This window comes from Stenotrophomonas sp. NLF4-10, from assembly GCF_022359915.1.
Taxonomy (GTDB): domain Bacteria; phylum Pseudomonadota; class Gammaproteobacteria; order Xanthomonadales; family Xanthomonadaceae; genus Stenotrophomonas; species Stenotrophomonas daejeonensis.
This window is the reverse complement of the sequence record NZ_JAKSEE010000003.1, coordinates 284,808-341,689: the sequence shown is the minus strand read 5'-3', so window position 1 is coordinate 341,689 and position 56,882 is coordinate 284,808. Positions and strand designations below refer to the sequence as shown.

The 56,882-nt window shown below is 68.4% G+C and carries 48 protein-coding genes (2 of these 48 cut by a window edge); 20 read left to right on the top strand and 28 right to left on the bottom strand.

The window, feature by feature from the left end; all coding sequences use genetic code 11:
• Both egtB and MIC98_RS01600 read right to left on the bottom strand, forming a co-directional pair.
• A protein-coding gene (egtB, locus tag MIC98_RS01605) for an ergothioneine biosynthesis protein EgtB (RefSeq protein WP_239735076.1) crosses the window boundary here: on the bottom strand, positions 1-383 show its beginning. Its footprint begins 913 nt before the window's first position; only the first 383 of its 1,296 coding nucleotides appear in the window; it begins with the start codon at positions 381-383; the stop codon falls past the left edge of the window.
• Between the two features lie 55 nt (positions 384-438).
• Positions 439-834 (bottom strand): YchJ family metal-binding protein, encoded by a 396-nt coding sequence (locus MIC98_RS01600; protein ID WP_239735075.1) that lies wholly within the window; start codon positions 832-834, stop codon positions 439-441.
• A 78-nt stretch (positions 835-912) separates the two neighbouring features.
• On the opposite strand from MIC98_RS01600, the gene MIC98_RS01595 reads away from it, so the two are divergent.
• Together MIC98_RS01595 and MIC98_RS01590 are read left to right on the top strand one after the other, a co-directional pair.
• Positions 913-1,689 (top strand): TSUP family transporter, encoded by a 777-nt coding sequence (locus tag MIC98_RS01595; RefSeq protein ID WP_239735074.1) that lies wholly within the window; start codon positions 913-915, stop codon positions 1,687-1,689.
• Positions 1,690-1,788: 99 nt separating this feature from the next.
• The gene (locus MIC98_RS01590; RefSeq protein ID WP_239735073.1) at positions 1,789-2,532 is read left to right on the top strand and encodes an SDR family oxidoreductase; all 744 of its coding nucleotides are present in this window, start codon (positions 1,789-1,791) and stop codon (positions 2,530-2,532) included.
• Positions 2,533-2,592: 60 nt separating this feature from the next.
• Here the strand turns inward: MIC98_RS01590 and MIC98_RS01585 are convergent, their stop codons facing one another.
• The 9 genes from MIC98_RS01585 to MIC98_RS01545 form a co-directional block, all read right to left on the bottom strand.
• Entirely contained in the window at positions 2,593-2,970 is a 378-nt protein-coding gene (locus tag MIC98_RS01585; protein WP_239735072.1) for an MAPEG family protein, read from the bottom strand.
• A 133-nt stretch (positions 2,971-3,103) separates the two neighbouring features.
• Complete coding sequence (gene folE, locus MIC98_RS01580) at positions 3,104-3,703, bottom strand: GTP cyclohydrolase I FolE (RefSeq protein ID WP_057640906.1); 600 nt, start codon at positions 3,701-3,703, stop codon at positions 3,104-3,106.
• Positions 3,704-3,900: 197 nt separating this feature from the next.
• The gene (locus tag MIC98_RS01575) at positions 3,901-4,539 is read right to left on the bottom strand and encodes an RpiB/LacA/LacB family sugar-phosphate isomerase (RefSeq protein WP_239735071.1); all 639 of its coding nucleotides are present in this window, start codon (positions 4,537-4,539) and stop codon (positions 3,901-3,903) included.
• Between the two features lie 110 nt (positions 4,540-4,649).
• The gene (gene kduD, locus MIC98_RS01570) at positions 4,650-5,405 is read right to left on the bottom strand and encodes a 2-dehydro-3-deoxy-D-gluconate 5-dehydrogenase KduD (RefSeq protein WP_057640908.1); all 756 of its coding nucleotides are present in this window, start codon (positions 5,403-5,405) and stop codon (positions 4,650-4,652) included.
• Between the two features lie 170 nt (positions 5,406-5,575).
• Positions 5,576-6,634: a LacI family DNA-binding transcriptional regulator gene (locus tag MIC98_RS01565; RefSeq protein WP_057640929.1), complete on the bottom strand. Its 1,059-nt coding sequence runs from the start codon at positions 6,632-6,634 to the stop codon at positions 5,576-5,578.
• Positions 6,635-6,775: 141 nt separating this feature from the next.
• Complete coding sequence (locus tag MIC98_RS01560; protein WP_239735070.1) at positions 6,776-8,059, bottom strand: TRAP transporter large permease; 1,284 nt, start codon at positions 8,057-8,059, stop codon at positions 6,776-6,778.
• Between the two features lie 3 nt (positions 8,060-8,062).
• Positions 8,063-8,581: a TRAP transporter small permease gene (locus MIC98_RS01555; RefSeq protein WP_239735069.1), complete on the bottom strand. Its 519-nt coding sequence runs from the start codon at positions 8,579-8,581 to the stop codon at positions 8,063-8,065.
• A gap of 12 nt (positions 8,582-8,593) precedes the next feature.
• Entirely contained in the window at positions 8,594-9,598 is a 1,005-nt protein-coding gene (locus MIC98_RS01550) for a TRAP transporter substrate-binding protein (RefSeq protein ID WP_057640911.1), read from the bottom strand.
• Between the two features lie 34 nt (positions 9,599-9,632).
• Positions 9,633-10,457, bottom strand: coding sequence for a 2-keto-4-pentenoate hydratase (locus tag MIC98_RS01545; RefSeq protein WP_239735068.1), 825 nt, complete (start codon positions 10,455-10,457; stop codon positions 9,633-9,635).
• Between the two features lie 130 nt (positions 10,458-10,587).
• Between MIC98_RS01545 and MIC98_RS01540 the strand changes: the two genes are divergently transcribed.
• The 3 genes from MIC98_RS01540 (at position 10,588) to MIC98_RS01530 (ending at position 13,933) form a co-directional block, all read left to right on the top strand.
• A complete protein-coding gene (locus MIC98_RS01540) occupies positions 10,588-11,586 on the top strand; it encodes an alpha/beta hydrolase (protein ID WP_239735067.1) in 999 nt (332 codons plus the stop codon).
• A complete protein-coding gene (locus MIC98_RS01535) occupies positions 11,583-13,187 on the top strand; it encodes a carboxylesterase/lipase family protein (protein WP_239735066.1) in 1,605 nt (534 codons plus the stop codon). Before MIC98_RS01540 ends, MIC98_RS01535 begins: the two co-directional genes overlap by 4 nt.
• 140 nt (positions 13,188-13,327) lie before the next feature.
• The gene (locus MIC98_RS01530) at positions 13,328-13,933 is read left to right on the top strand and encodes a cysteine dioxygenase family protein (RefSeq protein WP_239735065.1); all 606 of its coding nucleotides are present in this window, start codon (positions 13,328-13,330) and stop codon (positions 13,931-13,933) included.
• 160 nt (positions 13,934-14,093) lie between these two features.
• On the opposite strand, the gene MIC98_RS01525 is transcribed toward MIC98_RS01530, so the two are convergent.
• Entirely contained in the window at positions 14,094-17,888 is a 3,795-nt protein-coding gene (locus MIC98_RS01525; RefSeq protein ID WP_239735064.1) for a LamG domain-containing protein, read from the bottom strand.
• Positions 17,889-18,028: 140 nt separating this feature from the next.
• Positions 18,029-20,773: a TonB-dependent receptor gene (locus MIC98_RS01520; protein WP_239735063.1), complete on the bottom strand. Its 2,745-nt coding sequence runs from the start codon at positions 20,771-20,773 to the stop codon at positions 18,029-18,031.
• Positions 20,774-21,042: 269 nt separating this feature from the next.
• Here MIC98_RS01520 and MIC98_RS01515 point away from each other — a divergent pair, with 269 nt between their 5' ends.
• Together MIC98_RS01515 and eda are read left to right on the top strand one after the other, a co-directional pair.
• Positions 21,043-22,065 carry a sugar kinase gene (locus MIC98_RS01515; protein WP_239735062.1) on the top strand — a complete coding sequence of 341 codons (1,023 nt, stop codon included), beginning with the start codon at positions 21,043-21,045 and terminating at the stop codon, positions 22,063-22,065.
• Complete coding sequence (eda, locus tag MIC98_RS01510) at positions 22,052-22,690, top strand: bifunctional 4-hydroxy-2-oxoglutarate aldolase/2-dehydro-3-deoxy-phosphogluconate aldolase (protein ID WP_239735061.1); 639 nt, start codon at positions 22,052-22,054, stop codon at positions 22,688-22,690. Before MIC98_RS01515 ends, eda begins: the two co-directional genes overlap by 14 nt.
• 203 nt (positions 22,691-22,893) lie before the next feature.
• Here eda and MIC98_RS01505 read toward each other — a convergent pair whose 3' ends face one another.
• On the bottom strand, positions 22,894-24,975 hold the full coding sequence (locus tag MIC98_RS01505; protein ID WP_239737986.1) for a TonB-dependent receptor: 2,082 nt from the start codon (positions 24,973-24,975) through the stop codon (positions 22,894-22,896).
• 202 nt (positions 24,976-25,177) lie between these two features.
• Between MIC98_RS01505 and MIC98_RS01500 the strand changes: the two genes are divergently transcribed.
• Complete coding sequence (locus MIC98_RS01500) at positions 25,178-26,380, top strand: amino acid aminotransferase (RefSeq protein WP_057640918.1); 1,203 nt, start codon at positions 25,178-25,180, stop codon at positions 26,378-26,380.
• 222 nt (positions 26,381-26,602) lie between these two features.
• Entirely contained in the window at positions 26,603-27,616 is a 1,014-nt protein-coding gene (locus tag MIC98_RS01495) for a class 1 fructose-bisphosphatase (protein ID WP_239735060.1), read from the top strand.
• A gap of 189 nt (positions 27,617-27,805) precedes the next feature.
• On the opposite strand, the gene MIC98_RS01490 is transcribed toward MIC98_RS01495, so the two are convergent.
• Positions 27,806-28,906 carry a PA0069 family radical SAM protein gene (locus MIC98_RS01490; RefSeq protein ID WP_239735059.1) on the bottom strand — a complete coding sequence of 367 codons (1,101 nt, stop codon included), beginning with the start codon at positions 28,904-28,906 and terminating at the stop codon, positions 27,806-27,808.
• A 104-nt stretch (positions 28,907-29,010) separates the two neighbouring features.
• On the opposite strand from MIC98_RS01490, the gene cls reads away from it, so the two are divergent.
• From cls to MIC98_RS01475, 3 genes are all read left to right on the top strand, one after another.
• A complete protein-coding gene (cls, locus tag MIC98_RS01485; protein ID WP_239735058.1) occupies positions 29,011-30,471 on the top strand; it encodes a cardiolipin synthase in 1,461 nt (486 codons plus the stop codon).
• A 72-nt stretch (positions 30,472-30,543) separates the two neighbouring features.
• Entirely contained in the window at positions 30,544-30,816 is a 273-nt protein-coding gene (locus MIC98_RS01480; protein ID WP_239735057.1) for a hypothetical protein, read from the top strand.
• Complete coding sequence (locus MIC98_RS01475) at positions 30,813-31,565, top strand: pyridoxine 5'-phosphate synthase (RefSeq protein WP_239735056.1); 753 nt, start codon at positions 30,813-30,815, stop codon at positions 31,563-31,565. The genes MIC98_RS01480 and MIC98_RS01475 overlap by 4 nt, the downstream gene beginning before the upstream one ends.
• 198 nt (positions 31,566-31,763) lie before the next feature.
• Here MIC98_RS01475 and MIC98_RS01470 read toward each other — a convergent pair whose 3' ends face one another.
• From MIC98_RS01470 to dnaA, 11 genes are all read right to left on the bottom strand, one after another.
• On the bottom strand, positions 31,764-32,174 hold the full coding sequence (locus MIC98_RS01470; RefSeq protein ID WP_057640924.1) for a biopolymer transporter ExbD: 411 nt from the start codon (positions 32,172-32,174) through the stop codon (positions 31,764-31,766).
• A gap of 3 nt (positions 32,175-32,177) precedes the next feature.
• The gene (locus MIC98_RS01465; protein ID WP_057640925.1) at positions 32,178-32,603 is read right to left on the bottom strand and encodes a biopolymer transporter ExbD; all 426 of its coding nucleotides are present in this window, start codon (positions 32,601-32,603) and stop codon (positions 32,178-32,180) included.
• A 47-nt stretch (positions 32,604-32,650) separates the two neighbouring features.
• Positions 32,651-33,394 (bottom strand): TonB-system energizer ExbB, encoded by a 744-nt coding sequence (exbB, locus tag MIC98_RS01460; RefSeq protein ID WP_239735055.1) that lies wholly within the window; start codon positions 33,392-33,394, stop codon positions 32,651-32,653.
• 86 nt (positions 33,395-33,480) lie between these two features.
• A complete protein-coding gene (locus MIC98_RS01455; RefSeq protein WP_239737985.1) occupies positions 33,481-34,038 on the bottom strand; it encodes an energy transducer TonB in 558 nt (185 codons plus the stop codon).
• A 261-nt stretch (positions 34,039-34,299) separates the two neighbouring features.
• A complete protein-coding gene (locus MIC98_RS01450) occupies positions 34,300-35,496 on the bottom strand; it encodes a tetratricopeptide repeat protein (protein WP_239735054.1) in 1,197 nt (398 codons plus the stop codon).
• A gap of 152 nt (positions 35,497-35,648) precedes the next feature.
• Positions 35,649-36,455 carry a M48 family metallopeptidase gene (locus tag MIC98_RS01445; protein WP_239735053.1) on the bottom strand — a complete coding sequence of 269 codons (807 nt, stop codon included), beginning with the start codon at positions 36,453-36,455 and terminating at the stop codon, positions 35,649-35,651.
• An 85-nt stretch (positions 36,456-36,540) separates the two neighbouring features.
• The gene (locus tag MIC98_RS01440; RefSeq protein ID WP_239735052.1) at positions 36,541-37,383 is read right to left on the bottom strand and encodes a CPBP family intramembrane glutamic endopeptidase; all 843 of its coding nucleotides are present in this window, start codon (positions 37,381-37,383) and stop codon (positions 36,541-36,543) included.
• A gap of 151 nt (positions 37,384-37,534) precedes the next feature.
• Positions 37,535-39,994 (bottom strand): DNA topoisomerase (ATP-hydrolyzing) subunit B, encoded by a 2,460-nt coding sequence (gyrB, locus tag MIC98_RS01435; protein WP_239735051.1) that lies wholly within the window; start codon positions 39,992-39,994, stop codon positions 37,535-37,537.
• A gap of 109 nt (positions 39,995-40,103) precedes the next feature.
• Positions 40,104-41,204, bottom strand: a complete 1,101-nt coding sequence (recF, locus tag MIC98_RS01430; RefSeq protein ID WP_057639218.1) for a DNA replication/repair protein RecF — start codon at positions 41,202-41,204, stop codon at positions 40,104-40,106.
• 461 nt (positions 41,205-41,665) lie between these two features.
• On the bottom strand, positions 41,666-42,766 hold the full coding sequence (gene dnaN, locus MIC98_RS01425) for a DNA polymerase III subunit beta (protein ID WP_057639219.1): 1,101 nt from the start codon (positions 42,764-42,766) through the stop codon (positions 41,666-41,668).
• 319 nt (positions 42,767-43,085) lie between these two features.
• Entirely contained in the window at positions 43,086-44,411 is a 1,326-nt protein-coding gene (dnaA, locus tag MIC98_RS01420) for a chromosomal replication initiator protein DnaA (protein WP_239735050.1), read from the bottom strand.
• A 252-nt stretch (positions 44,412-44,663) separates the two neighbouring features.
• On the opposite strand from dnaA, the gene rpmH reads away from it, so the two are divergent.
• The 7 genes from rpmH (at position 44,664) to MIC98_RS01385 (ending at position 54,282) form a co-directional block, all read left to right on the top strand.
• A complete protein-coding gene (gene rpmH, locus MIC98_RS01415; protein WP_006404565.1) occupies positions 44,664-44,804 on the top strand; it encodes a 50S ribosomal protein L34 in 141 nt (46 codons plus the stop codon).
• Positions 44,805-44,842: 38 nt separating this feature from the next.
• Positions 44,843-45,301: a ribonuclease P protein component gene (gene rnpA, locus MIC98_RS01410; protein ID WP_239735049.1), complete on the top strand. Its 459-nt coding sequence runs from the start codon at positions 44,843-44,845 to the stop codon at positions 45,299-45,301.
• Positions 45,301-47,010 (top strand): membrane protein insertase YidC, encoded by a 1,710-nt coding sequence (gene yidC, locus MIC98_RS01405; RefSeq protein ID WP_239735048.1) that lies wholly within the window; start codon positions 45,301-45,303, stop codon positions 47,008-47,010. Before rnpA ends, yidC begins: the two co-directional genes overlap by 1 nt.
• 167 nt (positions 47,011-47,177) lie before the next feature.
• Positions 47,178-49,847, top strand: coding sequence for a polysaccharide deacetylase family protein (locus MIC98_RS01400; protein WP_239735047.1), 2,670 nt, complete (start codon positions 47,178-47,180; stop codon positions 49,845-49,847).
• Between the two features lie 2 nt (positions 49,848-49,849).
• Positions 49,850-51,199, top strand: a complete 1,350-nt coding sequence (gene mnmE, locus MIC98_RS01395) for a tRNA uridine-5-carboxymethylaminomethyl(34) synthesis GTPase MnmE (RefSeq protein ID WP_239735046.1) — start codon at positions 49,850-49,852, stop codon at positions 51,197-51,199.
• A gap of 182 nt (positions 51,200-51,381) precedes the next feature.
• Positions 51,382-52,998, top strand: coding sequence for an ATP-binding cassette domain-containing protein (locus tag MIC98_RS01390; protein ID WP_239735045.1), 1,617 nt, complete (start codon positions 51,382-51,384; stop codon positions 52,996-52,998).
• 210 nt (positions 52,999-53,208) lie between these two features.
• On the top strand, positions 53,209-54,282 hold the full coding sequence (locus tag MIC98_RS01385; protein ID WP_239735044.1) for a glycerophosphodiester phosphodiesterase: 1,074 nt from the start codon (positions 53,209-53,211) through the stop codon (positions 54,280-54,282).
• A 92-nt stretch (positions 54,283-54,374) separates the two neighbouring features.
• Here the strand turns inward: MIC98_RS01385 and MIC98_RS01380 are convergent, their stop codons facing one another.
• Positions 54,375-55,139, bottom strand: coding sequence for a rhomboid family intramembrane serine protease (locus MIC98_RS01380; protein ID WP_239735043.1), 765 nt, complete (start codon positions 55,137-55,139; stop codon positions 54,375-54,377).
• A 185-nt stretch (positions 55,140-55,324) separates the two neighbouring features.
• A complete protein-coding gene (locus MIC98_RS01375) occupies positions 55,325-56,284 on the bottom strand; it encodes a TerC family protein (RefSeq protein ID WP_057640415.1) in 960 nt (319 codons plus the stop codon).
• Positions 56,285-56,558: 274 nt separating this feature from the next.
• On the opposite strand from MIC98_RS01375, the gene MIC98_RS01370 reads away from it, so the two are divergent.
• Positions 56,559-56,882 carry the beginning of a class I SAM-dependent rRNA methyltransferase gene (locus MIC98_RS01370; protein WP_239735042.1) on the top strand. The gene runs 846 nt beyond the window's last position, so the window shows 324 of its 1,170 coding nt (coding positions 1-324); the start codon lies at positions 56,559-56,561; its stop codon lies off the right edge, out of view.

The following is a 56,882-nucleotide window of genomic DNA, read 5'->3' as shown; positions in this document are numbered from 1 at the left end:
CGGCCGATGCGTTCATCGACCTGCGCGCGGTATTCCAGCACCTGTGCCAGCGTCGGCCGCGACAGCAGGCCGCGCCGGGCGCGCGCATGCGCCGGGCCGATGCTCTGGTAGTAGCTGTTGAACAGCGCCTGCCAGTGCGGATGCAGCGGCCGGTAGCCCGGTTGCAGGCCCAGCACGAACTGCTCGAAGAACCAGCTGGTGTGCGCCAGGTGCCACTTGGCCGGGCTGGCGTCGGGCATGCTCTGCAGCATCGCGTCCTCGGCCGACAGCGGCGCGGCCAGGGCCATGCTGGCCCGGCGCACCCGGCCGTAACGCTCGGCCAGCGTGGCCGGTGCGGTCGCGGTGCCGGAAGCCTTCAGCAGGGCGGCGCTGGAGATCTGCATGCCGCCGATGCTTGCCCAAGCCCGGTTAGCGCGGCGTCATGGCCCGCGCCGGCGCTCAGCCCTGTGCGTCGAGGTAGTACCAGCGGCCACCTTCGCGCACGAAGCGGCTGTGCTCGGCCATGCGCACCGCGCGGCCGCCGCCGATGCGGTAGCGGGCGACGAATTCCACCTCGGCGCTGTCGGTGCCGGTGACGCGGTGGCGCTTCACGTCCAGCCCCAGCCATTGCGTGCGCTGGCCCGGCGGGTCGTCCAGCGACAACGCGGGTGGCCGGGTGGTGGGATGCCAACTGGCCAGCAGGTAGTCGGCATCGCCGGTGACATAGGCGCTGTAGCGCGAGCGCATCAGCGCCTCGGCATCGGGTGCGACGGCACCAGCGTGGTAGCGGCCGCAGCACGGGCCATAGGCCGGGCCAAGGCCGCAGGGGCAGGGGGAGGTGGGGGCGATCGACATGGCGCATTTTCCCACCGCCAGCGCTGCCACCACCAGCCGTCGCGGGCGTATGCTGTCGCGCCCTCGTCCGCGACCCCCATGCTGGAACTGCTGCCCGCCGAACTGCCCTGGCTGATCGTCATCGCCTTCGTCGCCGGGCTGGTGGACGCGGCGGTCGGCGGCGGCGGGCTGATCCAGTTGCCCGGCCTGTTCACCACCCTGCCGCAGCAGGCGCCGACGGCGCTGCTGGGCACCAACAAGTTCAGTTCGATGTTCGGCACCGGCGCGGCGGCGTGGCGCTACGCGCGCTCGGTGCGCTTCCCGTGGCGGCCGGTGCTGCTGGCCGCGGCGGCGGCGTTCGTGTTCTCGTTCCTTGGCGCCACCGCGGTGAGCCTGCTGTCCAAGGGCGCGGTGCGGCCGCTGGTGCTCGCGTTGCTGGTGGTGATGCTCGGCTACACGCTGGCGAAGAAGGATTTCGGCGCGCTGCACCGCCCGCGCGAGGTCGGCCGCCGCGAACTGGGCATCGCGCTGGCGATGGGCGCGGTGATCGGCTTCTACGACGGCTTCTTCGGCCCGGGTACCGGCAGCTTCCTGATCTTCCTGTTCGTGCGCTTTTTCGGGCTGGATTTCCTGCGCGCCTCGGCCGCCTCCAAGGTGGTGAACCTGGCCACCAACGTCGCCGCGCTGGCGTTCTTCGTGCCCAGCGGCAACGTGCTGCTGGTGTTCGCGGTGCCGATGGCGGTAGCCAACATCGCCGGCTCGGTGGCCGGCACGCGCATGGCCCTGCGCGGCGGCACGCCGCTGATCCGCCGGCTGTTCCTGGCGTTGGTGGTGGTGCTGATCGCGCGCATGGGGTGGGACACCTTCGGCGGCTGAACGCTGGCCTGCCGATTTGATCCGGCGCAACGCGGACCGCATGCAGCTGTGCCCATGATGGCGCCGAGGCGGCCTCCCTCGCCGCCCGTGGAGACCCTCATGCACCTGGATTTTTCCGGCAAGGTCGCGCTGGTCACCGGCGCGGCATCGGGCATCGGCGAGGCCGTGGCCCGGCAACTGGCGACGAACGGCGCGCGGGTCGTCGTCGCCGACCTGGACCTCGCCGCCGCCGAAGCGGTGGCCGAATCCCTCGGCAGCGGCGCCCGCGCGCGGCAGTTGGACGTCGGCGACGCCGATGCGGTACGGCAACTGGTGGACGCCAGCGTGGCCGAATACGGCGGCCTGCACCTTGCGGTCAACAACGCCGGCATCGGCGGCGCCAGCCTGCCGACCGCCGATTACCCGCTGGAGGAATGGCACCGCGTGCTCGGCGTGAACCTGCACGGCGTGTTCTTCTCGATGAAGTACGAGATCCCGGCGATCCTCGCCAGCGGCGGCGGGGCCATCGTCAACATGGCCTCGATCCTCGGCAGCAACGGCTGGGCCGGTTCGACCGCCTACGTGGCGGCCAAGCACGCGCTGGTCGGCATGACCAAGACCGCGGCGCTGGAATATTCGGCGCAGGGCCTGCGGATCAACGCGGTCGGGCCGGGCTTCATCGACACGCCGCTGCTGGCGGGCATGGACCGCGCGGCCTACGACGGCCTGGTCGGGCTGCACCCGATCGGGCGCCTGGGCAGCGTGGAGGAAGTGGCGGCGCTGACCTGTTTCCTGCTGTCGGAACAGGCCTCGTTCATCACCGGCAGCTACCACCTGGTGGATGGCGGCTTTTCGGCGCGGTGATGGCGGCCGATGGGCCGGGGGAGCCTTGCGCTTTCCCCGGTTTCGACGCCGCGGGCGCGTTCAGCGCAGTATCGCGCCGGCCAACGCCATCAGCAGCAACACGATGACCGGCAGCATCGACAGCATGAAGCCCAATGCGCGGCTGGCCGGGTTGCCGACGTAGGCACGCCAGTAGACGAAGCGGCCGAGCAGGTAGACCGCGCCGACCCCGGCCACCCAGCTCGCCGGCCAGAAGCGCGCGGCGACGAACAGCGCCGGCAGCAGCGCCACCATCAGCTCCAGGGTGTTCATCTGCACCCGGTACGCGCGCTCGAAGCCTTCGTGGCCGGTGACCGCCGGTGCCTTCACGCCGTAGCGGCCACGCGCGCGGCCGACCATCGCGCCGAAGAACAGGTATTGGGCGACGGCGAGCAGGGCGACCAGTTCGACGTAGTGCATGGGGTTCTTCCGTGATTCTTGAACGTCATGGGAGTGGGGCGGTGGGGATACCGGAATTCCAGCACCGCCGACTCCGTTCGCCCCTCACCCCAACCCCTCTCCCGTGGGGAGAGGGGCTTTCAAAGCAAGCGGCTCAGCGGCGCGCGTGGCCCACTTCGATGAAGCGCAGGAACTCGGCGCGGGTGCGGGCGTCGTCGTGGAAGGTGCCGCGCATGCGCGATGTGACCATGCTGACGCCGCGCTTGTGGATGCCGCGGGTGGTCATGCACTCGTGCGCGCCTTCCACCACCACGCCCACGCCCAGCGGCCGCAACACGTCCTGGATGCAGTCGGCGATCTGCGCGGTCATCTTCTCCTGCACCTGGAAGCGGCGCGCATAGGCCTCGACCACGCGCGCCAGCTTGGAGATGCCCACCACGCGGCCGTCGGGCACGTAGCCCACGTGCACGCGGCCGATGATCGGCGCCATGTGGTGCTCGCAGTGGCTTTCGTACTCGATGTCGCGCAGCACGATCATCTCGTCGTAGCCGGCCACTTCCTCGAAGGTGCGCTCGAGGTATTCGCGTGGGTCGTCGTGGTAGCCCTTGAACCAGTCGCCGTAGGCTTCGGCCACCCGCCGCGGGGTGTCGAGCAGGCCTTCGCGGGCGGGGTCTTCACCGGCCCAGCGCAGCAGCGTGCGCACGGCCTCTTCGGCCTGGGCTTGGGTGACGGACGGGTTCTCGGGGTCGGCCATGACGGACAGCGCCTGGATTTCGGGGGTGGATATGCTACCAGCCGGCTACGCGGCGGGCACCGCAGGCGCAGGCACGCAACGACGAAGGGCGCCCATTGGCGCCCTTGTCCCGTGCCGTCTCCCGGCAGCAATCCCCTCCCTTGCGCGGCGCGCAAGGGAGGGCCCCGGGGAGGGGTGTTGCCCTGTCCGGCGCACGCTTACTTGCCGAGCACGCCCTTCACGTAGGCGACGATGTCCGCGTCCTGCGCGTTGTCGAAGAACGCCTTCTGGAAGCGCTCGCCGCCGATGGCCTGCTTGACCAGCTCCGGGTCGATCGCCTTCAGGCCGTCGATGAAGTTCTTCGACGCGCCCTGCTTGACCTGCGCCAGGATGCCGGCGTTGGCCATCTGCGATTCCTTGCGCTCTGCCGGATAGCCCTGGCCGCGCTCGCCGGCGAAGGCCTTCTCGAAGATGTAGCGGATGTTGATTTCCGCGCCCCAGCCGAAGCCCTTGGCGAACGGCAGCGACAGCGCGTTGCCGCTGTTGACCTGGGCGAACAGGAATGCGTCGGTCGGCTCGATGCAGTAGCCGCAGTACACGCCCGGCCATGCGTTGAGCGACATCATCGCGCCCTGGCCGGTGCCGCAGCCGGCGACGACGAAATCCACCGCCTTGGCGTTGAGCAGCAGCGCGGCGCAGATGCCCAGGTGGATGTAGGTCAGGCGGTGGTCGTTGTCGCCGTCCATGCCGACGTTGAACACCTGGTGGCCCTGCGCGGCGGCGACGGTATTGAGCTGTTCCAGCACCACCGGGTTCTTGGCGGCCTGGCTGAATTCCTGCATCAAGGCGATTTTCATTGCATGACTCTCTGTTTCGGTGTGGGGGAATGAATCCGGATGCAGGCGGGTAGGCGTACCCTCACCCGCCCTTCGGGCACCCTCTCCCGGCGGGAGAGGGAACCACGGGATCAGCGCGCCAGCCAGCCGCCGTCGACCGGGATGATCGCGCCGTTGACGTAGTCCGAGGCGGCCGAGGCCAGGAACACCGCCGCACCGCCCAGGTCCTCCGGCTTGCCCCAGCGGCCGGCCGGGATGCGGTCGAGGATCGCCTTGCTGCGGTCCTCGTCGGCGCGCAGCTGCGCGGTGTTGTCGGTGGCCATGTAGCCCGGGGCGATGGCGTTGACGGTCACGCCCTTGTCCGCCCACTCGTTGGCCAGCAGCCGGGTGATGCCGGCGATGCCGCTCTTGGAGGCGGTGTAGGACGGCACCCGAATGCCGCCCTGGAAGGACAGCATCGAGGCGATGTTGATGATCTTGCCGCGGCCCTGGGCGATGAAGTGCCTGCCGGCGGCCTGGCTCATGAAGAACGCGGACTTGATGTTGACGTTCATCACGTCGTCCCAGTCCTTCTCGCTGAACTCCACCGCGTCGGCGCGGCGGATCAGGCCGGCATTGTTGACCAGCACGTCGAGGCGACCGAGGCCGGCGACGGTTTCGGCAACCACCCGCTCGACCGGCTCGATGCTGATCAGGTTGGCTTCGATGTTGAGGAAGCGGCGGCCCAGCGCGCGCACCTTCTCGCCGGTTTCCTCGGCCGGGACGATGCCGGCGCCGGCGATGTCGGCACCGGCGGCGGCCAGCGCCACGGCGATGCCCTGGCCCAGGCCGGTATTGGCACCGGTTACCAAAGCGACCTTGCCTTCGAGACTGAATGGATTCGACATGCTGTTCCTCTCCCTGAGCGGTAGTGCGGGTTGGGGCGCCTGCTGGCGATCATTGCCCGGGGCGGTACCGCCGCCGATGCATTGCGGGGCCATCATAGCCAATTGGTAAACCGGTGTCATTTTGCACTGCGGGACACCTGGTTCCCTTTCCGGAACAATGGCTTGGGGGGTCAATCCAGCGGCGGCTGGCAGGAATCGCGCACGATCAGGTGCGGGCGCACGCTGGCGATCTGCAGCGCGGCCTGGCCCTCGGGCTGGATCAGCATGGCCGCGGCGGTGCGCCCGGTGTCACGGGTATTGCGCCGCACCGAGGTCAGCGACGGCCACAGCCGCGAGGCCAGCGGGCTGTCGTCGTAGCCGACCACCGACAGCTCGCGCGGGATGTTGATGCCGGTGCGCATGGCGACCTTGTAGACGCCGGCGGCCATTTCGTCGTTGCCGGTGAAGATCGCGGTCGGCCGCTGCTTGCCCAGCAGCAGCTTCTCGGCCGCGGCCACGCCCGACTCGAAGGTGTAGCCGGCCTCGATGATGCGCTCGGGCGGCAGCTCGATGCCGCGCCGGGCCAGCGCGCCGAGGAAGCCGGCGGTGCGGTCGTGGGCGGAGCGGTAGGCACCGGGGCCGGTGACCAGGGCGATGTCGCGGTGGCCGAGCGAGAGCAGGTAGTCGGCCGCCTCGGCGGCACCGTCGTGGTCGTGGGTCACCACCATCTGCGCGCTTTCGTCCAGCGCCGCCGAGGCGATGCGGGTGTAGCGGCAGCCGATCTCGTCGAGCATGTCGGCCAGCGCCTGGTCTTCCGAAGCGCGCGGCACCAGGATCACGCCGTGCAGCTTCTGCTGCTGCACGAAGCGCTTGACGCCCTCGATGTAGCCGGGGCTGCGGGTGTCGCAGGGGTGCACCACCAGCTCGAAGCTGGAACCGCGCAGCGCGTCGAGCGCGCCGTACTGCATGTCCACCAGGTACTGCGCGGTGGGGTTGTCGTAGACCATGCCGATCAGGAACGAGCGCCGGAACGCCAGCCCGCGCGCCAGCGGGTCCGGCGCGTAGCCGACCTCGCGCATCAACGCCTCGACCTTGTCGCGGGTGTCTTTGCGCACCAGCGGCGAGTTGTTGATGATCCGCGACACCGTTTTCTTGGAGACGCCGGACAGCCGCGCGATGTCGTTGATCGTCGCCGGCCTGCCCAAGGGTCTGGTCGTGGTGTCGGAATCGGCCTTCTTGCGCAATGACATGTCCTTCAAACCATCCAGCGGGAACGGATTCTAGCGGGGCCGCAACGGCAACGGCGGCGCCGGCCGGGCCCCGATGGTAGCCCGATGCAGCCCGATATACCCGTGCGTACGGGAAACGACCGCCACCGGCGGCGGCAATGCTCAGCTGCGCAGCAACGCCGGCAGCCACAGCGACATTTCCGGGAAGAACGCCACCAGCAGCAGCACCGCCAGCCCGGCCAGCCAGAACGGCCAGATCGTCTTCATGCTTTCGCCGACGCTGATCTTGCCGATGGCGGTGCCGATGAACAGCACCGAGCCCACCGGCGGCGTCACCAGCCCCAGGCCGCCGGCCAGCACCAGCACCAGGCCGAAGTGGATCGGGTCGATGCCGTAGGCGCGCGCCACCGGCAGGAAGATCGGCGTGCAGATCAGGATCAGCGGTGCCAGGTCCATGAAGGTGCCCAGCAACAGCAGCATCACCACGATCATCAGCAGCACCATGAACCTGCCGTGCGCGAAGGACTGCAGGAATTCCACCGCCGCCGCCGGCACCTGCAGGTAGGCCAGCAGCCAGCCGAACACCGCCGCGGTGGCGATCACGAACAGGATCACGCCGGTGCTGCGCGCGGCATGCACCACCGTCTCCAGGAACACGCGCCAGCGCAGTTGCCGGTACAGCACGCTGGTGACCAGCAGCGCGTAGACCACGGCGATGGCCGCCGACTCCACCGCGGTGAAGATGCCGGCGCGGATGCCGACGAAGATCAGCGCCACCAGCCCGAGGCCGGGCAGCGCGGCGACCAGCCGCAGCAGCACCGCGCGCAGGCCGGGGAAGGCCTCCACGCCGTAGCCGCGGCGCCGCGCCACCGCGTAGCCGGTGACCATCAGCACCACGGTCATCAGCAGCGCCGGGACGATGCCTGCGGCGAACAGGTCGGCGATCGACAGGCCGCCGCCGGCCGCGGCCGAGAACAGGATCAGGTTGTGCGAGGGCGGCACCAGCAGCGCCACCAGCGCCGCGGTGATGCTGACGTTGACCGCGAAGTCGCGGTCGTAGCCACGCTGCACCATCTGCGGGATCATCGTGCCGCCGACCGCCGAGACATCGGCGATGGCCGAGCCGGAGACGCCGCCGAAGAACAGCGAGGACAGGATCGACACCTGCCCCAGGCCGCCGCGCAGGCGCCCGACCAGCGCGGCGGCCAGCGCGATCAGGCGCTCGGAGATGCCGCCGCGCATCATGATCTCGCCGGCGAAGATGAACAGCGGGATGGCGATCAGCGAGGCGGTGCCGGTGCCGGCGGAAACCTGCTGCACCAGCACCACCGCCGGCAGGTCGAGGTAGAGCAGGGTGGCCAGCGCGGCGGCGGCCAGCGCGTAGGCCACCGGCACGCCGATCAGCAGCAGCACGGCGAACACCAGGAACAGGATTGCGATACCCATGATTCAACGGTCTCCTTCGCCGGCGGCCGGGCGCAGCGCCAGCCACAGGCGGTTCAATGCAAACAGCGCCATCAGCGCGCCGCCGATGCTCAACGGCAGGTAGTTCACGCTCTGCGGCAGGTCGGCGCCGGCCGCCTTGATGTGCAGGCCATCCATCCACAGCAGCCAGCCCCACCAGGCCAGCACCGCGCCGATGGCGGCCACCACCAGCTGCACCAGCGCATCGACCAGCATCCTCAAGCGCGGGCCGAAGTGGTCGTGCAGCAGGTAGAAGCCGAAGTGGCGGTTGGTGTGCACGCCGGCGGCCGCGCCCAGGCTCATCGCCGTGCTCAGCAGCAGCAGCGTGACCGGCTCGGTCCAGCTCGGCGAATCGTTGATGACGTAGCGGGCGAACACCTGCCAGCCCTGCACCACTACCAGCCCGAGCAGGGCAAATGCGGCGACGTAGATGACGAGGTTGGCCAGCTTTTCCAACAGGCGCTGGGCACCGGCCGGCGTGGGGGTTGCGTTAGTGTCAGACATGCGCGGCGGGCCTCAGGCGAATTCGCGGATGCGGCGGTGCAGGGCGGCGATCTCCGGCTGGCGCAGGTAGTCGCGCAGCAGCGGGGCGGCGGCGGCGGCGAACGCGGCGACGTCGACCTCGTTGGCCTTCACCCCGTGCGCCAGCACTTCCTGCCGCGCCTTGTCCTCGGAGGCGTCCCACTCGCGGCGCATCACCTGCACCGACTCGCGCGCCAGCTCCAGCAGCAGGCGGCGATCGTCCGCGGCCAGCGCGTCGAAGCTGCGCCGCGACATCAGCAGGATGTCCGGCGCATACGAATGGCGGCTCTCCGACCAGTAGTGCGCGGCCTCGAAGTGGCGGCTGGAATGGAAGCTGCGCATGTTGTTCTCGGCGCCGTCGATCATGTGCGTCTCCATGCCGGAGAACGTCTCGCCCAGCGACATCGGCGTCGGGTTGGCGCCGAACAGGCGCATAAGCTGCAGGAAGATGTCCGAGCTGGCCACGCGCAGCTTCAGGCCGTGCAGGTCGTGCGGCTCCACGATCGGGTGCTTGGTGTTGTAGAAGCAGCGCGCGCCGGAATCGTAGATCGCCAGGCCGACCAGGTCGCGGCTCTCGAAGCCGGCCAGCACCGCGTCGGCGATGCCGCCGTCCAGCGCCGCGCGCATGTGCGCGACCGAGTCGAACACGTAGGGCAGGCACAGCGCCCGGGTCAGCGGGAAGGCATTGTTCAGCGCGCCGGAATAGACCCGGGTGATGTCGATGGCGCCGAAGCGCGCCATGTCGATCGCCTCCGACTCGCGGCCAAGCTGGCCGGAGTGGTACTGCGCCAGCCGCAGGCGGCCTCCGCTGCGGCGCTCCAGCTCCTGCCCGATCCACTTGACCGCGGTGACCGTGGGGTAGTCGGCCACGTGCACGTCGGTGGCGGTCAGCAGGCGGCCGCCCACGGCCGTGCCGTTGCCGCTGCCGGAACAGCCGGCCAGCGCCGACGCGCCGAGCGCGCCCAGGCCGGTGGCGAGAAAACCTCTGCGAGTGATCATTGCGCCCTCCACGCTCGTTCGCCGCGGGCGCCGCTCAGGCGGCCACGGCCCTGCAGGAAATTTCACCGTAACCTTCAAAGCGGATCACCGCCTGCTGGCCGACGGCAATGTCGTGGATGCCGGTGGCGTTGCCGGTGGCGATCAATTCGCCCTTCTTCAACGGCCGCCCGCGCTTTGCCGAGCGCGACAACGCGAACGCGTAGGCCGCGCGCAGGCCACCGGGCAGGTTGTTGGCGCCGCCGGTGCCGACCACGTTGCCGTCGATCTCGGTGCGCGCCAGCAACCGCGCTTCGTCCAGCCGCATCCAGTCCACGATCTCCGTCCCCAGCACCAGCCCATTGTTGTTGCCGAAATCGGAGACCACCACCCGCGGCCCCAGCACGTTGATCGTCGCCAGCGGGCTGCTGGCCACTTCCACCCCGGTAAACAACCGTGCGGGCAGCGCGGCGGCGGCTTCCGGGGTCCAGTCGAGCTTGTCGGCGGGTGCATCGGCTTCCAGTTGCAGCACGTATTCGGCCTCGACCGCGGCGAAGCCACCGGCGCCGGAAAACACCGGGATATCCACGATGCTACCGGTAGCATTCCAGAGATTGCGCGAGAACACCGGCCCCAGCAGCCGCTCGTCGCCGGAACCATCGCGGCGCTCGGCGGCGATGTAGCCGACCTTCCAGCCGACCACCGCATCGTCCCAGCGCGCGATGGCCAGGTCCTGCACGCGGTAGGCGGTGACCAGATCCGGCGGGATCGCGCCGGGGAAATCCGCGAGCGAACGGCCGGCGCGGCGCGCCTCCACGAATTGGCGGGCGATGTCGTCCAGCACGGAAACGGCCGGGTCCTGGCTGCCTGGGTCGTTGCTCAAGTGATTCTCCTGGTGGCGTTGCTGCACCGCCCATCGACAGTGCTGTGGATGCTGTATATGGTAAACCGGTGTCATATGGCAATGTGCAACGCACCACGTTGCCCCCCGGCACCGTCCTGCGAGGTTTCCCATGTCGCCATCGAATCTCTTCAAACCCTTGTTGTTACTGGCTCTTGCCGCGGTTTCCGGGCTTGGCGGCGGACCGGCACGGGCCGCCGGCGAAGCCGAGCCGGGAGCCGGCTCGCCGGACCGCGTGGCCCTGTGGCCGGATGGATTGGCACCGGGGGACAAACTGTTGCCGGAACCGATGCGGCTGGTCGAGCGCAGCGCCGACCCGGCGCTGCCCGATCGCTACGTCACCCATGTCAGCGAGCCCTGGCTGGTGGTGTACCGCCCGCGCCGGCCCAACGGCACCGCGCTGCTGGTCATCCCCGGCGGCGGCTACCAGCGGGTGGTGCTGGACAAGGAAGGCAGCGCACTGGTGCCGGCCTTCGTCGAACAGGGCGGGGTGACCCTGTTCGTGCTGCGCTACCGGCTGCCGGGCGAGGGCCGCGACGACCGCGAGGCGGCGCTGGCCGACGCGCAGCGCGCGTTGCGCCTGATCCGCCACCGCGCTGGCGAATGGGGCGTGGACCCACGGCGTGTCGGCACGATCGGCTTTTCCGCCGGCGGGCACCTGGCCGCGCGGCTGGGCAATGGTTTCGACCAGATCGTCCATCCGGCCACCGACGCCATCGACGGCGAAAGCGCACGCCCGGATTTCCAGCTGCTGGTCTACCCGGTGATCGACATGGCCGGGCCGGATGCCCACCCAGGCTCGCGCGACCGCCTGCTCGGCCCGCATCCCGCGCCGGAACTGCAGCGACGCTATTCGATGCAGGCGCAAGTACGCGCCGACACCCCGCCCACCTTCCTGCTGCATGCCGCCGACGATGACGCGGTGCCGGTCGGCAACAGCCTGATGATGTTCGACCGCCTGCGCCGCGCCGGCGTGGACGCCGAGCTGCACGTGTTCCCGCACGGCGGCCACGGCTTCGGCATACGCGGCACCGCCGGCCTGACCACGGCCGCGTGGCCGCGACTGGCGCTGGACTGGATCGCCGCGCAGGCCGTGGAGGCCACGCCATGAGCGCCATGCCCGACGACCCGCAGCGCCGCCATTTCCTGCGTAGCGGCGCGTTCTGCACGCTCGCCGCCGGCTTGGCGAGCGCCTTGCCGGCCGCCGCCGCACGCGGCCAGCCCAGCCCGATCGCACGCCTGCGCAGTGGCCGTGTCGCCGGGCAGACCGAACACGGCATCCATGTCTTCCGCGGCGTTCCCTATGGCGGCGACACCGCGCCACGGCGCTTCCGGCAGGCATTGCCCGAAACCCCGTGGCGCGGCGTGCGCGACGCGCTGGACTACGGTCCTTCGGCACCGCAGAACGGCGGCGAAGGGCCGGGCAGCGAGGATTGCCTGTACCTCAACGTGTGGACGCCGGCCCTGCGCGACGGCGGCAGGCGCCCGGTGCTGGTCTACATCCACGGCGGCGGCTTCAACAACGGCTCTGGCAGCGATGCGCTGTACGACGGCGGCAACCTGTGCCGGCGCGGCGACGTGGTGGTGGTCAGCGTCAACCACCGGCTCAACCTGTTCGGCTACCTGTATCTGGCGCAGCCGGGCGGGGAGGCCTTCGCCGATTCCGGCAACGCCGGCCAGCTCGACCTGATCCAGGCCTTGCAGTGGGTGCGCCAACACGCGGCCGAGTTCGGTGGCGACGCCGGCAACGTCACCGTGTTCGGCCAGTCCGGCGGCGGCGCCAAGATCGCCACGCTGATGGCGATGCCGGCGGCCAGCGGATTGTTCCACCGCGCATGGACCATGAGTGGCCAGCAGGTCACCGCCGCCGGCCCGCGCGCGGCCACGCAGCGCGCGCAACGGGTGCTCGACCATTTCAGGGCCGATCCCGAAACGCTGCGCACGCTGCCGATGCAAATGCTGCTGGAGGCATTGAAGCTCCGCGACCCTTCGCGGGTGGAGGACACCGCGCTCTACTTCGGCCCGGTGCTGGACGGACGGCACCTGCCGGCGCACCCGTTCTGGCCCGAGGCCCCGGCGCAGTCGACCGGCGTGCCGATGGTGATCGGCAATACCCACGACGAAACCCGTGCCTTCCTCGGCGGCGACCCGGCCAATTTCGCGCTGGACTGGGATGCGCTGCCGGCCAGGCTGGAAGCGCAGCAATACGTGGACCTGCCGCCTTCGCAGGTGATCGCCGAATACCGCCGGCTGTACCCGCATTACACGCCATCGGAGGTGTTCTTCGCCGCCACCACCGCCGGCCGCTCGTGGCGCGGTGCGGTGGAGGAACTGGAAGCCCGTGCGCGGCAGGGTGCGCCGACGTGGGCCTACCAGCTGGACTGGTACGACCGCGGCGGCGCAGCGGATCGGCTGCGCGCGCACCACACGCTCGACATCCCGTTGGCGTTCGACAACACCGGCCAACCCGGTTCGCGCACCGGCACGGGCGAAAGCGCCACGCACATGGCCGCGGCAATCAGCGACGCCCTGCTCGCCTTCGCCCGCCACGGCGACCCCAACCATCCCGGCCTGCCGCGCTGGGAGCCGTATACGCTGCCGCGCCGGCAGACGCTGGTGTTCGACGACGAAAGCCGGCTGGCCGACGACCCGCGCGGCGGCGAACGCCGGCTCTACCGGCAGGCGCCCTTCATCCAGCGCGGCACGTTCTGATGCAAGTAGGTCGGGGCTACGCCCCCGACGCTCCATGTGCATTTGGCATGCCGCGCTGGAGCTTGATGCGCAAAGCGTCGGGGGCGTAACCCCGGCCTGCGGCGAACGGAATGTTCACCGGCCTGCCCTAGACTGGCGGCATGATTTCAGATGCAACCGATGCCCGGCTTCCCGACTTCGCCGGTCGCCAGCGGCTGGTGGACGCGCTCGACGCGGCGATCGGCGCCATGGACACCGCCACGGTGGTGGCGGGGGTCGAGCGCGCGCTGCTGGCCGCCATCGCCGATCCGCTGATCGTGCTGCCGGGCTGCGTGCACGCACCGATCACCGGGCACTACGCGCGTCGCGAGCTGTACCGCAGCGCGCATTACGGCTACAGCATCATCGCCATGACCTGGGGACCGGGGCAGGGCACGCCGCTGCACGACCACGACGGCCTGTGGTGCGTGGAAGGCGTGTGGCAGGGCGCCCTGCGCTTCACCCCGCACCGCCTGCTGGAAAGCCGCGGCGACCGCTGCCGCCTCGAACCCCTGCCCGCCCGGGCCGGCGAACGCGGCAGCACCGGCAACCTGATCCCGCCGGACGAATACCACGTGCTGCGCAACGCCAGCGACGAGGAAACCGCGATCTCGGTGCACGTCTACCAGCGGCCGCTGGAGCATTGCACGGTGTTCGTGCCGGAAGCGGGGAGCGGGGACTGGTACAGGCGCGAGAGCCGGCAGATGCAGACCGATTCCGCCGCGTAGATGCGGGGCTCGCCCCGCATGGAGCTTGTTCGGTAATGCCCCGTGCCGGGCGAGCCCGGCACCTACGAGGTGTTCGTTGTGGAAGGCGCGTTGCGTAGATGCGGGGCTTGCCCCGCATGGAGCTTGCCCGGTAATGCCCCGTGCCGGGCGAGCCCGGCACCTACGGTAGTGGCAACCGGTTGTTGAGCAGCGTCACTTCCTCCGCCTCCCCTTCCTGCAGCACCCACACGCTGGCACCGCCACGGTCGAAACCCGCCGGCAACGCCAGTTCCACCGTCACCGTGCGCGGCCGCAGGTCGAGTGGCGCTTCCAATGCGGGAATCGCAACGCGCGCCACCTCGCGGCCACGTGCATCCTCGATCACGGCATGACCGGGCAACGTGGCGACGTGGCCGAGGCTGTGCACGGTCAGGCGCACGCGTCCTTCCTCGATCTTCAAATCGCCGCGGCCGATGCCGAGATCGGCACGGGTTTCCACCGGCGTACCCGCTTCGACCAACTCGAACTCGAACACCTGCGCCTGCTTCGGCGCGAAGCGCAACGACGTGCCGACGCTGCGCTCCAGCGCCACCTCGCGCACCTGCGGCCTGCCGTCGATGGCGTCGTCGCCATCGCGGTCGATGCCGCTGCGGATGCGCCACGTGCCCGCGGCGACGTTCCAGCCGGTCATCACCGCGTCCACCGGCGTGTCGCCGAGGTTCCAGGCGATGACCTTGAAGCGTTCGCGCGAGGGTGCATGCACCAGCAGCGCCACCTGCTCGGCGGCGCCGGGCCGGGCGAAGCGCCAGCTCACCGTGTGGCCGGGCCAGCTCTGGTTGCGCTTGAGCGCGATGCCGCCCAGCCGCAGCCGTTGCAGCAACTCGCTGGGCGCCTCGACGCGGTCGCTCCACCAATGGCCCTCGGTGTTCATGTACTCGCGCTGCGCCTTGGCCTGGATGCCCTCGGCATGCAGGGTTTCCAGATAGCGCTTGTCGCCACTGGTCTGCCATGCCACGACGTTGGCGAAACCGCCGCCGCCCTTGTCGGCGTCGGCCCGCAGCTGCCGGCCCCAATCCTGCTGGCGGCCGAGCGCGTCGATGAAGTTCTCGCCAAGGTTGGACAAGGCGTTCGGCCCGCCGCGCACCACGCGGTAATCCAGCGCCTTCAGGTACTTGTCGTTGCCCGTCCAGCGCCACGCCGCCCAGAAGGTGTGCATGACGTCGCCGCTGCCCGAGCCCTGGTTCAGCTCGCCGCCGCGGGTGGCGCCAGTGGCCCAGTTGATCTCGTTCGGCAGCGCCCAGCGGCCCTTGCCGTCGGTATAGGCGTGGGCGAGGTAGCCGTCGGCCAGGCCTGTCACCAGCTTGCGGCCTGTGGGATCGGCGTTGTATTCGCCGACCAGGAACGCCGGGTGCAACGCCGGGAACGAGTACGGCTTCTGCCATTGCCAGTTCGGCTCGCGGTAGACCTTGTTGCCGCCGTACCAGTTGCTGGAGAACAGCAGGTGGCCCTGCGGGTTGGGCAGGACGATGCGCTCGTCGAACGCCTTGACCGTTTCCATCAGCCGCTCGACGGTCAGCGGGTCGCCCCAGTTGAGGTAGAGCATCGCGCTGTTGGCGTTGATACCTTCCTCGTAGGCATGCAGCTCGTCGGTCTCGATGGTGCTCAGGCCATTGGAGAACATGCCGTTCCTGTACACCGCATCGGACAGCGCGGTCAGCGAGGCGTTGAGGCGCTCGGGCTCCACGCCCATCAGCGCCAGCCCCGGCCATTGCTGGGTGAGGTCGGTGTCGTCGGAAATACCGCCGCCGAAATCGCCGTAGCCGACCTGGCGGTTGTCGATCCACCAGTCCACGAAGCGGCGCACGTACTTCAGTTCCTCCACCTGCCGGAACGCCCACAGCGGCACGCCCTTCGGCGGCTGCGGCTGCACGAACGGCGGCCGGCCCTGGCTGTTGTAGCTGATGTAGTTCCAGTACAGACGGCCCAGCTCGTTCTCGGGATCGACGCGCAGCAGGTCGCTCAGGTCGGCATACACGCGCGCGTACAGCCGCTGGCGCTTGGAGGTGGTGTGTTCCTCGACCAGGAAACCCCAGTTGTCGCGCACCTGGTTGAAGCGGTCGGCGACGTGTTCCTTCAATGCTTCTCGTCGATCCTTGAACACCAGCCGCACTTCGGCGCCATCCAGCGAGGCGGCGTTGAAGCCGGGCGCGGCCGAGGCGATGGCGATCCACAGGCTGTCGGCGGTGAGGATGCGGTCGCGCAGGTCCAGCCACAGCGTGCGCGCCTGCCCCGGCTTCACCGACACCGACACGTCGATCATGTCGCGCGCCGGCCAGATCGGGTCCTTGATGCGGATGTCCAGCGGAATGACGCCATCATGCGTGGCCGGCAGGTCCAGCGCCGGAATGTCGATGGCCACGCCGTCGAGGCCGTCGTGCATGTTCTCCCAGCTGTAGGCCCAGCTGCGGATCAGCGGCTGCGCCGCCGGCGCGTCGCCAACGCCGGAGGGCACCAGCACGTGCACGATGGGTTGCGGGTGCGCCGGCAGCGTATCGGCCGCGCGCATGCGCGAGCCGGCGCCCTTCGGCAGCGCCATCACCATGCTGCGTTCGTCCGGGGCGAAACGGCCGTCGATGTAGTCGCGCAGCGCGGCGACGTTGGTGTAGTCCGGCAACACCCTGCTGTCGATGACGTAGCGCTGCTTGACCGTGCCCTGCGGCTCGGCGGCATCGCTGACGTGATAGCCCCAGATTTCCTGTATCGGTGTTTCCTGTTCGGCGTTGGCGAAGCGCAGCGTGCCGCCGGCCTGCGCGGCGAATTCGTCGACGCTGCGCACCACGCCCTTTGGGCGGGTGAACAGGGTACCGGCGCTGCCCTGCAGTTCACCGAAGGCCGCGCCGCGGATCTCGATGCGGTTGATGGTTTCGCCATCGGGCACGGTCAGGTCGAGGTTCTGCCCGCCTTCGACGTAGGTGTTCCAGTCCGGCAGCTGGAAGTAATCGTTGCGGCCGGGCAGGCGCGAGCGGTTGTAGACGCCGGGCCACGTGGTTTCGGCAATGCCGTCGGTGCCCTTCCACATCCACTGCTTCTTGTCCTTGACGTCGGCGAACTCGACCTTGCGGATCGTCGTCACCGGCGTGGCCAGCAAGGGTGGCGGTGCGCCATCCCAGCCGTAGCGATGCCACCACGCACGCTGCGACGCGCCGGCGGGCTCGCCGCTACGCGGCGCGGCATTGCGCGCCAGCGCGGCCACGCCCTCGGCGTCGAGCATGCGGTCGTAGACGCGGATCTCGTCGACGTCGCTGCCGCGCAGGAAGTTGTAGCGGCTCTGCACCTGGTACGGGGCCATCACCCGCCCGGCCAAGCCGAGCTGGTCGAGCGCGGCATCGTAGTCGCCGGTGGCGTCGGCGCGCGCCACCTCCTTGCCGTCGAGGAACAGGCGCACGCCCTTGTCCTCGTCCCAGGCGAAGGCGATGTGCTGCCATTGTTGAGGTGACGGGTTATTTTCCAACCGGAAGGAAACGCGGGTGCGGGCGAGGTTGGCGTCGGTGACGAAGGCGTCGAAGCCGTGACCGTTCCAGTCGATGCGCAGCCACGCCATGTCCCAGCTGCTGTGGTCGGCGTAACCGACGCGGAAGATCACGAACGGCGCTTCGCCCACCGCGTAGCGCGAGCGCCAGAAGAACGACAGGGTGCCGCGCTCGGCGCGGATGTTGCCCGGTGCGTTCCACGACAGCACGCCGTCATCCTGCCACTGGATCGCGTGGCCGTGCGCGCCGTCGTCGACCAGCGCCACCTTGTCCTGGAAGTTGGGGACGGCGTCGCCCCGCGCGGTATCGGCGGCGAAACCGTTGTCGGCCGAAACGCGGAACAGCAGCTCCGGCGGCGAAGAGTGCGCCACCGCCGGGAGAGCGGCGGACAGCGCGGAAACCAGCAACAGCAGGCCGAGGGTACGGCGGGTCGGGTGGGGTGACATCGTGCGTCTCTTGGAAGCGTGCGGGCGGCGTGCCGGTTCCGCGCGCGGTGGGCCAAGTTAGCGACGCGCCTGCGCCATCACATCCTGCGTCGCACCATCGGAGGCCCTTCCCGGCATTGCGCCGGGAAGGGTTTGCAGCATCAGAACTTGTAGCGCAGGCCCACCGTGTAGGTACGGCCGGTCTGGCTGTACTCCAGCGGCAGCGACACCGACGGGTTGGCCACCCACGACTCCTGCGCCTCGTTGGTCAGGTTGGCGCCTTCCAGGCTGACTTCCAGCCGGTCGTTGATGCGGTAGTGCAGCGAGGCATCGACGATGGTTGTGCCGCTCTGGCCATGCACGCCATTGGCTTCGCTGTTGAAGCCCGGTTCGGTGCCCGGCACCTGGATCAGGTAATCGTTGCGGTTGGTGGCCGACACGCGCCCGGAGAAGCGGTCGCCTTCGTAGAACAGCGTGGCGTTCCACGAGTTCTTCGACTGCCCGGTCATCGCCGCCTTCTGCGCGGCCGCGCCGGAGGACAGCAGGTACTGGATGTCCGAATCGACGTAGGTGTAGTTCAGCTGCGCCCCCAGGTTGGACCACTTGCCCGGCAGGAAGGTGAACGGCTGCACGTAGTTGAACTCCACGCCCTGCAGCTTGCCGCCGGGGGTGTTGATCGGCACGGTGAACACGAACTCGTCGCTGGTGCTGGCCGTGGTGCCTTCGAGCAGGTTGGCCGGCAGGCCGCTGTCGGCATAGGTGCGGCTCTCGCGGGTGTTCTGGATGAAGCTGTCGATGTCCTTGTAGAACAGCGTCGCGCCAAGCATCGCGCCTTCGTCGAAGTACCACTCGAAGCCCAGGTCGTAGCTCTTGGCGCGTACCGGGTCGAGGAACGGGTTGCCGCCGCTGACAGTCCTGGCGCTGCCGCTGACGTTGACCGTCACGCCGGGGGTCAGGCTGCCCAGGCCCGGGCGCGACATCACCTTGGCCGCGGCGAAACGCACCAGCAAGTCGGGGGTGACCTCGGCCACCAGGTTCAGCGACGGCAGGGTGTCGTTGTATTCGCGGGTGACGGTGGTGGCCACCGGCGTGCCGCTGGCCGTGGCGATGCCCGAAGAGCTCTGCTTGGTGCGCACATGGCGCACGCCGATGTTACCCGACAGCGGGACCGAGCCGATCTCGGTGGAGAACTGGCCCATCAGCCAGCCACTGCGGTCCTGTTCCTCCACGCTGCGCATGCTGGCGGCGTAGTCGGCCAGCGCGAACGCACCTTCATTGCTGAAGATATCGAACAGGCTCGCGATGGCGCCGAAGTTGGGCACCACCCATTTGCCGGGGTTGCCGCTCAGGCCGTTGAGGCTGGCCAGTTCCGTCATGTCCACCGGCACGATCCTGCCGCCACTGCTGAAGTCGGGCACCGAGGTTTCGCTGCCACGGCGGCGCTCCATCGAGTCGAAGCTGTAGTTCTTGGCCTGCACGCCGCCGGCCAGGGTGAACGACGGGCCGGCGACCCAGTTGAACTCCAGCTGGCCATTGTTGAACTCGTTGGTCACGTAGTTCTGGCGCATGCGGATGGTGGACAGGGTCCAGCCGGTCGGGTCGGTCGGGTCCACGCCGTAATTGAACACCGGCTGGGTCAGGCTGTCGCGGTAGTCGTAGCTGTAGCCCTGCACGTCCAGCTTGTCCATCATGATGGTGGCCTGGACCGGGTTCTCGTGCTTGGACTTCGAGGTGCCGATCTTGCCGGTGATGGTGAAGCTGTCGGTCAGCCTGTGCTCGCCGTCGAGGCTGATCTGGTGGAAATCCGTGCTCCATTCGTCATGGCGGTTCTCGGCGCGGATGTCGACGTTGTCCATCTGCGCGTAGACCAGCGCGCCGTTGCGCACCTCGCCGTCGTTGACCAGGACCTGCGGCTTGCCGTCGGCGCTGCTCTTGCTCAGGCCGTTGGCCTCGATGTACTTCTCGTCGCGCTTGGCGTCGATCTTCGAGTACAACATGTCGAGGTTGAAGCTGGTGCGGTCGCTGGGCTTGAACTGCAGCGCGCCAGTTACGCCCAGGCGCTTCTGGTCGTGCTCCATCAGTGTGTAGCGCGGGAAACGCGGTGCATAGACGTCCGGGCGCAATGCGTCGGTGAACGTCGAAGCCGGGTTGAAGCCGCCGTTTCTGTCACCACCGGCCCAACGCACGGTACCGGTGCCTTCCTCCACCGTGTCACGCTCGGAATAGGCCACCGACAACAATGCACCGACCTTGCCGTCGGCCCAACTGTTGGCGATCAATCCAGCGAAGCGCGGCATCGCCGACTCCGAGGCATCGTTGTACGCGGCCTGCACGTTGCCGACGACGGTCAGGCCGTCGTAGTCGAACGGGCGCGCGGTGCGCAGGTCGACGGTGGCGCCCAACGAGCCCTCGTCCACGTCGGCCGAGGCGGTCTTGCGCGCGACCAGTTGCGAGAACAGGTCCGAGGCGAACACGTTGAAGTCGAAGCCGCGGCTGCGGTTGGCGCCGCCCTGGCCGTCGCTGCTGCCGACGGTGCTCAGCGCCTCCATGCCGTTGATGCGCACGCGGGTGAAGTCCGGGCCGAGGCCGCGCACAGTGATCTGCCGGCCCTCGCCGCCGTCGCGGGTGATGACCACGCCCGGGATGCGCTGCAGCGATTCGGCCAGGTTGCTGTCCGGGAACTTGCCGATGTCCTCGGCGACGATGGCGTCGACCATGCCGGCCTCGCCACGCTTGATGTCCAGCGCCTTCTCGACGCTGGCGCGGTAGCCGGTGACGGTCACGGTGTCCAGTTCGGTCGCGGCGGTGCCGGCGTCCTGGGCGGTGGCGGTACCGGCCAGCGCCAAGCTGATCGACAGCGCGAGCAAGGTAACCGGTGTCTTGTTCTGCTTGCGGCAGGAATACATGTGCTTCCCCTCTCCAAAGGCCAACATGCGGTATGAATTCGTTATGCCCGCGGTTAATGACACCGCTGGTCAAAACCGAAACTAGCAGGACTTCCAGAGGCGGGCATCTTGCACCGCAACAGAGGGGTGGAGCGTCGCAACCCATTGTCTTTGGGACATTCCGGGACTGTATCCGGGTGCCATGAAGGGACATCCGGGCAACATGACACCGATGGTCAAATTATCATGCCATCATGCCGGCGAGCCCCCGGCCTGCGACAGGAGTCCCGATGAATCCCCCGCGTGTTGTCTGTTTCGGCGAGCTGCTGCTGCGGCTCGGCGCCCCCGGCCACCAACTGCTGCTGCAGAGCCCGTCGCTGGACGTGCACTGCGGCGGCGCCGAAGCCAACGTCGGCGTATCGCTGGCGCATTTCGGCCACGCCGTGGCGATGGTCGGCGTGGTCGCCGACAACCCGCTGGGCGCGGCGGCGGCCGGACAACTGCGCCTGCACGGCGTGGATACCTCACGGGTGCGCCGCGCCGAGGGCCGCATGGGCCTGTATTTCCTGACCACCGGCGCCGGCCACCGGCCCAGCGAGGTGGTCTACGACCGCGCCGACTCGGCCTTCGCCAACGCGCGCGCGGACGGCTACGACTGGCCGGCATTGCTGCACGGCGCGCAATGGCTGCACCTGTCCGGGATCAGCCCGGCGCTCGGCGCGGAAGCGGCGCGCGCCACGCTGGACGCCGCGCGCGCGGCCTGCGCGCAGGGCATCAAGGTGTCCTTCGACGGCAACTTCCGGCCGAAGCTGTGGGAGCGCTGGGGTGGCGACGCGAAAGCGATCCTGCACGACCTGTTCGACTGCGCGCACATCGTGTTCGCCGACCACCGCGACATCGGCGTGGTGCTGGGCGGCGAGTTCCCGCAGGCCGACGCGCAGGCGCGCGTGGATGCGGCCGCGGCGATGGCCTTCGCCGCGTTCCCGCGCCTGCAGTACCTGGCCTGCACCCAGCGCACGGCGCACAGCGTCGGCCACCATTCGCTGGGCGCGATGCTGCTCGGCCGCGACGGCACCCGCGCGGTGGCGCCGGCCGAGGAGCTGACCGACATCGTCGACCGCATCGGCGGCGGCGACGCCTTCGCCGCCGGCGTGCTGCACGGCCTGATCGAGGGCTTCGACGCCGAGGCGACGATCCGCTTCGGGCTGGCCGCCGGCTGCCTGAAGCATTCCATCCCCGGCGATTTCAACCCGGTCGGCGTGGCCGAGGTAATGGCGCTGGTGGGCGAGGGCAGGTTCGATGTCCGGCGCTGACCCGCGCGTGCGCGCCGTGCTCAGGCTGGCACCGGTGATCCCGGTGTTCACCCCCGACGACGTGGACGACGCGGTGCAGGTGGCGCAGGCGCTGTTCCGCGGCGGCCTGCCGGTGATCGAGGTGACGTTGCGCACCGCCACCGCGATGGCGGCGATCAAGGCGATGGCCGAGGCGGTGCCGGATGCGGTGATCGGCGCCGGCACCGTGCTGGGCGCCGCGCAGATGGAACAGGTGAAGGCCGCCGGTGGTCGCTTCGCGGTGTCGCCGGGCGCCACCGACCGGTTGTACGCCGCCGCGCGCGATACCGACCTGCCGCTGTTGCCGGGCGTGGCGACGTCCTCGGAACTGATGCGCGGGCTCGAGCACGGGCTGGACACCTTCAAGTTCTTTCCGGCGGTGCAGGCCGGTGGCGCGGCGATGCTGTCGGCGTGGAACGGCCCGTTCGGCGACGTGCGCTTCTGCCCGACCGGCGGCATCAGCGCGCAGACCGCAGCGCAGTTCCTGCACCTGCCCAACGTGCTGTGCGTGGGCGGCTCGTGGCTGACCACGCGCGAGCTGTTGCAGGCGCGCGACTGGGCCGGCATCGAGCGGCTGGCACGCGAAGCGGCGGTATTGCCCGGCTGAGGCAGCGGCAACTGTGGATGCGGGACTCGCCCCGCATGGGGCTTTCCCGGTACGGCCCCGTGCCGGGCAAGCCCGGCACCTGCGGGAATGCTTGAATCTCGTAGGTCGGGGCTACGCCCCCGACGTGCCATGTCCACCCTGCGCCGTGCATCGGGGATGTAACCCCGACCTACAGCTGTGTCCTCTCCATTCGTTCCTGGCTCTTACCGCGTCCACTGCCATTGCAGGCCCAGCGTCCAGCCGCGCTCCGGCCCGGGTTCGTAATAACGCCGGTTGCCGTCGTTGACGATGACCGAGCCGATGTAGTGCCGGTCCAGCAGGTTGTCCACGCGCGCGAACAGCCGCAGCGGGCCGCGCGCGGTCGGCCATTGCCGGGCGGCTTCCAGGTTCAGCAGCCCGTAGCCGGGCGCGCGGGCGTCGCCGAGGTCGCTGGCGGGGGTGGCGGCGGCGGCCACGGTTTCGACCGCCAGCTGCCACGGCCCCGGTTGCCAGTGCCAGCGCGCGAACAGTTGCTGGCGCGGTACGCCCGGCAGCGCGGTGCCGGCCGCCACCGGGTTGCGCGGCTCGGTGCACGGTGCGGGCAGGCCGGTGCAGGTCAGGTAACCCTCGCGCACCGTGGCCTGCAGCCAGGTCCAGGCCAGCTGCAGTTGTTGGGTTTCGCCGATGGGCTGCAGCCAGCCCAGTTCCACGCCTTGGCGGCGGGTGGCGCCGATGTTGCGGTAGCTGCTGCGGCCGCTACTGTTGCTGGCCACCGCCAGTTCATCGTCGGTGTCTGCGCGGAACAGCGCCAGGTCCAGCCGCGCACCGGCCCGGGTACGCCACTTGGCGCCGAGTTCGTGATTGCGGCTGGCCGCCGGGGACAGGTCCAGCGCCAGCCCGGCGCCGCCGTCGGCGCGATACCCCAGCTCGTTGAGGGTCGGTGTCTCGAAGCCGCGCCCGGCCGAGGCATACAGGCGCAGGTCGTCGCCGGCACGGAACACCAGCCCGGCCACCGGCGTGGTGGCCACATAGTCGCGGCGGCCGCTGTCGTCGGGATTGTTGGCGGTGACGTAGTGGTCATCGGACTCGAAGCGCACCCGACTGTGGCGCGCGCCGGCCAGCAGCGACCAGCGCGGCGCGAACCGCCACCAGGCCTGCGCGAACTGGTCCACGTTGCCGACCCGGTCGCGCTGGTCGCGGCGCAGCCGGCCCTTTACGCCCAATGCATCGCCGACGAAGTTCTCGTAACCACTGCGGTGCTGCCGCTGGCGGTCGGCGTTGGCGCCAAGCACCAGTTCCAGCGGTTTTCCGGCCAGTTCGCCATGCCAGGCCCAACGCGCGTCCACGCCGCCGTAGCCACCCTCCAGGTCGATCACCCCGCCCGCATGCAGCGGGCTGGCCTGCGCCGCCGGCGGAATGGCGAGGAACTGCTCGACCGTGCGCTGCCCGGCATAGGCCATCAGCCGCCAGGTCCGGCGCTCGCGGTCCAGTGTGTAGACCACGCCTGCCTGCGCCTGTCGCACCGATTTGCGGGTGTCGTACTGCGCGGCCACCGCGGTGGCCTGGCGTGGATCGACGCGCACCTGTTCGCGGGCCAGGCCCAGCGGGTCCTGCGCGTGCGGGGCGTCGAGGACGTTGAACAGCAGGTCCAGCCGCTGCCCCGGCGCGAGGTCGAAACCCAGCCGTGCGTTGAGCGATTCCCGCCGCGCCGCGCCGTGTTCGCGCCAGCCGTCGGTGCGGTAGTGGCTGGCGGCGACGTTGTAGTGCATGGCCGCCACCTGGCCCTTGAGCTGCAGGCCGAGGCTGCTGCTGGCATCGCTGCCCCAGGTGGCGCGCAGCCGCCACGGATCGCCCGGCTGGCCGTCGCCGCTCCACAACTGCACCACGCCGCCGGAGGAATTGCCGTACAGCGCCGAGAACGGCCCGCGCAGCACCTCGATGCGTTCGGCGCCGAGCAGGTTGAAGTGCGACAGCTGGCCCTGGCCGTCGGGCATGCTCGCCGGCACGCCATCGGCCAGCAGGCGCACGCCGCGCACGCCGAAAGTGGAGCGCGCGCCGAAGCCGCGGATCGACAACTGGGTGTCCTGCGCCAGGTTCTGCCGCTCGCGCGCCAGCAGGCCCGGCACGCCATTCATGGCCTCGGACACCAGTGCACCACGGCCGTTGCCGGCCTCGTCCACGTCGATGACGGTCATCGACGCGGGCAGGTCGAAGTCATCGACGGCGCGCACCCGCGCCGCCTGCACCTGCACGGTGTCCAGCACGGCGGGCGCCGGGCCGGCCTGCGCCGCCGCCGGCAACGCCATCGCCCATCCGGCCACCGGGAAATACCGCTTGCTCCGCTTCATGCCGGCATCATCCCCGATCGCGGGCATGCCCGCGCCGGCGCGGGACGGTTCCGCCTGAAACCCTGCCGCCAACCCCCGTCCCTGTTAGGATGAACCGGTTTGACCGCGCCGTGCGGTCGTGCCGAATTCCTCCCCTCCCACCACCGCTACGAGTACCGCCGTGTCCTTCTTTGCAAACGTGGAACAGGTGCCCGGTGACCCGATCCTGGGTCTGACCGAGGCCTACAACGCCGACAGCCGCGCCACCAAGGTCAACCTTGGCGTCGGCATCTACTACGACGAAAGCGGCCGCATCCCGCTGCTGCGCGCGGTCAAGCAGATCGAAGAGCAACTCGCCGCCGAGGCCAAGCCGCGCGGCTACCTGCCGATCGACGGCCTGCCGGCCTACACCCGGGCCACGCAGGAGCTGGTATTCGGCGCGGGTTCGGAACTGCTCGCCGCCGGCCGTGTCGCCACCACCCAGACCATCGGTGGCAGCGGCGCGCTGCGCGTCGGCGCCGACCTGCTGAAGAAGCTGCTGCCGCACGCCACCGTGGCGATCAGCAACCCGAGCTGGGAGAACCACCGCGCGGTGTTCGGCGCCGCCGGCTTCGAGGTGGTCGAGTACGCCTACTTCGACAACGCCAGCCACGGCCTGGACTTCGCCGGCATGGTCGCCGACCTGCAGAAGCTGCAGCCGGGCACCGTGGTGCTGCTGCACGCCTGCTGCCACAACCCGACCGGCGCCGACCTGAGCACCGAGCAGTGGCAGCAGGTCGCCGCGCTGCTGAAGGACCGCCAGCTGTTCCCGTTCATCGACATGGCCTACCAGGGCTTCGACAAGGGCATCGAGGCCGACGGCCAGGCAGTGCGCATCGTCGCCGAGGCCGGCATCGACAGCTTCATCGTCGCCAACTCGTACTCCAAGTCGTTCTCGCTGTACGGCGAGCGCGTCGGCGCGCTGTCGGTGGTGGGCCCGAACGCCACCGCGACCAAGGCCGTGCAGTCGCAGGTCAAGCGCATCGTCCGCACCATCTATTCCAGCCCGTCCACCCACGGCGCGGCGCTGGTTGCCGGCGTGCTGGGCAGCACCGAGCTGCGCGGCCTGTGGGAAGCGGAACTGACCGAGATGCGCGAGCGCATCCACGCCCTGCGCGCCGGCATGGTGCAGAAGCTGGCGGCGCTGGGCGCGCCGGAGTTCGGCTTCATCCAACAGCAGGCCGGCATGTTCTCGTACTCGGGCCTGAGCAAGGCGCAGGTGGACCGGCTGCGCGACGACTACGGCATCTACGCCGTCGGCACCGGCCGCATCTGCGTGGCCGCGCTGAGCCAGAACAACCTGGACTACGTGGCCAAGGCGGTTTACGAAGTCAGCCGCGGCTGAGCCGGTCGCACTGCTGCAGCGAAAGCCCGGCGCAATGCCGGGCTTTTTGTATCTCGCAGGTGCGGGGCTTGCCCCGCACACGGCCTTCGCGGGAGAGCCCGTGCCGGGCAAGCCCGGCACCTACCGAGCACCCGTCCTTTCGGGACATTTCCTGGCTCGTATTCGCAAAGACCCGGACAACCCGCGACAATGGCGCCCCTTTCCCGAAGGCAGCCACCGTCCATGTCGCGCACCTCGTTGACCCGCTTCCTGATCGAAGAACAGCACGCCGGCCGCATCAACGCCGACCTGCGGCAACTGGTGGCGGTGGTGGCCCGCGCCTGCACCAGCATCTCGATCGCGGTGAGCAAGGGCGCGCTGGGCGGCGTGCTCGGCGACGCCGGCACCGGCAACGTGCAGGGCGAGGCGCAGAAGAAGCTGGACGTGATCTCCAACGAGATCCTGCTCGAAGCCAACGCCTGGGGCGGCCACCTGGCCGCCTGCGCCTCGGAGGAGATGGACCACAGCCAGCCGGTGCCGTCCGAATACCCGCACGGCGACTTCCTGCTGCTGTTCGACCCGCTGGACGGCAGCTCCAACATCGACGTCAACGTCTCGGTCGGCACCATCTTCTCGGTGCTGCGCGCCCCGGCCGGCGTGGACAAGCCCGGCGACGAGCACTTCCTGCAGCCCGGCACCCGCCAGGTGGCGGCCGGCTACTGCATCTACGGCCCGAGCACGATGCTGGTGCTGACCGTTGGCCACGGCACCCACGCCTTCACCCTGGACCGCGAAACCGGCGAGTTCGTGCTGACCCAGCGCGGCATGCAGGTGCCGGCGGACACGCAGGAGTTCGCCATCAACATGTCCAACCGGCGCCACTGGGAAGTGCCGATGCAGGGCTACGTGGGCGACCTGCTGGCCGGCCGCGAAGGCCCGCGCGGCAAGGACTTCAACATGCGCTGGATCGCCTCGATGGTGGCCGACGTGCATCGCATCCTCACCCGCGGCGGCATCTTCATCTACCCGTGGGACCGCAAGGACCCGTCCAAGCCGGGCAAGCTGCGGCTGATGTACGAAGCCAACCCGATGGCGATGCTGATCGAACAGGCCGGCGGCGCGGCCACCGATGGCCGCGAGCGCATCCTCGACATCGAGCCCGGCCAGCTGCACCAGCGGGTGCCGGTGTTCCTCGGCTCGCGCAACGAAGTGGCCGAAGCCACCCGCTGCCACCGCGAGCATGACGCGCGCAGTTGAATTGCCACGTTGCCGTAGATGCGGGGCTTGCCCCGCATGGAGCCCTCCCGGTGAATCCCCGTGCCGGGCAAGCCCGGCACCTACGTGGGCATGCCAACCTCCGCCCTGCACGATTCAGCCGCGTAGGTCGGGGCTACGCCCCCGACGCTTGATGCCCGGATACACGGAGCGTCGGGGCGTAGCCCCGACCTACGTGAACAGCTCGCCCTGTGGCGAAGGCTTGCGCGGCGGCACCGGCGCCACGAAGCGGCTGCAATCCAGCCACGGCCACTGCTCGCGCGAGGCACTGAAACCCAACCGCTTGCGGGCCAGTGCGAAGCGCCGCGACAGCAGCTGCGCATACACGCCTTCGCCACGCATGCGCTTGCCGAAACTGCCGTCGTAGTCCTTGCCGCCACGCAGCTGGTTGATCGTACTCATCACGTGCTCGGCACGCTGCGGGTGGTGCGCCTGCAGCCATTCGCGGAACAGCGGCGCGACTTCGTACGGCAGGCGCAGCAGCACGTAGCCGGCGCTGCGCGCACCGGCCTCGCGCGCGGCCTCCAGCACCGCTTCCAGCTCGGCGTCGTTGATCCACGGGATCACCGGCGCCACCATCACCCCGACCGGGATGCCGGCCTCGTGCAGCCGGCGCATCGCGCGCAGCCGCGCATGCGGGGCCGAGGCGCGCGGTTCGAGTCTGGCCGACAGGTGCGGGTCCAGCGAGGTCACCGAGAAGTGCACGCTGACCAGACGCTGTTCGGCCAGCGGTGCCAGCAGGTCGATGTCGCGCTCGACCAGCGCGTTCTTGGTGATCAGCGAGAACGGGTGCCGGGTTTCCAGCATCACCTCGATCAGCTGGCGGGTGATGCCGAGCTTGCGCTCGATCGGCTGGTAGGCGTCGGTGTTGATGCCCAGCGCGATCGGCTTGACCACGTAGCCGGGCCGGGCCAGTTCCTTGCGCAGCAGTTCGGCGGCGTTGGTCTTGGCGAAGATCTTCGTCTCGAAATCCAGTCCCGGCGACAGGTTCAGGTAGGCATGGGTCGGCCGCGCGAAGCAGTACGAGCAGCCGTGCTCGCAGCCGCGGTACGGGTTCACCGACTGGTCGAAGCCCACGTCCGGCGAGGCGTTGCGGCTGATGATGCTGCGCGCGGTCTCGGCGCGCACGTCGGTACGCAGGCGCGGGGCGGCGAATTCCTCGCCCTCCGCGGCCATCCAGCCGTCATCGACCGCTTCGCTGGTGCGGGTTTCGAAGCGGCCGGGCAGGTGGCTGCTGGCTCCGCGGCCCTTGATCGGAATGGGTGTCGGCATCGGCCCACGCTAACGCGGCGCCGTCGCAGATGCAGCGACGCGGCGTTCAGGCTGGCCCGCACGGCATCCGCAAACCGGTGGCGGAGCTGGCTAGAATCGCCGGCATGCGCGACTTCCTGCACACCCTGTGGGCCACCGTGTCGGCCATTCCGCACCTGGCGCAGATACTGGCGGCCACCTACGTGGCCTACCTGCTGTTGCTGGCCTGCTACATCGTGCTGCAGAAGCGCGAGCCGGTGGCGACGCTGAGCTGGATCCTGTCGCTGGCGGCGCTGCCTTACCTGGGCCTGTTCGTGTTCTACCTGTTCGGGCCGCAGCGCATCGTCCGCCAGCGGCTGCGGCGCGGGCGCTCGCGCGAGGGCATGGAGGCCTACAGCGCGGTCTGCCCGCCGGACGCCGAATGCACCGAGCTGGCGCGCGTCGGCCAGGCCACCACCGGGCTGCCGCCCAGCAGCGCCACCGCGGTCGAGTGGCTGGTCGACGGCGCGACCACCTATGCCGCCATCCTCGACGCGGTGGCCGGCGCGCGGCGCCACGTCAACCTGGAGTACTACATCTTCGAGCCGGACCATGCCGGCACCGCGCTGCGCGACGCGCTGGCCGAGCGCGCCCGGGCCGGGGTGAAGGTGCGCCTGCTGCTGGACGCGGTGGGGTCCTCGCGGATCCGGCGCCGCTTCCTGCAGCCGCTGCTCGATGCCGGCGGCGAAGTGGTGTGGTTCCATCCGCGGCAGCTGCTCAAGCCGTTCAAGCGGCCGTGGCTGAACCTGCGCACCCATCGCAAGCTGGTGCTGGTGGACGGCACCCTGGCATTCACCGGCGGCATCAACATCACCGATACCGAGGACGAAAGCCGCCGCGCCGACGCCTACCGCGACCTGCACATGCGCATCACCGGCCACGTCGTGCGCAGCCTGCAGCTGGTGTTCCTGGAGGACTGGATCTACGCCAGCGGGCAGGGCAGGGCGCATTTCGACCGCGAGGACCTGTTCCCCTCGGACATGCCCGGCCGCGAGGACGGCACGATCCAGGCGCAGGTGCTGGTCTCCGGGCCGGACTCGTCGTGGGAGGCGATCCACCGCATGCACGTGGCGGCGATCCAGGAAGCCAGCCGCCGGGTGTGGCTGGTGACGCCGTACTTCGTGCCCGGCGAGGCCGCGCGCATGGCCTTGACCTCGGCCGCGCTGGCCGGGCTGGACACGCGCCTGCTGGTGCCGCGGCGCAGCGATTCGCTGTTCGTCACCCTGGCCGCGCGCTCGTATTTCGACGAACTGCTGCAAGCGGGCGTGAAGATCTACGAATACGGCCCGCGCATGCTGCACACCAAGGCCTTCATCGCCGACGACGACACCTGCATCGTCGGCAGCGCCAACTTCGACCACCGCAGCTTCCGCCTGAACTTCGAGCTGTCGATGCTGTACCACGACCGCGGCCTGACCGCCGCGCTGGAAACCCTGCTGGAACAGGAATTCGCCCGTGCCACCCCGGTACAGCCGGAGCGCCAGCGCCCGCTCTGGCGCCACCGCCTGCCGGAAGCCTTCGCCCGGCTGGCCTCGCCGCTGCTCTGAACCACGCCAGTCGCAACGCATGCAGCACGGCGGCCGGCGCCGCTAAACTGGCAGCCTTGCCGGGAGGTACCCATGTACTGGTTGTTCCTGCTGTTCGCCATCGGCGCCTTTTTCTTTGCCCTGACCACTACCCACGCCGGCTTGCTGTGGCTGGCGCTGCTGGCGGCGCTGGCCTGCCTGCTGCTGTGGGTCCGCGGCCTCTACCGCGCCCGTACCGGCGACGCCTTCACCGCCACGCCGCGCGCCCTGCACCCGGCGGAACTGCAGGCGATCCGCGAGCAGCTGCGCGCGAGCGCCGCCCCACCTTCCTCCAACCCGCCGTCCGAAGGACAGCCGCAGCCATGACCCGCCTGAGCGTCAACGTCAACAAGATCGCGGTCCTGCGCAATTCCCGCGGCGGCGGCGATCCGGACGTGGTGCGCGCGGCGATGACCTGCCTGCGCGCCGGCGCGCACGGCATCACCGTGCACCCGCGTCCCGACCAGCGCCACATCCGCGCCGACGACGTGCTGATGCTGTCCGAGCTGACACGCCAGCACGACGTCGAGTTCAACATCGAGGGCAACCCGTTCGCACCGCCGCGCCCCGGCTATCCCGGCCTGCTGCCGCTGTGCGACCAGGCCCGCCCGGCGCAGGCCACGCTGGTGCCCGACGGCGATGGCCAGCTGACCTCCGACCACGGCTTCGATTTCCAGCGCGACGGCGCACGCCTGCTGCCGCTGATCGCGGCGCTGAAGGACTATGGCTGCCGCGTCAGCCTGTTCGTCGACGCCGGCAACCCGCACATCGCCCGCGCCGCCGAACTCGGCGCCGACCGCATCGAGCTCTACACCGGCCCCTATGCCGAGGCCTTCGCCGCCGGCAAGACCGATGCGGCGGCGGTGTTCGCCGCCGCGGCACGCCGCGCGCAGGCCGCCGGGCTGGGCGTCAACGCCGGCCACGACCTGTCGCAGGCCAACCTCGGCCATTTCCTCGCCGAAGTACCGGATGTGCTGGAAGTCTCCATCGGCCACGCGCTGATCGGCGAAGCCCTGTACGACGGCCTGGAAACCACCGTGGAACGCTACCTCGGCATCATCGAATCCGGCACCTGAACCCGCAGCAGCGGCAGGAATGGCCCTGTGGCGACCGGGCTTTGAGGCAGAACCCCGGTCGCGACTGGCGTCGCTCCTGCGAAAGCAGTGTCACCAGCGCCATATTGGTAACGAACTACCCGCAAATCCGGTCATCCGAATAAAAAACGCCCCCGGCAAGCGGGGGCGTTTCCAGTCGCGTCATGACTTGGTCTTGCGTTATTGCACGAAGCCGATCTTCTTCATCTGGGCGTTCTTGGCCTGGGCCAGGATCTTGGCCATGACCTCGTACTCCGAATCCGGATTGGCGTCGATGCGAAGTTCCGGCTGGTTGGTCGGATCCTTCTGTACTTCTTCTTCCATCTTCTGCTGCAGGTCGGCCACGTTCACCGGACTGTTGTTCCAGTAAACCTGGTTGCTCGCGTCCACCCGCAGGTCGATCGGCGGCGGCGGCTCACGCGTCACCGGCGGCGGGTTGAGCACGCGCTGCGGCAGGTCCACGGCGATCGGGTAGGTCATGATCGGCGCGGTCACGATGAAGATGATCAACAGCACCAGCATCACGTCCACGAGGGGCGTGACGTTGATGTCGGCCATCGGGCCCCTGCTTCCACCACTACTGAATGCCATCGCTTATTGCCCCTTTTCTTTGGTGGCAACGAAACCGACGTCCAGCATGCCCTGGCCCTGCGCGATCTTGGTCACTTCGTTGATCACGCTCATCTTGGTGGTCTTGTCACCACGCAGGTTCAGCGGCGGCTGCGGCGTCTGCTGGGCCGCCGTGGCGAAGCGCGACTCCAGGGTCTCCTTGGAAACCTCTTCGTCGTTCCAGTAGAGCGTGCCGTCTTCCTTGACCGCCACCGTGATCGGGCCGGCACGCTTTTCGGCGTCGTCCGGATCGATGTTCAGGTTGGCCTCGGGAAGCTCCACCTTGACCTTGTGCGACATCAGCGGCGCCGTGATGATGAAGATGATCAGCAGCACCAACATCACGTCCACGAGGGGCGTGACGTTGATCTCGGACATCGGGCCGCTGCTGTTACCACTACTGAAAGCCATAACGGGCTCCGTCTATATCTCGTTGCTAGGACTGCTCTGCCTGCGGCTCAGCGGACGCGCGAGCCGGTGGCGAAGAAGTCGTGCAGATCGTGCGCGAAGGTGTCGAACTTGCTGACGGTCGCGCTGTTGATCTTGCTGAAGAAGTTGAAGGCGAACACGGCCGGGATCGCGACGAACAGACCGATGGCGGTCATGATCAGCGCTTCACCCACCGGGCCGGCAACGGCGTCGATCGAGGCAGAACCGGTGGCACCGATCTTGATCAGCGCGCCGTAGATGCCCCACACGGTACCCAGCAGGCCGACGAACGGAGCGGTCGCGCCGACGGTGGCCAGCAGGATCATGCCACCCTGCAGACGGTTGGATTCGCGGGTCACGGCCTGGCGCAGGGCGCGGTCGACGAACTCCGAACGGCTCAGGGTCTCGGCGGCACCGGCCTGCTGGTGGTGCGCGGCGGCCTGGGCGGCGTCCAGGGCGATCTTGGAGAACGGCTCGGAAGCCGGCTGCTCTTCCATCGCACGGATGGCGTCCTGGGCATTGGCGGCGTCCCAGAACAGGCCCGGCACGCGGTCGGAAGCCGACTTCAGGCGGGTGGTGCGGAAGATGTTGATGACGGTCCAGTACCAGGACATGGCCGACATCAGCACCAGGGTCAGCAGCACGACCCAGGAAACGGCGAAGTCGCCCGGCTTGGAGGTCATTTCGTGGATCAGATGCTCGAAGCCCATCTGCGAGAGCGCGTTGTTTGCGTTGCCCCCGGCAGCAGCGGCGATGAAGAGTTCCTGCAGCATGACGCTTACCTTTGTTGTGTGTGGTGTTGAAGGGTGTAGCTAGATCGAACGGTTCCCGGATGGCGGCCGGTGGGCCGCCAATGGGATCAGCTCAGCGCAAAGTTGACCGGGACGCGGACGCGGCCAGCCGCCTTCTGTCCATTGATGATGGAAGGGTTGAACTTCCACTTGCGTGCCGCATCCATTGCGGCGCGATCGAGGTCGCGGTTACGGCTGGACTTCTCGACAGACACATTGGTGACGTTGCCGTTGGCATCGACATCAATGATCAGGATCACCTCGCCCTGGATGCCGGCGCGGAAGGCGGCCGGCGGGTAGCGCGGGGGATTCATGTTCTTGGACGAGATGTCGACGCTGGCCTGGATGTCGGTCGGCGGGGCCGGCGGCGACGGCGGGGCCGGCGGCACCACGATGTCCGACTCGCGCGGTTCCGGCACGTCCACCACCGGGGCTTCCGGCGGCGGCGGCAGCGGCGAGGGCTTCGGCGGGGCCAAGTTCTTCACCGGCGGCGGCGGGGTGTCCTGCGGCGGCGGCGGCGGCGGCGGCGGGGGTGGCGGCGGCGGAGCGTCGACCAGCGTGACCATGACGTTGCGTTCCTTTTCCGCGGCGGCCTTCGGGGCCACGGCGGGGATCAGGAGCATCATCAGGGCTGCCAGATGGAGTGCGATTACGAAGGCGATGCCGACGATCCGGGGCCAGCTCAGGCCTGTTTCCTTCTCGCCGTCATACCTGTGGTGGAAAACCAGTTGTTCCGTCATGCGCCAAGAACTCGTTAGTGGGGTCGAGGCACCACTGTTCCGGCACCCCCTGATTCAGCGGTGCATGACACCGCAGGAACCTCCAAGCTTATACCAATCCTGAGCGGCTGCGCATCACGTATGCAGCTGTTCAGGCGTTATTCGTGCTTACTTCAGATTGATGATCTTGTTCGCGTCCGCCGGATTCTTCAGCCCCCCCTTGGCCAAGGCGTCGCGGGCAGCCTGCTTGGCTTCGGGGATGCGTCCTTCGGCATGCAGCACGCGTGCCAGGTTCAGGTAGGTCTCGCCGTTGCTGGAAAGCGGGGCCGCCTTCTGCCACGCCTCGATCGCCTGCGGGATCTGGTCGCTGTAGTAATAGGACTGTGCCAGCGCCAGGTAGACGTTGTAGTCCGGCTTGAGGATGCCCTTGCCCAGGCCCTCGTTGATTACCGCGATGACGTCCTTTTCCTTGTTCTCGGTGTTGGCGTAGATCGAGTACAGCTGCTTGTACTCGCGCTCCTCGGTGAGCTGCCCGGCCGTGCGCAGCTGGTCCATCACCGCCGCGGCCTTGTCCATCTGGTCGGCCTGCATGTACATGCTGGCGAGGTTGATCTGGCTCTTCTTGTCCGCCGGGTTCCTGGCGACGAGCGCCTCGGCTTCCTTGACCGCTTCGGCGGTCTGGCCGGCTTCGGCGTAGGAGGCCATCAGCAGCTGGTTCCAGCTGTCCTTGGGTTCGCTCGAAGCGGCGATGGCGGCCTTCAGCACCGGGATCGCCTCGGCGTATTTCTCGGTCTGGTACAGGGCCTGGCCCTTGATCACCAGTTCCTCGGGCTTGTTCGACTTGGACTCGGCGAAGTACTTGTCCAGGTTGGCCAGGCCTTCGTCGTACTGCTCGTCCTGCAACTGCAGCTGGGCCAGCATCAGCAGCGCCTGGTAGTGGCCGTTGTTGTCCAGCTGGTTGAGGGTGATGGCCTGCTGCAGGTACTGCTTGGCGCCGGCGTTGTCGTCGAGGTTGTAGGCCGCCTGCGAGGCAAGCTGGTTGGCCACGGCCTTGTCGTAGTCGTTGGCGGCGGCATTGGCGATGATTTCGTCGGCCAGCGTGCGAGTTTCCTCGAACTCCTGCTTGTTGTAGGCGGAGAACAGCTTCTGCAGCTTGCCGCCCATCTTCGAGGAGGACTTGGCCTTGGGCTCTTCGCGGGTCGCTTCCGGATACAGGACCTCGGGCTTGTCCGAACCGCGGTTGCGGCGCTCGCTGGAACGGTCGGCCGAACGCGACTGGGCGACGGCATCGGCAACCACCACGCCACCGAGCACGGTCGCGACGAGGACGGAGAGCAGGGCTTGCTTGTGGCTGCGCGAAATCATGGGGTCACCTCTTTGAAACCGCCGGGGCGGTGCAGGGAACGGACGGTCTGGAAAAACGTAGCCGCCAAACGTAACAGAAAAATTTTGATGGAGAAATCACTTGTGATGCTGTAGTGCATCACTGTCCGGCAGCTGAACGGCATGCCCGCCGGTCATCCGCAACGCGGTGTCCGCCCGGCTTGCCGCGCCTGCCGGTACACGGGCTGCAGGGCCGGAACGTCGCGCTGCAGCTCGCGGATGCGGTTGGCCGGGTCCGGATGGGTGGAAAGCCATTGCGGCGGGCGTGCACCGGCGGCAGCGGCCATCATGTTCTGCCACAGGTTCACCGCTTGGGCGGGATCGAAGCCGGCCTGTGCCATCAATCGTTGCCCGACTACATCGGCTTCGCTTTCCTGGGTACGTGAACCGCGCAGAAGCAGCACGGGAGCAGCCGTGCCTCCAAGCTGGCTGACCGTATTACCCGCGCCTTCGCCATAGGCGACGCCTGCAAGGGCGCCGACGATCTGCACGAGGCTGGAGGCCCCCATCTGCTGGGTGATGCGCTCTTCGTGGTGGCGCGAGATCACGTGGCCGATTTCGTGGCCGATCACCGCTGCCAGCTGGTCCTGGTTCTTCGCCACGCTGAAGATGCCGCTGTTCACGCCAACCTTGCCGCCGGGCAAGGCAAAGGCATTTGGTTCTTTATCGACGAACAGGGCGGTTTCCCAACGTACGCCGCGGTATTGCTGCGGCAGTTCGGCCACCAGCGCGTTGACCACGCACTGCACGTAGGCGTTCTGCTTGCCGTCGCGGCTCAATGTCTGCTTGGCCTTGGTTTCGGCGAAGGCCTGCGCGCCGAGCTGGTCCAGCTGCTGCTGCGACACGCCGCCCATGACCTGGCGGCGGCCGGTGGGCGAGGTGGTGGTCGCGCAGGCCGCCAGCATCAGCACGATGACGACGCCGGACAATGCGGATTTCATTGCCATTCCCCCCTTGTCATGGCTGCAGTGTGCGAAGGGCCGGCTTAAATTTCCGTGATTTCAGCCCTGGCGCCGGAGCGTGCGTTCACTGCAGGCCGAAAAGCACCAGCGCCGCCAACGCGATGGCGTTGTTCAGCGCATGCGCGGCCACCGCGGCCCACAAAGTGCCGGTCCTGCGGTACAGCCACGCGAAGGCGGCGCCCATGCCGCCGTAGACCAGCCACAGCTGCAGGATTTCCGCCGGGCCATTGCCACTGGTGCCGGGGATTTCGTGGATCAAGGCGAACGCGGCGCTGCTCAGCACCATGCCCAGCCACGGCCGGCCGGCGGCCCACAGGCGCCCGAACAGCACCCGCCGGAACAGCAGTTCCTCGTAGGCCGGCGCCAGGAACACCGCGAAGGCGACCAGGAACAACGGGTAATGCGCCACTGCCTGCTCCATCAACGGCAGGTTGGTCGGGGCCGGCTCGATGCCGAGCTGCTTGCCGATCCAGGCGATCAGGCTGCTGCCGGCAAACACGCAGGCCGCCACCAGCAGGGTCCAGCCCCAGGTGGAAACCCGCCGCGCGGCCTGCCCGGAGGCGGTCCGCTCGGCTGCCGCAGCGCGGCGGCGCCAGAAATACAGCAGCAGGGCGGCGCCACCGGTGGAAACAAGCGCCATCAGCAGCTGCGCGAGGGCACCGGGGGTGCCCATCAGCTTGGCCACTTCCTGCGCCGCGGGGGCGCCGGCGCCGCTGCGCGCGGCCTCGATGCCGACCTGGATGCCGCGCCACATGCCCCAGGCCAGGCCGCACAACAGGCTCAGGCCGAACAGGGTCGCCGCGGCGATCAGCAGGTCCAGCCAGAAAGCGGCCAGCGGTGAAGCCGGGCGTGGAGCGGCGGCAGGCGGGAGCGGGGTGGGGATCGGGACCGACGGGGGAGCGGACATCGCAAACCTGTGCAGTGGCGGCGGGCGGACACGAAGAACGGCAGGAGAGCCGTCCTCACGGCAAAACCGCCCGAAGGGTGGCGCACAGGAATGTGCGCCATGAAAACGGGCGCCGCAGGATGCAGGCGCCCGCCTTGACCGGCCGATTGTGTCAGATATCCAGGTTCATCACCTTCAGTGCGTTGTCCTCGATGAAGTCGCGGCGCGGTTCGACCACGTCGCCCATCAGGGTGCTGAAGATCTGGTCGGCCTCCACCGCGTCCTCGATCCGCACCTGCAGCAGGCGGCGGGTATCGGGGTTCACGGTGGTGTCCCACAGCTGCTCGGGGTTCATTTCGCCCAGGCCCTTGAAGCGCTGGATCTGGCGGCCCTTCTTGGCTTCCTCCATCAACCATGCCTGCGCCTGGGCGAAGCCGGTGACCCCGGCCGAGCGGTTGCCGCGGTTGATGGTGGCGCCTTCGCGGATCAGCCCGTGCAGCAGCTGCGAGGCCTGGTGCAGCGGGCGCAGTTCGCCGGATTCGAACGCGGCCAGCGGCAGCACCTGGATGTGCTCCTCGCCCATGTGGCGGCGGGTGACCAGCACCGCGGCCGGGCGCTGTTCGTTCGGTTCCTGCAGGGTCAGGGTGAAGCGCGGGGTGCCGAGGCTGCCCTGGTTCAGGCGGCTGGCCAGCGCGTCAAGACCTTCCCCGGCGGCGGCACTGCGCAGGTGCTCCAGGTCCATCGGGGTGAAATCGACCAGCGCTTCAAGCAGGCTGCGGTCGTAGCGGTGGGCATTGCGGTCGATGGCGTCCTGCGCGGCGGCGTAGGTCATCAGCAGCTTTTCCAGCGCCACGCCCTCGATCGGCGGTTCGCCCGCGGCCGGCACCAGCGCGGCGTTTTCCACCGCGCTGTTGGCCAGGTAGGCGTCCAGCGCCGGGTCGTCCTTCAGGTACAGCTCGGTCTTGCCCTGCTTGATCTTGTACAGCGGCGGCAGGCCGATGAAGACGTGGCCGCGCTCGATCAGCTCCGGCATCTGCCGGTAGAAGAAGGTCAGCAGCAGGGTGCGGATGTGCGCGCCGTCGACGTCGGCGTCGGTCATGATGATGATCTTGTGGTAGCGCAGCTTGTCCGGGTTGTACTCGTCGCGGCCGATGCCGGTGCCCAGCGCGGTGATCAGCGTGCCGACCTGGTCGGAGGCCAGCATGCGGTCGAAGCGCGCGCGCTCGACGTTGAGGATCTTGCCGCGCAGCGGCAACACCGCCTGGTTCTTGCGGTTGCGGCCCTGCTTGGCCGAGCCGCCTGCGGAGTCACCCTCGACGATGAACAGTTCGGACAGCGCCGGGTCCTTCTCCTGGCAGTCGGCCAGCTTGCCGGGCAGGCCGGCGATGTCCAGCGCGCCCTTGCGGCGGGTCAGGTCGCGGGCCTTGCGCGCGGCCTCGCGGGCGCGGGCGGCGTCGACGATCTTGCCGGCGATGGCCTTGGCTTCGTTCGGATTTTCCTGCAGGAACTCTTCCAGGCGCGCGCCGAAGGCACTTTCCACGGCCGGGCGCACGTCCGAGCTGACCAGCTTTTCCTTGGTCTGGCTAGAGAAGCTCGGGTCCGGCACCTTCACCGACAGCACCGCGATCATGCCTTCGCGCATGTCGTCGCCGGTCAGGTTGATCTTGGCCTGCTTGGCGATGCCGTTCTGCTCGATGTAGTTGTTGAGCACGCGGGTCAACGCGCCGCGGAAGCCGGCCAGGTGGGTACCGCCGTCCTTCTGCGGGATGTTGTTGGTGAAGCAGTACATTGTTTCCTGGTAGGAGTCGGTCCACTGCAGCGCCACTTCCACGGTGATGCCGTTGGACTCGCCGGTCACCGAGATCACGTTCGGGTGCAGCGGCGTCTTCACCTGGGCCAGATGCTCGACGAAGCTCTTGATGCCGCCTTCGTAGTGGAAATCGTCGCGGCGGCCTTCGCCGCGCTCGTCGGCGAGGATGATCTTGACGCCCGAGTTCAGGAACGAAAGCTCGCGCAGGCGCCGTGCCAGGATCTCGTAGTGGAATTCGACGTTGTCGTTGAATGCCTTCACCGACGGCCAGAAACGCACGGTGGTACCGCGCTTGGTAGTGGTTTCCAGCTGCTGCAGCGGGCCGAGCGCGGCGCCGTTGCTGAATTCCTGCTGGTAGTGGAACCCGCCCTGGTAGATATCCAGCAGCAGCTTCTGCGACAGGGCGTTGACCACGCTGACGCCGACGCCGTGCAGGCCACCAGAGACCTTGTAGCTGTTGTCGTCGAACTTGCCACCGGCGTGCAGCACGGTCATCACCACCTCGGCGGCGGACACCTCGCGGCCGAGCTTGGCGCTCATCTGCGCGTGCTTGCCCACCGGGATGCCGCGGCCGTTGTCGGATACCGATACCGAGCCGTCGGCATGGATGCGGACTTCCACGTTGTCGGCATGGCCGGCCAGGGCTTCGTCGATGGAGTTGTCGACCACCTCGAACACCATGTGGTGCAGGCCGGTGCCATCGTGGACATCGCCGATGTACATGCCGGGACGCTTGCGGACCGCCTCCAGGCCTTCCAGTGCGGTGATGCTGTTGGCGTCGTAATTGCCGTTGCTGACCGGGGTGTTCTGTTCTTCGCTCATCGCGCTTGCCGTTGCTCCACGGGTCACGTCCCGGTTTTCAGGCCGGGGCGTGGGAAAGAGGGGATTGCGCCAAAATTATACCAGCCGGGCCGTTTGCCGCCGTTCGGGCTCATTCGGCGGGCTGGATGGCGCCATGTTCCACGTGGAACACACTCGCCGCTCGCAGTTCTTCTTCCAGCGCGGTGGGTAGTTCGGTAGCGGTGATGAAGACCTGCGCTGGCGTGGTCGCCAGACGCCGGATCACCCGCTGCTGGTGCTGGCGGTCCAGCTCCGCGCCAAGATCGTCCAGCGCGATCACCGGCCATTCGCCGCGTTGGTTGGCATAGTCATCCGCCTGCGCCAGCAGGCAGGCCAGCGCGGTCAGCTTGGCCTGGCCGCGGGACAGGGCCTCGCGGCCGGGGATTTCGGCGTAATCGACGTTCCAGTCGGCTCGGTGCGGACCCACCGAGGTATGGCCGATGGCACGGTCGCGGTCGCGGGACAGCAGCAGCGCATCGGCCAGCGACATTTCGTGCCGGCGCCAGCCCGGTTGCAGTTCCAGCCCCTGCAATTGCAGGCCCGGCGCCAGATCCGCGGCGATGGCGATGGCGCGTTCCTGCAGGCGTTCCAGGTAATGCTGGCGGCGCGAAGTCAGCGGCACGCCGGCTTCTGCCAGTTCGTGATCCCACGCATCGAGCTGCCGCGGCGCGGCACCGGCCTTGAGCAGGGCATTGCGCTGCTTCAGGGCGCGGGTATAGCGGCGCCACAGGGGAAGGAAATCAGGTTCCACGTGGAACAAGCCCCAATCGACGAAGCGACGGCGGGGCTCGCTGCCACCACTGACCAGCGCATGGCTACCCGGCTCGAACGTCACCACCGCCAAGGCCGCGCACAGGCTGCCCAGTTGGCCGACGTCCTCGCCATCCAGCCGTCCTTTCCAGGCTTGGCCTGCATGGCGCAGGCCGGCACGACGGACCCGCTCCGGCGAACCGGGGGCGCCCCGTTCCTGCCATTCGACGAAAACATCCAGCGCTTCGGCTCCCTTCTGCACCAGCCCGTCGCGGACCCGGCCACGAAAGCTGCGGCCATAGGCCATCAGGTGCAGGGCTTCGAGCAGGCTGGTCTTGCCCGCACCGTTGGCGCCTGTAATCAGGTTGATCCCCGGGCGTGGCGCCAACTCCACCGCGTCGAAACGGCGGACTCGATTCAGGGCGATACGGACGATATGCATTGACGCTCGAAGCAGGACGCACCACCGTGGCGGGCAGGCGGGCAGCTTAAAGCATTCCCTCGCATGGCCGGCGACAGTCCTGTCGGGGTATGCCGACGCTCCCTTGCGGGACGCCGGACAGGCGGGAACAAGCGGTGACGACGTTCTGGAGGAACTGTGGATAAAGTTCGGCGTTTCCGGGCACCGGGGACTTGTCCATGCTTATCCACACGCATATACCCGGTTTTTCAACGGGGTTTCGAGGCAACAAAAGTCAATGAAAACAGATACATGACTTGGTTTTCCCTGAAATCTGCGCCTACCAGCATCATCAGGCTTTTGATTTATTCCCAGATTTGAAGCATTGCCGGGCATCCCGGATAGTTGACCGGGCAATCCAATCGCCATTTCGCATGGCGTGTGCCCTGCCCACGAAAAAGCCCGGCAATGCCGGGCTTCTCCATGTTCCACGTGGAACCGAGTCAGAGCCGCAGCGGCATCACCACATGACGCGACTTCTCGCTGCTGGCTTCACGCACCAGCGCCGACGAATTGGAATCGCGCAGCTGGATGACCACATGCTCGTCGCGCAGCGCCGACAGGGCATCGAGCAGGTAGTTCACGTTGAAGCCGATGGCCAGGTCGCTGACCTCGGTTTCGGCCTCGATCTCTTCCTGCGCTTCTTCCTGCTCCGGGTTGTGGGCGCTGATCTTCAACTGGCCCGGGCTCACTTCCACGCGCACGCCGCGGTACTTCTCGTTGGACAGGATCGCCGCACGCTGCAGCGAGGCGCGCAGGCTCTCGCGGTCGACCTTCACCTCGCGGTCGGCGCCGATCGGGATCACCGCTTCGTAATCCGGGAAGCGGCCATCGATCAGCTTGGAGGTGAAGGTGACATCGTCGCGTTTCACCCGCACGTGGCTGCGGCCCACTTCCAGCTCCACCGCGCGGTCGCCGCCTTCCAGCAGGCGCTGCAGCTCGGTCACGCCCTTGCGCGGCACGATGATCTGGCGCTTGGAACCGGTGCTGTTCTCCAGCTCGGTTTCGCACAGCGCCAGGCGGTGGCCGTCGGTGGCAACGCAACGCAGCAGCTGGTCGCGCAGGTCGAACAACAGGCCGTTGAGGTAATAGCGCACGTCCTGCTGCGCCATCGCGAAGGCGGTGCGCTCGATCAGTTCCTTCAACGCCGATTCTGGTACCACCACGCGTTCGGTGGCTTCGACTTCATCGACCGACGGGAAGTCGTTGGCCGGCAGCGTCGCCAAGGTGAAGCGGCTGCGCCCGGCCTGTACGGTGATCTTCTCGCCGGTCTGCGACACGGTGATGCGGCTGCCATCGGGCAGGGCGCGGATGATCTCGAACAGCTTGCGTGCCGGGATCGTGGTTTCGCCGTCCTGCGCATCCTCCACGGCGATGCGGGAGACCATTTCCACTTCCAGGTCGGTGCCGGTCAGCGACAGCTGGCCGCCCTGGACCTGGACCAGGAAATTGGCCAGAACCGGCAGGGTCTGGCGGCGTTCGACCACGTTGACGACCTGTGCCAACGGCTTGAGGAAGGCTTCGCGCTGCAATGTGAAACGCATGTGGTTTCGTGCCCCTATGCTTTGAAGATATGGGATAAATCAAAAGCCTGGTGGTGCTGGTAGAGCCGGATTTGGTTCAAAACACACCCAAGTATATGTTTTAAAAGGGTTTAATTGCCTCGAAACCCTCTGCATTACTGGTACCGGAGCGGTGGGAAAAGCTGTGGATGGTTTTCGCCCCGCTGCAAGGCGCAATTTTATCCACAGATTCTCAAGCGTCTGCCCCCGAATCATGCACCGTTTTGTGCGATGACGCCTGCGTGGCGCCGATGCATCATTCCCCGACCTTCCCGCCTGTCCCTTCCGCTTTCCCGATGACTCACTCGCTCAACTTGCGGATCAGCTTGTCCCAGTCCTCGCGGAGCTTGCCGTCGGTTTCCATCAGCGTGCGGATCTGGCGGCAGGCGTGCAGGACCGTGGTGTGGTCGCGGCCAGCGAAGGCGTCGCCGATCTCCGGCAGGCTGTGCTCGGTCAGCTCCTTGGTCAGCGCCATCGCCACCTGCCGCGGCCGTGCCAGCGAGCGGGTGCGGCGCTTGGACAACAAGTCCTTGATCTGCAGGCCGTAGTAGTCGGCCACGGTCTTCTGGATGTTGGGGATGCTGATCGCCTGCTGCTGCGCGCGCAGCAGGTCGCGCAGGGTTTCCTGGGCGAACTCGGTGGTGATGGCGCGGCCGGTGAAGTTGGCGCGCGCGGCCAGCGTGTTGAGCGCGCCTTCCAGATCCCGCACGTTGCTGCGCATCTTCTTGGCGATCAGGTAGGCGACGTCGTCGGGAATCTCCGCGCCGCGTTCGCGGGCCTTGGCCAGCACGATGGCGGCGCGGGTCTCGAAGTCCGGCGGCTCGATCGCCACCGACAGGCCCCAGGCCAGCCGCGACTTCAGCCGCGCTTCCAGCCCCTCGACCTCGCGCGGGTAGCGGTCGCAGGTCAGGATGATCTGCTGCTTGCCGTCGAACAACGCGTTGAAGGTGTGGAAGAACTCCTCCTGGGTGCGGTCCTTGCCGGCGAAGAACTGGATGTCGTCGATCAGCAGCGCGTCCACTTGCTGGAACTGGCGCTTGAACTGGTCCATCGCCTTTTCCTGCAGGGCGCGGATCATCGCGCTGAAGAATTGCTCCGAGCGCAGGTACAGCACGCGCGCGGCCGGGTTGGCCTGGCGCATCGCGTTGCCCGCGGCCAGCATCAGGTGGGTCTTGCCCAGCCCGGTGCCGCCGTACAGCAGCAGCGGGTTGTGGGCGCGGTCGCCGGGCTTGGCCGCGGCCTGGAACGCGGCGGCCAGGCCGAGCTGGTTGCTGCGGCCCTCGACGAAGTTGGCGAAGGTGTAGTGCGAATCCAGGTTGCCGTTGAACGGCACCACCGATGCCGTTGGCGCGGCCGGGCCGGCAACCGCGGCCGGCGCTGGTTCGGCCACGCGCGGGCGCGAACCGATCTCCAGCTGCACCTCGGCGACGCCGGCGAAATGGTTCAGCAGTTCACGGATGCGCGGCAGGTAGCGCTCGCGCACCTGCTCGACGATGAAGGCGTTGGGCGCGTACAGCACCATGCTGTCGACGCGGTGGTCGGCCTGCAGCGGCTTCAACCAGGTGTGGACGTCTTCCGGCGGGAATTCCGCTTCGAGGCGTTCGATGCAACGGGGCCAGGCATCCATCAGAATAGTCATCGAAGGCTTGTCGGCAGGGCGCACGAGGCTGCCCAGCCGCGAGCCGGGAAAGGGAAATCGGGATGCGGCAGACTACCATTGCCGGACGGGGGCGGGAATGCTTGTCCCGGCTTTGTTCACAGATCCATCCACAACGCAGCAGGGCGCGCCGTCCGGATGGGCGTGTCGCGGGCTTGACCCATCCGCCGCCGGCCCTATAGAATCGCCGGTTCTTTCCGCCCCATGGATACAGGTGCCCCGATGGCCACCAAGCGCACGTTCCAACCCAGCAACCTCAAGCGCAAGCGCGACCACGGTTTCCGCGCGCGTATGAAGACCGCCGACGGCCGCAAGATCCTGTCGCGTCGCCGCGCCAAGGGCCGCAAAGTCCTCAGCGCCTGATTGCGATGCCGCACCTGGCGGCAGCCGCAATAGTGATCGTGAACACCGACAACCCGCGCAAGCGATTTCCTCGCTCTGCGCGGGTTCGTACGCGTGCCGAATACAGTTCGGTCTTCAACGGCGCCCGCCGTGTGTCCGACCCCCTGATGACCCTGCACTGGCTGAAAGCGGATACTCCCGCCCGGCTGGGCTTGGCCGTGTCCAGGAAGGTCGACGTGCGGGCGGTGGGGCGCAACCGCATCAAGCGCGTGCTGCGCGACGCCATGCGCCATCTCCGGCCCGAATTGGCCGGCGGCGACTACGTCGTGGTCGCTCGTGCGGCGGCCAGAACCGCCGGCAATCCCCAGATCCGTGAGGCGTTCATCCGCCTGCTGCGCCGTGCCGGCGCATTGCCGGCGACGGGTGCGGACGGCACAATGCCGCCGCGCAAGCGCGCCGAACCCTCTTCCCTGAACGCGTCGGGCAACCCGCCCGGTCCAGCCGAGCCTGCCTGCTGATGAACCAGACCCGTGTATTCCTGATTTTCGCCTGGCTGATGGTGGTCGTGCTGCTGGGGATGGAGTGGAGCCGCGAGAAGAACGCGCCCGACCCGGCCAGCGTCGTCGCTGCCCAGCCGGCGGTGCCGGCGTCTGACGATGCCGACCTGGCGCCGCCAGCGGCCGGCAACGTGCCACAGGCCACGGTGCCTGGCCAGGCCGAGGCCGCCGCGCCGGCACCGGCGATGAAAGCCGCCTCCGGCGCGCCGCGCGTCAGCGTCGCCACCGACGTGCTGAAGCTGGTGCTCGACGGCCGCAGCGTGCTCGACGCCGAGCTGCTGCAGTTCCCGCAGACCAAGGCCGCCGGCAGCCCGCCGGTGCGGCTGCTCACCGAGGACAAGGCCCACCCCTACAGCGCGACCAGCGGCTGGGTCGGGCAGGGTGGTTCGGCCGCGCCGGGCGCCAACGGCTTCCAGCCGGCGCAGGCCCAGCGCGACTACGTCCTGGCCGAGGGCCAGGACGAGCTGAAGGTGCCGTTCGTCTGGAACGGACCGGACGGCGTCAGCATCCAGCGCACCTATACCTTCAAGCGCGGCGACTACGCCATCGGCGTGCGCGACGAAGTGGTCAACGCCGGCGGCGCGCCGTGGCAGGGCTACGTGTTCCGCAAGCTCGACCGCGTGCCGACCATCCTCACCCGCGGCATGACCAACCCGGATTCCTTCAGCTTCAACGGCGCCACCTGGTTCAGCCCGGCCGACGGCTACCAGCGCCGCGCGTTCAAGGACTACCTGGAGGACGGCAACCTCAACCAGACCGTCAGCGGCGGCTGGGTGGCGATGCTGCAGCACCACTTCTTCACCGCCTGGATCCCGCAGGCCGACCAGGCCTCGCTGTACCTGCTCTCGCAGAACGGCCCGCGCAACGTGATCGAAACGCGCGGCCCTGGCTTCACCGTCGCCCCGGGCCAGAAGGTCAGCACCCAGGCACGGCTGTGGGTCGGCCCCAAGCTGGTCAACCAGATCGCCCGGGAAGACGTGAAGGGCCTGGACCGCGTGGTGGACTACAGCCGCTTCTCGCTGATGGCGATCATCGGCCAGGGCCTGTTCTGGGTGATGAACCACGTGCACAAGCTGGTCGGCAACTGGGGCTGGGCGATCATCGGCCTGGTGCTGCTGCTGAAGCTGGCGCTGTTCCCGCTGGCCAACGCGCAGTACAAGTCGCAGGCCAAGATGCGCAAGTTCCAGCCGCGCATCGCCCAGCTGAAGGAACGCTACGGCGACGACAAGCAGAAGTTCCAGACCGCGATGATGGAGCTGTACAAGAAGGAGAAGATCAATCCGCTGGGCGGCTGCCTGCCGTTGCTGATCCAGATGCCGATCTTCTTCGCCCTGTACTGGGTGCTGGTGGAGTCGGTGGAGCTGCGTCAGGCGCCGTGGCTGGGCTGGATCCAGGACCTGACCGCGCGCGACCCGTACTTCATCCTGCCGGTGATCAACGTCGCCATCATGTGGTTCACGCAGAAGCTGACGCCGGCGCCGGGCATGGACCCGATGCAGCAGAAGATGATGCAGTTCATGCCGTTGGTGTTCGGCGTGATGATGGCCTTCATGCCGTCCGGCCTGGTGCTGTACTGGGTGGTCAACGGCGGCCTGAGCCTGGCCCAGCAGTGGTGGATGACCAAGAAGCACGGCATGCATCCGTCGCCGGCCAAGGTCGAAACCCCCTGATCCGCGAAAGCCCGCCGCAAGGCGGGCTTTCTGCATCAGGCGCGGGCCGGGCTGCGTTTCCGGTGTACTGCTGCACGCTTGCTCGGGAAGGCTCCGTACGAGGCAAGCCTCGCACCTACATTAGAATCACCGGGCCTTTCGTCGCCGCCTGCGCCCGAGCCCATTCCATGCTTCGTTTCCCCGCATCGTGCCGTCTGCTGTTGCCGGTCCTCCTGTCGCTGGCATTGCCCGGTTGCGGTGACAAGGGGCAGGCACCGTCGCCGCCAGCGGCACCTGCCGCCACTTCGCCGCCACCCGCCGTGGATGGCAGCATCGCCGCCGCGCCATTGCTGGCGGCGTTGCAGGAGCAGCTCGACGACTACCGCCGCATCATCGTGCTGCTGGCCGACGAGGACGCGCAATCCGCGCGCGACCGCGCCACCTCCAGCCGCATCGGCCAGCAGCTGTTCCATGACGGGCTGGAACGGCGCCAGGCCATCGCCGGCCAGTTCGACGCGTTGCTGCGCGATGCCAGCCCGCAGCGCTTTGCCGCCCTTGGCGCGGTGCTGGACTACATCGAATCGGCGCCGGAACTGTTTGACGCCGACCGCCTCGCCTTCCGCGAGGTGCTGCGCGACCTGCACGAACGCATCGGCGCCGATTCCTCGTTGCCGGCGGTGAAGCTGCACCAGCGCATCGGCGAGGACCTCGACGCGCTGGACGAGATCGAGCGCAACTACAACCAGGAAATCACCCGCATCTTCAGCCGCTTCGAGCGCACCCGCGCCATCGCGCTGAAACGCGAGAAGTGGGACGACTACGTCGCCCACCTGCGCAAGCACCACGACCGCGAAGCGATCCTGCGCGATTTCGGCGTGATCGAGCCGTACCCGATGTCGATGAAGGACAGCGAGCGCGAGATCTTCGGCCGCGCGCTGCCGCGCAAGACCGTGGTGCTGACCTTCGACGACGGCCCGCACAAGGCGCACACCGACGAGATCGTCGCCATCCTCAAGCGCTATGACGTGCCCGGCGTGTTCTTCGAGGTCGGCCGCAACCTCGGTGCGGTGGCCGCCGACGGCAAGGTCAAGCTCGGGCTGATGGCCGGCATCAGCCGCCAGCTGATGGCCGACGGCTACGCGGTGGGCAACCACAGCCTTACCCACGCCCAGCTCTCGCGCACCAGCGGCGACGCGCTGCGCCAGCAGGTGCTGGATACCGACGTGCTGCTGCGCCAGGTCGGTGACAAGCGCGCACCGCTGTTCCGCTTTCCCTATGGCGCGCGCAACGCCGAAGGGCTGCAGCTGCTGAACGAGGCCGGGCTGAAGTCGATCATGTGGAACATCGACTCGATGGACTGGGCCGACCCGGTGCCCGAATCCATCGTCCAGCGCGTGCTGGCGCAGGTGGAGAAGGAACAGCGCGGCATCATCCTGTTCCATGACATCCACGACCGCGCGGTCAAGGCGCTGCCGCAGATCCTCGACAAGTTGATCGCCGACGGTTACCAGTTCGCCGGCTGGAACGGCCGCGACTTCTCCGTCAGTCGCCCCCGCAACGCCGCGGCCAGCGAAGCCACCGTCACCACCGGCTACGAGAAATCCTGGGCCATCGTCATCGGCATCGACGACTACGCCAGCTGGCCGAAGCTGGAATACGCCAGCCGCGACGCGCAGGCCATCGCCGACACCCTGACCGGCCAGTTCGGCTTTCCTTCCTCGCAGGTGATCGTGCTGAAGAACCAGCAGGCCACCCGCAACAACATCCTCGCCGCGTTCCACGACCGCCTCGCCGATGGCCGCACGCAGAAGAACGACCGCGTGTTCGTGTTCTTCGCCGGCCACGGCGCCACCCGCCGGCTCGCCTCCGGCCGCGACCTCGGCTACATCATCCCGGTGGATTCGAACCCGGACGAGTTCGCCACCGACGCGATTGCCATGACCGACGTGCAGAACATCGCCGAGAGCCTGCAGGCCAAGCACGTGCTGTTCGTGATGGACGCCTGCTACAGCGGCCTGGGCCTGACCCGCGGCGGGCCGTCCTCGTCGGCGTTCCTGCGCGAGAACGCACGCCGCACCGCGCGGCAGATGCTTACCGCCGGCGGCGCCGACCAGCAGGTGGCCGACAGCGGCCCCAATGGCCATTCGGTGTTCACCTGGGTGCTGCTGCAGGCGCTGTCGGGCAAGGGCGACCTCAACGGCGACGGCCTGATTACCGGTACCGAACTGGCCGCCTACGTCGCGCCGGCGGTGTCGGCGGTATCGCGGCAGACGCCGGCGTTCGGCAGCCTGCCCGGCTCGCAGGGCGGCGAGTTCGTGTTCCAGGTGGCCGACAGCCAGGAGTTCCTCAACGCCGACACCACCCAGCTCTCGGCCGACGCCATCGCCCTGAACCATCGCGTCGAAGCGGTGCAGGGCGGCAGCGAGGCGCCGGTGACGGTGGCCGACCTGCAGGGCGGCAGCAACACGCTGGTGCTGCCGGCGGCGGTGCCGACCTCCGACCGCCAGCGCGCCCAGCAGGCCAACGACCGTGGCCTGCAGCTTTACCGCGAGAAGCGTTACGACGAAGCGGTGGCGCAGTTCACCGAAGCGCTGAAACTGCGCCCGGATTTCGCCCAGGCCGCCAACAACCTCGGCTTCGTCTATTACCGCCAGCAGCGTTATGCCGAAGCGGCGCGCTGGCTGGAGAACACGCTGAAGATCGACCCCTCGCGCGCGGTGGCCTACCTCAACCTCGGCGACGCCTACCTGCACGGCGGCGACAAGGCCAGGGCGAAGCAGGCCTACACCACCTATCTGGAACTGCAACCGCAAGGCAGCGGCGCCAACCAGGCACGCGCGCAGTTGCAGAAGTTGTAGGCATGGACGCCACTTCCAACAGCGACACCATCGTGGCCATCGCCAGCGGCGCGGCGGCCGGAGGCATCGGCATGCTGCGCGTTTCCGGCCCGGCGTCGGCAAACATCGCGCGTGCGCTTGGCTGCCCGGAATTGCGACCACGCCACGCGCATTACGCGCGCTTCCGCGATGCGCCAGGCGAAGTTATCGACGACGGCATCGCCCTGTATTTCCCCGGCCCGCGCAGCTTCACCGGCGAGGACGTGGTGGAACTGCAAGGGCACGGCAGCCCGGTGGTGCTGCGGCAGCTGCTGGCGCGTTGCATCGAACTGGGTGCGCGCCAGGCGCGCGCCGGCGAGTTCAGCGAGCGCGCCTTTCTCAACGGCAAGCTCGATCTTGCGCAGGCCGAAGCCATCGCCGACCTGATCGCCGCCGGCGACGTGCGTGCCGCCCGCGCCGCCCGGCGCTCGCTCGACGGCGTGTTCTCGCGCCGGGTGGAGGACGTGGCCGAGCAGCTGGTGCGGCTGCGCATCCACGTCGAGGCGGCCATCGACTTCGCCGACGAACCGCTGGATACGCTGGGCGGTGCGCAGGTGCGTGCCGGTGTCGAGCAGGCTCGGACGTCGCTCGAACAATTGCGCCTCGACGCCGAACGCGGCCGCAAGCTGCGTGACGGCCTGCACGCCGTACTGATCGGCCCACCCAATGCCGGCAAGAGTTCGCTGCTCAACGCACTGGCCGGCAGCGAGCGTGCCATCGTCACCGACATCGCCGGCACCACCCGCGACACCCTGCGCGAGACCATCCGCATCGACGGCCTTGAACTGGAACTGGTGGACACCGCCGGCCTGCGCGAAGGCGGCGACGCCATCGAGCGCGAAGGCATGCGCCGCGCCCGTGAGGAAATGCAGCGCGCCGACATCGCCATCGTCGTACTCGATGCGCGCGACCCGGAAGCCGGAAAGCAGGCCATCGGCGATGCCGCCACGCAAGCGGCGCGGCAGCTGTGGGTACTCAACAAATGCGACCTGCTGCCGCAGTGGCCGCAATCACTGGGCGAAGACACCCTCGCCATTTCCGCCGCCAGCGGACAGGGCTTGGAACACCTGCACACCCGCCTGCGCGAGATCGCCGGCCACGGGGCCGGCGAAGGCCAGCAAGGCGAATTCTCCGCGCGCCTACGCCATGTGCAGGCCATCATCCGCGCCAGCGAACATCTTGAAACTGCCGCCGCGCAACTGCACCACGACCAACTGGAACTGGCCGCCGAGGAGCTGCGCCTCGCCCATGATGCCCTTGGCGAAATCACCGGCCGCATAACCGCCGACGACCTGCTGGGCCGCATTTTTTCCAGCTTCTGCATCGGCAAATGACTTCCCGCCGGCATTGAACCATTCACCCACCGCCGGTTAGTCTTTGCCCGCCGCCGCTATGGCGGCCTTGTTCCATGAAGGAGTCCGGTCCGATGCGCCATTGATGCCCGCCGCAGCTGCTGCGGCCCTGCGAAGTCCCGCTGCCGATGGCAGCCGGGTGATCCGGGCATGGATGGAATGCAATGACCACGACTCCGTTTCTGACGCTCGAAAGCGTCTGCTGGCAGTTGCCCGATGGCGAACTGCTGTTCTCCGATTTGAACGAAACCTTCGACGCGCGGCCCACCGGTCTGGTCGGGCGCAACGGCGCGGGCAAGAGCGTGCTGGCACGGTTGCTGGCCGGCCACCTGCAACCCACGCACGGGCGCTGCCTGCGCTCGGGGCCGGTGGCCTACCTGCCGCAGCAGGTCGATGCCTTGCCCACCGACAGCGTCGCCGACCTTGCCGGCCTGGGCGACGCGCTGGCCGCGTTGCAACGCATCGAGGCGGGCAGCAGCGACGTTGCCGACTTTGAAACGCTGGGCGAGCGCTGGGAGCTGCGCGCGCAGTTGCGGGCCGAGCTGGAGCAAATGGAGCTGAGGGGCGTATCAGCCGACGCACCAGCCTGCCAGCTCAGCGGCGGCCAACGCATGCGCGTGGCGCTGGCCGGTGCCTTCCTGTCCGAAGCCGATTTCCTGATCCTCGACGAACCCAGCAACCACCTCGACGCACAGGGCCGCAGGTTGCTTCGCAATCAGCTGCGGCGCTGGCCGCGCGGCCTGTTGGTGGTCAGCCATGACCGCGAACTGCTGGGTGACATGCAGCGCATCGTCGAATTGTCCCCGCTTGGCCTGCGCAGCCACGGTGGCAACTACGAATTCCATGCTGCCCGCCGTGCCGAGGAAAAGGCACTGGCGGCACGTACCTTGCAACAGCGCCGCCACGAACGCAGGCAGGGCGAGCAATTGCTGCGCGAGCAGCGGGAAAGACTCGAACGCCGTAGCGCCCGCGGCAACCGGCAGGCCGCGGACAGCAACCAGGCGCCGATCCTGCTCGGCGGGCAGAAGCAGCGGGCGCAGGCCAGCGCCGGCAAGGCGCACCTGCAGCAGCAGGCGCAGCGCGAACAGTTGGGTGAACAGGTGCGGTTGGCGGCCGCGCAGGTCGATGACCCGGCGCCCGTGGTGCTGCTGCCGGCCGCGTTCACTGCGGCCGCGCCCGAGCGCATCGCGCGACTGGACAAGGTGGCGTTGCCGTTCATCGAGGGGCCGTTGGCCGCGATCGACCTGCTGCTGCGCCGGGGCGAGCGGCTGGCACTGACCGGCCGCAACGGCAGCGGCAAGTCGGTGCTGCTCAAGGTGCTGGCTGGCCGCCTGCAGCCGCTGCACGGCACGGTGGAAACGAGTGCGCCGCATGCGTGGCTGGACCAGCATCTGGCATTGCCCGTGCCACGGGCGACGGCGACGGCGCAACTGCTCCATGCCAACCCGTCGATGGCCGAGGCGGAGCTGCGCACCCGGCTGGCCTTGCTGGGCCTGGATGCGGAGCGCGTGCGGCAGCCGGTGGAAACCCTCAGCGGCGGCGAGCGCATGAAGCTGGCACTGGCCTGCGCCCTGTACGCGCAGCCGTCGGCACAACTGTTGTTGCTGGACGAGCCGGCCAACCACCTCGACCTGGAGGCGATGCAGGCATTGGAGGCGATGCTGCGCGACTGGCCGGGCACGTTGCTGGTGGCCGCCCACGACGAGGCGTTCCTGCATGGCATCGGCATCACCGGCAGGCTGCATGCCGCGGCCAATGGATGGCGCAGGCTGCCACCCTGACCTCCACGCCGGCCGAAAACGTCCGTAGGAGCGACGCGAGTCGCGACAAGGCTTTTCCGGTAAAGCCCGGTCGCGACTCGCGTCGCTCCTGCAAGCTCCTGTCCCACGCCGGTCACATCCCTTCGCCACACTCCCGCTCCTTCCGGCAATGGAAACAAGGAGGCGGCGGTGTTCGGCAAAGCGGTTCTGGCTGTGGCGGTGGGTGTGTGCATGGCATCCTCGGTGGCGATGGCCGCCGCTCCCGCACAACGCTATTCGCACGTCCCGGTGTACGCGCACCGTGGCGCCAGCGCGTTGCTGCCCGAGCACACGCTGGCGGCCTATGCGCAGGCCATCGCCGATGGCGCCGACTACATCGAGCCGGACCTGGTGATGACCCGTGACGGGGTGATGGTGGCGCGCCACGAGAACGAGATCGGCGCCACCACCGACGTTGCCAAACGCCCGGAATTCGCTTCGCGCCGCACCGCCAAGGTGATCGACGGCGAAACGGTCGAAGGCTGGTTCACCGAGGACTTCACCCTTGCCGAACTGAAGACGCTGCGCGTACGCGAGCGCCTGCCGGAGCTGCGCGGCACCGCGTTTGACGGCGAGTTCCGCATCGTCACGCTGAACGAGATCATCGCCTTCCTCGTGCAGCAGGCCGCGCGTGCCGGCCGCGGTATCGGCCTGGCGCCGGAGATCAAGCACGGCAGCTATTTCCGTGGCATTGGCCTGCCGATGGAAGAACGCCTGCTGGAAACGCTGCGCGCCGATTCCTACACCAACGTCGCGCCGATCCTGATCCAGTCGTTCGAGACGGCCAACCTGCGCCAGCTGCGCGCGCGCATCGGCAAGGGGTCGAACATCCGCCTGCTGCAGTTGCTGGATGCGCCCGAGGTGGTTCCGGCCGACGTGGCGCTGGCCGGCGGCAGCCTGACCTATGCACGGATGATGACCCCGGCCGGCCTGCGCGAGATCGCCGGCTATGCCGATGCCATCGGCGTGGACAGCCGCCAGCTGCTGCCGCTGGATGCGCGTGGCGAACTGGGTGCGCCGACCGCGCTGATCGCCGATGCGCACGCGGCCGGGCTGGCGGTGGTGGCCTATACCTTCCGCCCGGAAAACCCGTTTCTGCCGCCGGCGCTGCGGCAGGGCGGGGCCAATGCGCGCAACCCGGAAGGTGCGGTTGCCGAGATCCGTGCCTACCTGCGGGCCGGCATCGATGCCTTCTTCACCGACGACCCGGCACTGGGCCGGCGCGCGGTGGATGGCGACGCGGTGGCGCAGGGCGGCATGCCCTGATCGGCTCCGAATGCATGGAATTGCCTCGTAGATGCGGGGCTTGCCCCGCATGGGGCTTTCCCGGTGAGGCTCGTGCGGGGCAAGCCCCGCACCTACGGCTCGTCGCGGCGCGGCCTTGGCCGCAGCGGCACCACCACGTCGTAATCGCGGCCTTCGCGTGGCTGCCACAATACCGGCACGTCCTGCGGGGCCGGTGGTTCCAGTTCGCCGTCGGTCTGTGTGCCAGGCAACGCGTCTTCCTCGTCCTCCCAGCTGTAGCGCTTGCGTGGCGGCAGCGGGTCGGCGTGGCGGAACAGCAGCGCGGCGACAATGCCGGCCGCGGCGCCGCCCATGTGCGACTGCCACGACACGCCCGGCTCGTGCGGCAGCACGGTCATCACCATGCCGCCGTAGAACAGCACACCGATCATGCCGGCGGCGATGGCGGCGCGGTCGCGGCGCAGCAGGCCCAGCCCGAGCACGAGGAACATCAGGCCGTGGGTGACGCCGCTGGCGCCCAGGTGGTGGCTGCCGGCCTCGCCGAGCAGCCACGCGCCGAGCCCGGAGCCGAGCCACAGCAGCGGCAGGGCGCGCAGCGTCGCCTTCGGGTAGACGCTGCCGGCCAGGGTGCCGAGGATCAGCAGTGCCGCGGCGTTGGCGCCCAGGTGTTCGACCGAACCGTGCAGCAGCGGCGCGCCGAGCAGGCCCCACAGGCCGGCCAGCGCGTGCGGCGCCACCGCCAGCGGGCGCCAATCCCAGTGGGTCTGCTGGGCGGCGAACATCGCCACCAGCAGCAGCACGAAGCCCAGGCTCAGGTTGAAGGCGCGCAGCACGCGGCGGCGATCGTTGCCGATGGCGATGTCGGTTGACGTGTCCATGCAGGAGGAATTGCGGCGCCCCGCGGCGAATGCAAGTGCGCTCCCGCGGGAAGCCGGTGTGCCGGTGGCGGGACAATGCTGGCCGCTGCCGCTTGCTTCCCCCTGCAGGAGCGACGCCAGTCGCGATGACGCTTTCCCGGTAAAGCCCCTCGCGACTCGCTCCTACAGGGGAGGGAGCGATCCGGTTACGTACCGTGGCTGCCGCGCGGCGGCAGCTTCACGCTCAGCACCATCGTCATCGCCAGGATCGCCGCGACCACGCCCAGCGACACCGGCACCGGGATGTGGAACACGTCGATCAGCAGCATCTTGGCGCCGATGAAGCCCAGGATCACCGCCAGCCCGTAGGGCAGCAGGTGGAAGCGGTCGGCCATGCCGGCCAGCAGGAAGAACATCGCGCGCAGGCCCAGCACCGCGAACACGTTGGAGGTCAGCACGATGAACGGGTCGGTGGTGATGGCGAAGATCGCCGGGATGCTGTCCACCGCGAAGATCACGTCGGTCACCGCGATCAGCACCAGCACCACGAACATCGGCGTGAACCAACGCACGCCGTCCTTCTCGGCCAGCAGCCGGTTGCCGTTGTACTCGTGGGTGATGCGCAGGTGGCGGCGCATGAAGCGCAGCGCCGGGTTGTCGTCCAGGCTCGGTTCCTCGCCCGCGGCGAACCACATCTTCCAGCCGGTGAACAGCAGGAACGCGCCGAACACATACAGCAGCCAGTGGAACTGGCTGACCAGCACGCTGCCAGCGAAGATCATCACCGTGCGCAGCACGATCGCGCCGAGGATGCCGATCACCAGCACGCGCTGGCGCTGCACCTCGGGCACCGCGAAGTAGCCCATGATCAGCAGGAACACGAAGATGTTGTCGACCGCCAGCGCCTTCTCGATCAGGTAGCCGGTCAGGAACTGCAGGCCGACCTCGTTGGCCACCGCCGCGCCGGCGGTTTCGTGCAGGTACCACCACAGGCCGGCGTTGAAGGCCAGCGCCAGCGCCACCCAGCCGGCCGACCAGTACAGCGCTTCCTTGAACGTCACCTTGTGCGGGCCGCCGTGGCGCATCAGCACCAGGTCGACCAGCAGCGCGGCGACCACCACGGCGACGAAGCCGCCCCACATCCACACATTGCCTATCGTTTGCATATCGATTCCGTCGGAAATTGAGATGAGCCTCGAACCGGACGGCGAGGGCTGCGACGGAAGATGCAAGGATTCCGGGTGCAGACGCTTCGCCAGTACGGCGAAGGTCTTGCTCACAGCCCCGTGGGACTGCCGTTGCACCGGAGCCTTGCGGCTCGAATTGACGGCGACAACGTCTGGGAGCTACTCCCCTTCGAGCGCGGATAGTGCGGCCTGCCGCCGTTACAGTCAATGAATGCGCCGCGGGGCCAGCCCGGCCACCGTTACAATGGCGCCCATGAATACCCCCCTGCCCGTCGTACGCCTGAAGAACGCGTGGCGCTCCAGCCACCCGTGGATTTTCCAGAAACTGGTCGAAAAGCCGGCCGCCAAGCCCAAATCCGGCACCCTCGTCGACGTGATCGGGGTGGACGGGGAGTGGATCGGCCGTGGTTTCTACAACGGCCACTCGCGCATCGCCGTGCGCATCCTGGAAACCCGCCCGGAAGTGACGATCGATGCCGGCTGGTTCGCCGAAAAGATTGCGCAGGCCGTATCGCTGCGCCGCGACGTGCTCAGGCTCGATGAAATCTCCGACGCCTGGCGCGTGGTGCACAGCGAG

Excerpts from the sequence above, each read along its gene's own strand:
- MIC98_RS01530 (WP_239735065.1), top strand. The coding sequence starts at position 13,328 with ATGATTTCAGATGCAACCGATGCCCGGCTTCCCGACTTCGCCGGTCGC.
- MIC98_RS01385 (WP_239735044.1), top strand. The coding sequence starts at position 53,209 with ATGGCATCCTCGGTGGCGATGGCCGCCGCTCCCGCACAACGCTATTCG.
- MIC98_RS01535 (WP_239735066.1), top strand. The coding sequence starts at position 11,583 with ATGAGCGCCATGCCCGACGACCCGCAGCGCCGCCATTTCCTGCGTAGC.
- gyrB (WP_239735051.1), bottom strand. The coding sequence starts at position 39,994 with ATGAGCGAAGAACAGAACACCCCGGTCAGCAACGGCAATTACGACGCC.
- folE (WP_057640906.1), bottom strand. The coding sequence starts at position 3,703 with ATGGCCGACCCCGAGAACCCGTCCGTCACCCAAGCCCAGGCCGAAGAG.
- MIC98_RS01445 (WP_239735053.1), bottom strand. The coding sequence starts at position 36,455 with ATGAAATCCGCATTGTCCGGCGTCGTCATCGTGCTGATGCTGGCGGCC.
- MIC98_RS01520 (WP_239735063.1), bottom strand. The coding sequence starts at position 20,773 with ATGTATTCCTGCCGCAAGCAGAACAAGACACCGGTTACCTTGCTCGCG.
- eda (WP_239735061.1), top strand. The coding sequence starts at position 22,052 with ATGTCCGGCGCTGACCCGCGCGTGCGCGCCGTGCTCAGGCTGGCACCG.
- MIC98_RS01600 (WP_239735075.1), bottom strand. The coding sequence starts at position 834 with ATGTCGATCGCCCCCACCTCCCCCTGCCCCTGCGGCCTTGGCCCGGCC.
- kduD (WP_057640908.1), bottom strand. The coding sequence starts at position 5,405 with ATGTCGAATCCATTCAGTCTCGAAGGCAAGGTCGCTTTGGTAACCGGT.
- MIC98_RS01470 (WP_057640924.1), bottom strand. The coding sequence starts at position 32,174 with ATGGCATTCAGTAGTGGTGGAAGCAGGGGCCCGATGGCCGACATCAAC.
- MIC98_RS01440 (WP_239735052.1), bottom strand. The coding sequence starts at position 37,383 with ATGTCCGCTCCCCCGTCGGTCCCGATCCCCACCCCGCTCCCGCCTGCC.
- MIC98_RS01560 (WP_239735070.1), bottom strand. The coding sequence starts at position 8,059 with ATGGGTATCGCAATCCTGTTCCTGGTGTTCGCCGTGCTGCTGCTGATC.
- MIC98_RS01455 (WP_239737985.1), bottom strand. The coding sequence starts at position 34,038 with ATGATGCTCCTGATCCCCGCCGTGGCCCCGAAGGCCGCCGCGGAAAAG.
- MIC98_RS01380 (WP_239735043.1), bottom strand. The coding sequence starts at position 55,139 with ATGGACACGTCAACCGACATCGCCATCGGCAACGATCGCCGCCGCGTG.
- MIC98_RS01550 (WP_057640911.1), bottom strand. The coding sequence starts at position 9,598 with ATGATCACTCGCAGAGGTTTTCTCGCCACCGGCCTGGGCGCGCTCGGC.
- MIC98_RS01400 (WP_239735047.1), top strand. The coding sequence starts at position 47,178 with ATGCTTCGTTTCCCCGCATCGTGCCGTCTGCTGTTGCCGGTCCTCCTG.
- MIC98_RS01375 (WP_057640415.1), bottom strand. The coding sequence starts at position 56,284 with ATGCAAACGATAGGCAATGTGTGGATGTGGGGCGGCTTCGTCGCCGTG.
- dnaA (WP_239735050.1), bottom strand. The coding sequence starts at position 44,411 with ATGGATGCCTGGCCCCGTTGCATCGAACGCCTCGAAGCGGAATTCCCG.
- rpmH (WP_006404565.1), top strand. The coding sequence starts at position 44,664 with ATGGCCACCAAGCGCACGTTCCAACCCAGCAACCTCAAGCGCAAGCGC.
- MIC98_RS01555 (WP_239735069.1), bottom strand. The coding sequence starts at position 8,581 with ATGTCTGACACTAACGCAACCCCCACGCCGGCCGGTGCCCAGCGCCTG.
- MIC98_RS01540 (WP_239735067.1), top strand. The coding sequence starts at position 10,588 with ATGTCGCCATCGAATCTCTTCAAACCCTTGTTGTTACTGGCTCTTGCC.
- cls (WP_239735058.1), top strand. The coding sequence starts at position 29,011 with ATGCGCGACTTCCTGCACACCCTGTGGGCCACCGTGTCGGCCATTCCG.
- exbB (WP_239735055.1), bottom strand. The coding sequence starts at position 33,394 with ATGCTGCAGGAACTCTTCATCGCCGCTGCTGCCGGGGGCAACGCAAAC.
- MIC98_RS01490 (WP_239735059.1), bottom strand. The coding sequence starts at position 28,906 with ATGCCGACACCCATTCCGATCAAGGGCCGCGGAGCCAGCAGCCACCTG.
- MIC98_RS01465 (WP_057640925.1), bottom strand. The coding sequence starts at position 32,603 with ATGGCTTTCAGTAGTGGTAACAGCAGCGGCCCGATGTCCGAGATCAAC.
- mnmE (WP_239735046.1), top strand. The coding sequence starts at position 49,850 with ATGGACGCCACTTCCAACAGCGACACCATCGTGGCCATCGCCAGCGGC.
- dnaN (WP_057639219.1), bottom strand. The coding sequence starts at position 42,766 with ATGCGTTTCACATTGCAGCGCGAAGCCTTCCTCAAGCCGTTGGCACAG.
- recF (WP_057639218.1), bottom strand. The coding sequence starts at position 41,204 with ATGCATATCGTCCGTATCGCCCTGAATCGAGTCCGCCGTTTCGACGCG.
- MIC98_RS01515 (WP_239735062.1), top strand. The coding sequence starts at position 21,043 with ATGAATCCCCCGCGTGTTGTCTGTTTCGGCGAGCTGCTGCTGCGGCTC.
- yidC (WP_239735048.1), top strand. The coding sequence starts at position 45,301 with ATGAACCAGACCCGTGTATTCCTGATTTTCGCCTGGCTGATGGTGGTC.
- MIC98_RS01505 (WP_239737986.1), bottom strand. The coding sequence starts at position 24,975 with ATGGCGTTGCCGGCGGCGGCGCAGGCCGGCCCGGCGCCCGCCGTGCTG.
- MIC98_RS01595 (WP_239735074.1), top strand. The coding sequence starts at position 913 with ATGCTGGAACTGCTGCCCGCCGAACTGCCCTGGCTGATCGTCATCGCC.
- MIC98_RS01475 (WP_239735056.1), top strand. The coding sequence starts at position 30,813 with ATGACCCGCCTGAGCGTCAACGTCAACAAGATCGCGGTCCTGCGCAAT.
- MIC98_RS01585 (WP_239735072.1), bottom strand. The coding sequence starts at position 2,970 with ATGCACTACGTCGAACTGGTCGCCCTGCTCGCCGTCGCCCAATACCTG.
- MIC98_RS01565 (WP_057640929.1), bottom strand. The coding sequence starts at position 6,634 with ATGTCATTGCGCAAGAAGGCCGATTCCGACACCACGACCAGACCCTTG.
- MIC98_RS01390 (WP_239735045.1), top strand. The coding sequence starts at position 51,382 with ATGACCACGACTCCGTTTCTGACGCTCGAAAGCGTCTGCTGGCAGTTG.
- MIC98_RS01450 (WP_239735054.1), bottom strand. The coding sequence starts at position 35,496 with ATGATTTCGCGCAGCCACAAGCAAGCCCTGCTCTCCGTCCTCGTCGCG.
- MIC98_RS01575 (WP_239735071.1), bottom strand. The coding sequence starts at position 4,539 with ATGAAAATCGCCTTGATGCAGGAATTCAGCCAGGCCGCCAAGAACCCG.
- MIC98_RS01495 (WP_239735060.1), top strand. The coding sequence starts at position 26,603 with ATGTCGCGCACCTCGTTGACCCGCTTCCTGATCGAAGAACAGCACGCC.
- MIC98_RS01480 (WP_239735057.1), top strand. The coding sequence starts at position 30,544 with ATGTACTGGTTGTTCCTGCTGTTCGCCATCGGCGCCTTTTTCTTTGCC.
- MIC98_RS01590 (WP_239735073.1), top strand. The coding sequence starts at position 1,789 with ATGCACCTGGATTTTTCCGGCAAGGTCGCGCTGGTCACCGGCGCGGCA.
- MIC98_RS01525 (WP_239735064.1), bottom strand. The coding sequence starts at position 17,888 with ATGTCACCCCACCCGACCCGCCGTACCCTCGGCCTGCTGTTGCTGGTT.